47 protein-coding genes and 1 pseudogene are annotated in these 42,020 nt (G+C 40.2%); 25 read left to right on the top strand and 23 right to left on the bottom strand.

All coding sequences use genetic code 11. From position 1 onward, the window contains the following. Positions 1-553: 553 nt before the first annotated feature. From L1283_RS25690 to L1283_RS25675, 4 genes are all read right to left on the bottom strand, one after another. Positions 554-1,378: an alpha/beta fold hydrolase gene (locus tag L1283_RS25690; protein ID WP_145329225.1), complete on the bottom strand. Its 825-nt coding sequence runs from the start codon at positions 1,376-1,378 to the stop codon at positions 554-556. Between the two features lie 235 nt (positions 1,379-1,613). Then, on the bottom strand, positions 1,614-2,123 hold the full coding sequence (locus L1283_RS25685; protein ID WP_429626610.1) for a DsbA family protein: 510 nt from the start codon (positions 2,121-2,123) through the stop codon (positions 1,614-1,616). Positions 2,124-2,125: 2 nt separating this feature from the next. Next, positions 2,126-2,587 (bottom strand): redoxin domain-containing protein, encoded by a 462-nt coding sequence (locus tag L1283_RS25680; RefSeq protein WP_429626609.1) that lies wholly within the window; start codon positions 2,585-2,587, stop codon positions 2,126-2,128. Positions 2,588-2,947: 360 nt separating this feature from the next. After that, positions 2,948-3,472: a hypothetical protein gene (locus L1283_RS25675; protein ID WP_145329227.1), complete on the bottom strand. Its 525-nt coding sequence runs from the start codon at positions 3,470-3,472 to the stop codon at positions 2,948-2,950. A 233-nt stretch (positions 3,473-3,705) separates the two neighbouring features. On the opposite strand from L1283_RS25675, the gene L1283_RS25670 reads away from it, so the two are divergent. Then, positions 3,706-4,260, top strand: a complete 555-nt coding sequence (locus tag L1283_RS25670; protein ID WP_429626608.1) for an SMI1/KNR4 family protein — start codon at positions 3,706-3,708, stop codon at positions 4,258-4,260. A gap of 380 nt (positions 4,261-4,640) precedes the next feature. Further along, complete coding sequence (locus tag L1283_RS25665) at positions 4,641-5,351, top strand: Crp/Fnr family transcriptional regulator (RefSeq protein ID WP_075991572.1); 711 nt, start codon at positions 4,641-4,643, stop codon at positions 5,349-5,351. A gap of 49 nt (positions 5,352-5,400) precedes the next feature. Here the strand turns inward: L1283_RS25665 and L1283_RS25660 are convergent, their stop codons facing one another. Genes L1283_RS25660 through nirB form a run of 4 tightly spaced genes read right to left on the bottom strand, consistent with a single transcriptional unit; the run spans position 5,401 to position 9,575 of the window. Beyond that, complete coding sequence (locus tag L1283_RS25660) at positions 5,401-5,802, bottom strand: hypothetical protein (protein WP_075991571.1); 402 nt, start codon at positions 5,800-5,802, stop codon at positions 5,401-5,403. 6 nt (positions 5,803-5,808) lie between these two features. Then, on the bottom strand, positions 5,809-6,621 hold the full coding sequence (locus tag L1283_RS25655; RefSeq protein WP_075991570.1) for a formate/nitrite transporter family protein: 813 nt from the start codon (positions 6,619-6,621) through the stop codon (positions 5,809-5,811). A 46-nt stretch (positions 6,622-6,667) separates the two neighbouring features. Continuing rightward, on the bottom strand, positions 6,668-7,015 hold the full coding sequence (gene nirD / locus L1283_RS25650) for a nitrite reductase small subunit NirD (protein ID WP_070567492.1): 348 nt from the start codon (positions 7,013-7,015) through the stop codon (positions 6,668-6,670). 43 nt (positions 7,016-7,058) lie between these two features. Continuing rightward, positions 7,059-9,575 (bottom strand): nitrite reductase large subunit NirB, encoded by a 2,517-nt coding sequence (gene nirB / locus L1283_RS25645; protein ID WP_429626607.1) that lies wholly within the window; start codon positions 9,573-9,575, stop codon positions 7,059-7,061. A gap of 200 nt (positions 9,576-9,775) precedes the next feature. Here nirB and cobA point away from each other — a divergent pair, with 200 nt between their 5' ends. Further along, on the top strand, positions 9,776-10,537 hold the full coding sequence (gene cobA / locus L1283_RS25640) for a uroporphyrinogen-III C-methyltransferase (RefSeq protein WP_070567494.1): 762 nt from the start codon (positions 9,776-9,778) through the stop codon (positions 10,535-10,537). 169 nt (positions 10,538-10,706) lie between these two features. Here cobA and L1283_RS25635 read toward each other — a convergent pair whose 3' ends face one another. Both L1283_RS25635 and L1283_RS25630 read right to left on the bottom strand, forming a co-directional pair. Then, entirely contained in the window at positions 10,707-11,456 is a 750-nt protein-coding gene (locus tag L1283_RS25635) for a DeoR/GlpR family DNA-binding transcription regulator (RefSeq protein WP_286732420.1), read from the bottom strand. Positions 11,457-11,460: 4 nt separating this feature from the next. After that, positions 11,461-12,630: an MFS transporter gene (locus L1283_RS25630; RefSeq protein WP_286732418.1), complete on the bottom strand. Its 1,170-nt coding sequence runs from the start codon at positions 12,628-12,630 to the stop codon at positions 11,461-11,463. 75 nt (positions 12,631-12,705) lie between these two features. On the opposite strand from L1283_RS25630, the gene L1283_RS25625 reads away from it, so the two are divergent. Next, entirely contained in the window at positions 12,706-13,095 is a 390-nt protein-coding gene (locus tag L1283_RS25625) for a VOC family protein (RefSeq protein ID WP_286732416.1), read from the top strand. Positions 13,096-13,191: 96 nt separating this feature from the next. Here L1283_RS25625 and L1283_RS25620 read toward each other — a convergent pair whose 3' ends face one another. From L1283_RS25620 to L1283_RS25610, 3 genes are all read right to left on the bottom strand, one after another. Further along, a complete protein-coding gene (locus tag L1283_RS25620; protein WP_312461600.1) occupies positions 13,192-13,791 on the bottom strand; it encodes a hypothetical protein in 600 nt (199 codons plus the stop codon). Positions 13,792-13,844: 53 nt separating this feature from the next. After that, the gene (locus tag L1283_RS25615) at positions 13,845-14,096 is read right to left on the bottom strand and encodes an FUSC family protein (protein WP_153846684.1); all 252 of its coding nucleotides are present in this window, start codon (positions 14,094-14,096) and stop codon (positions 13,845-13,847) included. 260 nt (positions 14,097-14,356) lie between these two features. After that, a complete protein-coding gene (locus L1283_RS25610; RefSeq protein WP_070567506.1) occupies positions 14,357-14,746 on the bottom strand; it encodes a DoxX family protein in 390 nt (129 codons plus the stop codon). A 105-nt stretch (positions 14,747-14,851) separates the two neighbouring features. On the opposite strand from L1283_RS25610, the gene L1283_RS25605 reads away from it, so the two are divergent. Next, entirely contained in the window at positions 14,852-15,853 is a 1,002-nt protein-coding gene (locus L1283_RS25605) for an energy transducer TonB (RefSeq protein WP_286736601.1), read from the top strand. 6 nt (positions 15,854-15,859) lie between these two features. On the opposite strand, the gene L1283_RS25600 is transcribed toward L1283_RS25605, so the two are convergent. Continuing rightward, positions 15,860-17,224 (bottom strand): hypothetical protein, encoded by a 1,365-nt coding sequence (locus L1283_RS25600; RefSeq protein WP_070567511.1) that lies wholly within the window; start codon positions 17,222-17,224, stop codon positions 15,860-15,862. A gap of 258 nt (positions 17,225-17,482) precedes the next feature. Between L1283_RS25600 and L1283_RS25595 the strand changes: the two genes are divergently transcribed. The 3 genes from L1283_RS25595 (at position 17,483) to L1283_RS25585 (ending at position 19,259) form a co-directional block, all read left to right on the top strand. Beyond that, positions 17,483-18,193, top strand: a complete 711-nt coding sequence (locus tag L1283_RS25595; protein ID WP_286848082.1) for a DUF6454 family protein — start codon at positions 17,483-17,485, stop codon at positions 18,191-18,193. A gap of 62 nt (positions 18,194-18,255) precedes the next feature. Next, positions 18,256-18,432: a hypothetical protein gene (locus tag L1283_RS25590; RefSeq protein WP_157698392.1), complete on the top strand. Its 177-nt coding sequence runs from the start codon at positions 18,256-18,258 to the stop codon at positions 18,430-18,432. 215 nt (positions 18,433-18,647) lie between these two features. Continuing rightward, positions 18,648-19,259 (top strand): DUF1269 domain-containing protein, encoded by a 612-nt coding sequence (locus L1283_RS25585; protein ID WP_286736607.1) that lies wholly within the window; start codon positions 18,648-18,650, stop codon positions 19,257-19,259. A 218-nt stretch (positions 19,260-19,477) separates the two neighbouring features. Here the strand turns inward: L1283_RS25585 and L1283_RS25580 are convergent, their stop codons facing one another. Further along, positions 19,478-20,023 (bottom strand): helix-turn-helix domain-containing protein, encoded by a 546-nt coding sequence (locus L1283_RS25580; protein WP_286736609.1) that lies wholly within the window; start codon positions 20,021-20,023, stop codon positions 19,478-19,480. Positions 20,024-20,106: 83 nt separating this feature from the next. On the opposite strand from L1283_RS25580, the gene L1283_RS25575 reads away from it, so the two are divergent. The 5 genes from L1283_RS25575 (at position 20,107) to L1283_RS25555 (ending at position 23,790) form a co-directional block, all read left to right on the top strand. Further along, entirely contained in the window at positions 20,107-20,847 is a 741-nt protein-coding gene (locus L1283_RS25575; RefSeq protein ID WP_349681388.1) for a TonB-dependent siderophore receptor, read from the top strand. 2 nt (positions 20,848-20,849) lie between these two features. Next, positions 20,850-22,013 (top strand): PepSY-associated TM helix domain-containing protein, encoded by a 1,164-nt coding sequence (locus L1283_RS25570; RefSeq protein ID WP_070567522.1) that lies wholly within the window; start codon positions 20,850-20,852, stop codon positions 22,011-22,013. 319 nt (positions 22,014-22,332) lie between these two features. Beyond that, positions 22,333-22,536: a type II toxin-antitoxin system Y4mF family antitoxin gene (locus tag L1283_RS25565; RefSeq protein ID WP_070567525.1), complete on the top strand. Its 204-nt coding sequence runs from the start codon at positions 22,333-22,335 to the stop codon at positions 22,534-22,536. After that, positions 22,536-22,871, top strand: coding sequence for a HipA N-terminal domain-containing protein (locus L1283_RS25560; RefSeq protein ID WP_286736611.1), 336 nt, complete (start codon positions 22,536-22,538; stop codon positions 22,869-22,871). Before L1283_RS25565 ends, L1283_RS25560 begins: the two co-directional genes overlap by 1 nt. After that, on the top strand, positions 22,864-23,790 hold the full coding sequence (locus L1283_RS25555) for a HipA domain-containing protein (protein ID WP_312352612.1): 927 nt from the start codon (positions 22,864-22,866) through the stop codon (positions 23,788-23,790). The genes L1283_RS25560 and L1283_RS25555 overlap by 8 nt, the downstream gene beginning before the upstream one ends. A 106-nt stretch (positions 23,791-23,896) precedes the next feature. Here the strand turns inward: L1283_RS25555 and L1283_RS25550 are convergent, their stop codons facing one another. Both L1283_RS25550 and L1283_RS25545 read right to left on the bottom strand, forming a co-directional pair. Continuing rightward, positions 23,897-24,424: a hypothetical protein gene (locus L1283_RS25550; protein WP_286848080.1), complete on the bottom strand. Its 528-nt coding sequence runs from the start codon at positions 24,422-24,424 to the stop codon at positions 23,897-23,899. Positions 24,425-24,460: 36 nt separating this feature from the next. Continuing rightward, a complete protein-coding gene (locus tag L1283_RS25545) occupies positions 24,461-25,003 on the bottom strand; it encodes a hypothetical protein (protein WP_286727929.1) in 543 nt (180 codons plus the stop codon). Positions 25,004-25,370: 367 nt separating this feature from the next. Between L1283_RS25545 and L1283_RS25540 the strand changes: the two genes are divergently transcribed. Together L1283_RS25540 and L1283_RS25535 are read left to right on the top strand one after the other, a co-directional pair. After that, positions 25,371-26,087, top strand: a complete 717-nt coding sequence (locus L1283_RS25540) for a hypothetical protein (RefSeq protein ID WP_429626606.1) — start codon at positions 25,371-25,373, stop codon at positions 26,085-26,087. Between the two features lie 61 nt (positions 26,088-26,148). Continuing rightward, positions 26,149-26,772, top strand: coding sequence for an outer membrane beta-barrel protein (locus L1283_RS25535; RefSeq protein WP_429626605.1), 624 nt, complete (start codon positions 26,149-26,151; stop codon positions 26,770-26,772). Positions 26,773-26,837: 65 nt separating this feature from the next. Here the strand turns inward: L1283_RS25535 and L1283_RS25530 are convergent, their stop codons facing one another. Then, a complete protein-coding gene (locus tag L1283_RS25530; RefSeq protein ID WP_429626604.1) occupies positions 26,838-27,791 on the bottom strand; it encodes a LytTR family transcriptional regulator DNA-binding domain-containing protein in 954 nt (317 codons plus the stop codon). A gap of 358 nt (positions 27,792-28,149) precedes the next feature. Here L1283_RS25530 and L1283_RS25525 point away from each other — a divergent pair, with 358 nt between their 5' ends. From L1283_RS25525 to L1283_RS25515, 3 genes are all read left to right on the top strand, one after another. After that, positions 28,150-29,289: a hypothetical protein gene (locus L1283_RS25525; RefSeq protein ID WP_429626603.1), complete on the top strand. Its 1,140-nt coding sequence runs from the start codon at positions 28,150-28,152 to the stop codon at positions 29,287-29,289. Positions 29,290-29,294: 5 nt separating this feature from the next. Then, the gene (locus L1283_RS25520; protein WP_429626602.1) at positions 29,295-29,873 is read left to right on the top strand and encodes a hypothetical protein; all 579 of its coding nucleotides are present in this window, start codon (positions 29,295-29,297) and stop codon (positions 29,871-29,873) included. 145 nt (positions 29,874-30,018) lie between these two features. Then, the gene (locus tag L1283_RS25515) at positions 30,019-30,345 is read left to right on the top strand and encodes a hypothetical protein (RefSeq protein WP_286727937.1); all 327 of its coding nucleotides are present in this window, start codon (positions 30,019-30,021) and stop codon (positions 30,343-30,345) included. A 1-nt stretch (position 30,346) separates the two neighbouring features. Here the strand turns inward: L1283_RS25515 and L1283_RS25510 are convergent, their stop codons facing one another. The 4 genes from L1283_RS25510 to L1283_RS25495 form a co-directional block, all read right to left on the bottom strand. Then, complete coding sequence (locus tag L1283_RS25510) at positions 30,347-31,699, bottom strand: RagB/SusD family nutrient uptake outer membrane protein (RefSeq protein ID WP_429626601.1); 1,353 nt, start codon at positions 31,697-31,699, stop codon at positions 30,347-30,349. A gap of 18 nt (positions 31,700-31,717) precedes the next feature. Then, positions 31,718-34,888, bottom strand: coding sequence for a SusC/RagA family TonB-linked outer membrane protein (locus L1283_RS25505; RefSeq protein ID WP_429626600.1), 3,171 nt, complete (start codon positions 34,886-34,888; stop codon positions 31,718-31,720). Beyond that, complete coding sequence (locus L1283_RS25500; RefSeq protein ID WP_429626599.1) at positions 34,875-36,284, bottom strand: TlpA family protein disulfide reductase; 1,410 nt, start codon at positions 36,282-36,284, stop codon at positions 34,875-34,877. The genes L1283_RS25505 and L1283_RS25500 overlap by 14 nt, the downstream gene beginning before the upstream one ends. Before the next feature lie 119 nt (positions 36,285-36,403). Further along, a complete protein-coding gene (locus L1283_RS25495) occupies positions 36,404-36,784 on the bottom strand; it encodes a hypothetical protein (protein WP_429626598.1) in 381 nt (126 codons plus the stop codon). Between the two features lie 672 nt (positions 36,785-37,456). Here L1283_RS25495 and L1283_RS25490 point away from each other — a divergent pair. The 4 genes from L1283_RS25490 (at position 37,457) to L1283_RS25475 (ending at position 39,509) form a co-directional block, all read left to right on the top strand. After that, positions 37,457-37,897 (top strand): helix-turn-helix domain-containing protein, encoded by a 441-nt coding sequence (locus L1283_RS25490; protein ID WP_429626597.1) that lies wholly within the window; start codon positions 37,457-37,459, stop codon positions 37,895-37,897. Between the two features lie 120 nt (positions 37,898-38,017). Beyond that, complete coding sequence (locus L1283_RS25485; protein ID WP_312747940.1) at positions 38,018-38,749, top strand: S1 family peptidase; 732 nt, start codon at positions 38,018-38,020, stop codon at positions 38,747-38,749. A gap of 89 nt (positions 38,750-38,838) precedes the next feature. Continuing rightward, complete coding sequence (locus tag L1283_RS25480; RefSeq protein WP_429626596.1) at positions 38,839-39,114, top strand: hypothetical protein; 276 nt, start codon at positions 38,839-38,841, stop codon at positions 39,112-39,114. A gap of 5 nt (positions 39,115-39,119) precedes the next feature. Beyond that, positions 39,120-39,509, top strand: a complete 390-nt coding sequence (locus L1283_RS25475; protein WP_312747942.1) for a hypothetical protein — start codon at positions 39,120-39,122, stop codon at positions 39,507-39,509. A 29-nt stretch (positions 39,510-39,538) separates the two neighbouring features. Here the strand turns inward: L1283_RS25475 and L1283_RS25470 are convergent. Continuing rightward, positions 39,539-39,704: pseudogene (locus L1283_RS25470) on the bottom strand (IS256 family transposase); the annotation flags it as partial. Positions 39,705-39,944: 240 nt separating this feature from the next. Here L1283_RS25470 and L1283_RS25465 point away from each other — a divergent pair. From L1283_RS25465 to L1283_RS25455, 3 genes are read left to right on the top strand one after another with little or no spacing between them, the layout of a single operon-like run. Next, complete coding sequence (locus L1283_RS25465) at positions 39,945-40,679, top strand: hypothetical protein (RefSeq protein ID WP_312747944.1); 735 nt, start codon at positions 39,945-39,947, stop codon at positions 40,677-40,679. A gap of 6 nt (positions 40,680-40,685) precedes the next feature. Beyond that, positions 40,686-41,222 carry a hypothetical protein gene (locus L1283_RS25460; RefSeq protein ID WP_312747946.1) on the top strand — a complete coding sequence of 179 codons (537 nt, stop codon included), beginning with the start codon at positions 40,686-40,688 and terminating at the stop codon, positions 41,220-41,222. Further along, a complete protein-coding gene (locus L1283_RS25455) occupies positions 41,210-41,704 on the top strand; it encodes a hypothetical protein (protein WP_312747948.1) in 495 nt (164 codons plus the stop codon). Before L1283_RS25460 ends, L1283_RS25455 begins: the two co-directional genes overlap by 13 nt. Positions 41,705-42,020: the final 316 nt, after the last annotated feature.

Here is a 42,020-nt window from a genome sequence, read left to right as displayed (position 1 = left end):
AGATTGAAAAATAGGGGTCAATATCGAAATGATGAAAAAAGCTATGCTTGTACCACAGAAATCCAATCCTAAAATTTATTTAGGACACATATGATAAAAACAAGTCTTGACACACCTAAAAGTTAATCTATTAAAATCAAAAACCTAAAGTCTCATTTTCAGCATCCAGAAATACGTTAATGGACCGCGAAGGGATTCCGCAAGATCCATTGTTTAGTACATTTTTTCTTTCCCGTTTTTCTTGAACTAGTTCAATGAACAGCTAGACACTGGAAAGATGGAAATACTTCAAAAACTTTTTACACCGATTTGGGCAATACGGACAATAACATTGCCATACTGGATTTTTTGCTGGCTGTCTGGCAGGAGCCTATTTAGGTAAAGAACTTGGGTTAAGCTCAATTGCATTTGCCGGAATAGCAATGCTCATCTGTCACTTTCTTTCCAGCCCAAGCGACCAATAGATATAGTTCTAAGATAGGATAACAAAAAGATGCTGTCCTGATCGTATATCAAGGCAGCATCTTTTGTTATCGCTTTTTAGTGTATGCGTTTATTTTCCGCTAATAAAAGCCAAAATATCCTTATTAATGGTCTCCGCTTCTGTAGTAGGCATTCCATGTGGAAAACCGGGATAGGTAATTAAAGTACCATTTTGGACTAACTTAGCCGCTCTTCTACCCGTTATATCAATCGGTACGATCTGATCATCTTCACCATGCAATACTAAGACAGGAATCTCGACTTTTTTAAGTTCTTCTGTAAAATCAGTTTCAGAGAACGCTTTGATACAATCATAGTGTGCCTTAATACCGCCCATCATACCTTGCCGCCACCAGTTGTCCATCACGCCTTGCTGTACATTCGCTCCATCGCGGTTATAGCCATAAAAAGCGAGGGTAAAATCTTGAAAATACTGTTGTCTGCGTGTTGCCGTATTCAATCTTATTTCGTCAAAAACCTCCATTGGTACACCATCGGGATTTGTAGCACTCTTAGCCATGGTCGGGGTAACCGCACTGATCAATACAGCTTTTGAAACCCGAGAAGTACTGTGATTGGTTATGTAGCGAACGACCTCGCCACCACCTGTTGAGTGACCAATATGGATGGCATCTTTTAAATCCAATGCTTCTACCAATTGTGCAATATCCGACGCATAGGTATCCATCTCATTTCCCGTTGCCGTCTGTGTCGAGCGACCATGACCCCGGCGATCGTGTGCGATCACACGGTATCCTTTTTCGAGGAAGTACATCAACTGCGCGTCCCAATCGTCGCTGGATAAAGGCCAACCATGATGAAATACGATCGGTTGTCCTGTTCCCCAGTCCTTGTAATAAATTTCTGTTCCGTCTTGAACTTTGAATGTTGCCATGATGAATAGTTTAAGAATTTTATTGTTTACATGATATGTTAATTGGATTGCAATTCATAGTCCAACAAACATATACAACTGTATTTAAGTATATTAAAAAATTAAAAGTCAATTTAAAAACAACGATATTTCGTTATTTATACAACAGATTCATTCTTTTTTTACGATAGGTTCTATTTTCCTGCAAAAGGCTTCTCGTCGTGTGCGCACCTGTTTTTAAATAGTAATCATATATTCAGTTTTCACCTAATATTTGAACCAAATCTTCCGCGCCACCGTCAAATTTCTGTCCATTAACAAAAAATGTCGGTGTCCCATTAACGCCGCTAAGCATACCACTTTCAAAATCGCCATCCACGCGATCCTGCAACGCTTCGTCCTGCAAATCAGATTTGAACTTCGACATGTCCAAATCCAGTTGCTCGGCGATATCCAACAGTAATCTCGCACTTAACAAGTTCTGGTTTTCAAAAATGGCATCATGCATCTCCCAAAATTTTCCCTGCAAGGCCGCCGCCTCCGCCGCTAATGCTGCGGGTTGAGCATAAGGATGCATTTCCGAAAGTGGGAAATTGCGGAATACAAACCTGATCTGGCTTCCCAGTTCGGCCATCATTTCTTTTATAATTGGATGAGCTGCACCACAATGCGGACATTGGTAATCCCCATATTCAACAATGGTCAGATCGGCCTGGCCATTTCCCAATATATGGTCAGCATTGCTGACCTTCGGTTTCAATGACATAATTATTTTGATTTAAGATTCTCCAATGCTTCGATAATACCGTCTGCACCCGGATTGACCGCAGTCGGAGATAGATAACTCCAAGCGATAACGCCCTCCTTATCAATCACAAAAAGTGCGCGCTTGCACTCCCCTTCCTCTTCATCGTAAACACCATACTTCTTGGCGACCTCGCCTTTAGCTTCAAAATCGGCTAAAAGTGGAAAATGCAGCTTTCGGGATTGCGCAAAGGCCATATGGCACCATTTGCTGTCAACGGAGATACCCATAATCTCCGCATCATATTTCTTGAAATATTTGAGCATTTCATTATATAAGGCCATCTGATCGCTACATACCGGACTCCAATCTGCCGGATAAAATGCCAATATCACATTGTGCCCCTTAAATTCTGATAATCTAATTCTTTGATCGGGTGTCGCGTACAAGGTAAAATCAGGGGCAACATCATTTTCTTTTAACATATCAACGTCTTTAAAGTTTATCGACCATCTCAAGGTGCACAACCTTAAAATAGATGTGCATCATCTTTAAATAAAGCACTTAAAAGCTAAAATTGTTTTAAGGAAAAAATAGCTATCCACGATCTGACTACAAGATCCGTTGATCTGCACATATCCAAAATAGATCGATGGTGACCTTTGTATCATCAATTTATTTTAAAACAGAAAAACATGAAATCACAAAAGGTATGGTTCATCACTGGCGCTTCCAAAGGGCAAGGTCTCAGTCTCGAACATCCACAGTCGTTCAGTAAGCTCTTCAAAAAGAATGTCCAACAAAGCCCTTAGAGTTTAGGCAACTTTTCAGTAGATTATTTATCTTTATTCCGCGTAATATCCCGCTACGCCAATGCCAATCGTCCAAAAGAACTTTGACTTTTTAAGGTCCTCCAGCAGCATATCCGCATTGTCTTCGTATTCGCCATCGGCTTTGATTTCCTCAATCTCCTCCTGAACATCCTCTTCAGTGATCTGTCTCCAGACACCAACAGAGCTATTTAAAAATGTATAGCAATATCCCGCTTCGGCATCATCAACCTCACCCGCGTTTTTATCACGCAGGATGCTTACAAGTTCGGTCGCTTCGACCTGAAACGGATTAACACCATAGATACTGATTTCAGTTTTTTCTGGATAGGGTCCATTGATGCTTTCTATAAATTCCAATGTTCCCTGATCATTAAAATCAAGTCTCAATTCGAGTTCATCATAATAATATTGGTCGTCCAGCGCATCTGAAGGAGCACCAAGTACATTTTGAACTTCAGCACGGCCCGCACCGAGATTAACCTGACCAATACCTTCAATTTGAATCCCAACACGTGGGACTAGTTCGATCTTTTTCATCCGTATTCAGTAAATTATAAAAAGGATACCTGCATAAATAACACTTGAAGATCCGTTATCGTTTTATCCAATGATGAACATAGCTACAGCTTTATGCTGACATAAATTTACACTAATTCCCATTAAATAATTATTAACATTTTTAACTTTTCTTACGATCCTTAGCGCACATGATAATTCGCATACTCAGCCAATTATGACTAACTTTAGGAATGCATCAAAAATCGACGATTATGCAACAGACGCTAGCGACATTAGACAGTTATATCCAAAATCTAAGACCTGAACTGTATAACTATCTACAATCCCCGTTATCGGCAGAAGATTTTAGGGCCCTTGAACAGAAATATGATATTGAAATACCTCATGATCTTAAAGCACTCTATCGCTGGAAAAATGGGCAGCGCAATACAAGTTATGAAGCCTTTGTTAACAATTCGACTTTCATCCCACTAGAAGAGGCGCTGGATACAGCGCAGGAATTGACAAATATGATTGGTATGGACTTTGAAATCGAAAACTGGTGGAATGAACGTTGGATCCCTATATTCCACAACGGCGGTGGAAGTTATATCTGCTATGATCTAGGTGGCATCTTTACCGGACAGGCAGGTCAATTGATTGAATACTGGAATAAAGACAATGACCGGAATGTTATTGCACCTAACCTCGAAGGTTTTTTAGGGCTACTTAACGACTATTATGCCCATACGCCTAAAGAAAAATTCGATGATTTTTTTAGCCTAGATACCACAGGCGAATATCCCAAACGGTTTAAGGTGGACTAACAGAAACTCATCGCCCTCATTTTTTTCTCTCGATGAATTTTTAAATTTATTATACCTTTTCCCGCTGTTTCTCTTTGGAACCACAGGATAAAAACAGCGTCAACATACAATAAAGAGTAACAAAAATTAAATAAATCCTTAGCTTCATCATACTATTGGTCTTTACACTAAACCGAAGAAAACAATAAATGCTGATTTCAAATGACAGCATCAACAAGATGCCAACCATAATGGAGATGCAAAATTTCATCCAGTTCCACACATTAATAAGTTAAAATCAAAAGATATACTGTTTTTATAGAAGGTAAAATAGGAATTTAAACGAATAGATAATAACTTTGGACAGATAACACACCGTCCGTTATACGAATCAGGCCTTCATGAAATCGAAAAAAGTAAATACTTGCGACCACTCCTGCCTTATGTGCCGTTATGTCCTACAAGACTGGCTTGGACAAATCGACCTGCACCGAACAAATATCAGATTGAAAAAAGGCGAGCAGTTTATTACCGAAGGGCAATCGGTTCGGGGTATTTATTTTGTCCAGTCTGGACTTGTCAAAGTTCACCGCAATCTTGGAGATAAGGAAACCATTGTTCGTTTTGCAAAAAAGGGAGATATCGTAGGCCATCGCGGTATCAGTACTGAACAAACCGTCTATCCCATTTCGGCAACTACCTTGGATGTCACGCAGCTCTGCTTCGTGGAACTGCCATTTTTTCTGTCCACACTGCGCATAAATCCCGAATTGAGCTATCGGCTGATGTTATTTTTTGCCGACGAACTACATCTTTCTGAGCAAAAAATGACCAACCTGACACAGCTTCCTGTTAAAAACCGGCTTGCTTGGAGCTTATTGTTACTCTACCGTATTTTTGGCGAGGAAAACATGGACGGATATATCGGTCTCACCTTGAGTAAAAAAGATCTTTCATCCTATGTAGGTACTACTTACGAGACCGTCTACCGCATGCTAGGTGAACTTATCGATCTAGAGGCGATAGCGATGGACAAAAAAAATATCTTTATTAAAAACTTCCAGCTTTTGCATGATCTTTCGGAAGAAAATATGGGGAGTGAAACAGTCTAAGACGGCTAACGACTCCCCAATCCATATACTTCCCTAAAAATACATCACACTAAAATTTATAGCCTAAACCGACCCCCAAACGCCACTTGCCATCAGCAGTACCCGTTTTCGCCGCGTAAAATGCGGGCAGCTGAATAGCAATATGCCGGAATACGGCCGTCAGACCAAAGCCTAGAGACGGGGTGACCCAGGAATTCTTTGGCTTCCCTGTTTCAACCTTATCTTCTTTAAGTTTTAAACTCGGCAATAAACCCAACAACAGGCAACTTTTCGGGCTGAATATATATTTCACCGCTGGTCCAGTACAATTGATATAAGCACCATGATCAGCATATCCTGCCACGGCAATTCCCTCAAATAAACTCCCTTTGACTGTTTTTTCCTGACTGTAAGACTCCATGCTAATAGCTAGCAATAGAAATAACATGAATAATTGTTTTATCTGATGCATAAAAATCTAGTTTTGTGAAGTCGACACTTTTTCTTTTTGATGATAGGTATAATAGATAGCCATCCCTGTAAACAGCAATCCGCCGACAATATTTCCAGCTGTTACAATCAGCTGATTGCACAGCCACCAGTCGGAGATAGTCACTTTTGCACCGAACATCATCCCGGCAGGAATCACAAACATATTAACCACTGCGTGCTCATAGCCTAATGCAAAGAATATAAAGATCGGAATACCTGCAGCCAGTATTTTGCCAAGAGTAGACTTAGAAGTCATGGACATCACCACCCCCATACAGACCATCCAATTACACAAAATAGCTTTAACAAAGGCCGAAAACAAGCCTGCTGCACCATGGGCGCTGTATCCAAGCGTTTTCTTTTCGCTGATCAGGATCAGGCTCTGTTCGATGTTTCCGAGCTGGCTCGAATGTCCAGTTTCTGTACTAGCTGCCCAAAATAAAATCGCAAACAGGACACTCCCAAGTAAGTTGCCTAGAAAAACCCAGAATAAATTATTGGCCATAGCCTTAAAATTGATTTTACCTTCAAACCAGGCTAAAGGCACGAGAGAGAAGCTGCCTGTCACCAATTCCAAACCGAGGATGACGATAATAACAAACCCTACAGGAAAAACGAATGCACCGACTAATCCCAATCCAGTCTGCGAAGTGGCCAAAAGTGCGAGTGTAACAGAAATTGCCAATAAGGCACCTGACAATGCTCCCCGTATCAGTAGATCTTTGACAGGAAGCGAAGATTTGTAGATAGCGGTGTTCATCATGGCACCAGCTACCTCTTTAGGGCTAATATAATCCATTGTATTTTTGTTTTAAAAGGTTTTAGATTCAATTATTTTATTTCTCCTAAGCAGTCATCCCAATAAAAACACTTCCGTTTTCCACCTTCACAGGATAAGTCTTAATGGCACATTCATCACCCGAAAGACATTCACCTGTATCCAACGCAAAGGTTTTCTTATGGAACGGACAGGCGACTTTAGGCGTTTCACCCAAAGAGCCCAGCATGCCGCGGCTTAAAATCATCTGCCGTTTGTGCGGACATTCATTTTGTGTGGCATACCACTCATTGCGGCGGGCGAAATAAAACAGCGCCACCTGTTCGTTATTCAATTTAAGACAGACTCCACCATTTTCAATAGCATCTTCTATCCGACAAGCCTTCAGCCATTTCATGTCAATTTGCGTATTCATATGATTTCGATTAAAAGGTTTAGCGATTTTATATTTAATATATTTAATAAGTACTGACGTTCCAATCAGCAGCTTTTTTCTGTCCGCGAAAACTGTCAAAGCGAACAGTTTCATCCTTCTCTTCGGGTGCATTTACAAAGTGAACAAAGCGTTTGCGAATTTCCGGATTCTCTACGGCTACCTTCCATTCACAGCGATAACTATCGACTAGCAGCTGCATATCCTGCTCCCAGGCCTCCCCCATACCCAGGCCATCCTCTACCACGACATTCCTTAAATAATCTATTCCGCCTTCCATTTTATTAAGCCAGGTAGCAGTCCGGGTCAGCGGATCGGCAGTGCGAATATAAAACATCAGGAAACGGTCAATGTAACGGATACAGGTTTCACTATCGATATCCGATGCAAGCAGCAAAGCATGCTGCGGCTTACTTCCACCATTACCGCACACATAGAGGTTCCAGCCTTTTTCCGTCGCAATAATTCCAAAATCCTTACTCTGCGCCTCGGCACATTCGCGGATACAACCACTAACAGCCGACTTTATCTTATGTGGAGCACGAAGACCACGGTAACGTTCCTCTATCCGTATCGCAAAAGAAACACTATCGTGCAGCCCAAACCGACACCAGGTACTGCCCACACAGCTTTTGACAGTCCGTAGTGCCTTGCCATAAGCATGTCCGCTTTCAAAGCCGGCAGCAATAAGTTCTTCCCAGATAAACGGCAGATCATTGAGATGTGCACCAAATAGGTCAATGCGCTGTCCGCCCGTAATTTTTGTGTATAGGCTGTACTTCTTAGCGACTTCCCCGATAACAATCAGTTTATCTGGGGTAATTTCACCTCCCGGAATGCGCGGAACAACTGAATAGGTCCCGCCCTTCTGTATATTGGCCAAATAACGGTCATTACTATCCTGAGCCACATCATTACCCTTGCCAAGAATCATCTCGTTCCAAAGGCTCGCTAGCAAGGAAGACACCAACGGTTTACAGACTTCGCAGCCATGTCCGCGGCCTAGCGCATCCAATACATGATCGTAACTTTTCAGCTCATGGATCTTGATCAGGTCATATAGTTCCTGGCGGCTCAGATCGAAATGTTCACAGATAGTACTCCGGATATATTTCCCTTGCTGTTTCATCGTATAATTGACCAGGTCCTTGACCATCGGCACGCAGCCGCCACATCCCGATCCAGCCTTGGTACATTTCTTTACCGCATCTGCATTTTCACAATGACCAGTTATCACAGCATCACAGATCTGTGCTTTAGTGACACCTTCGCAACTGCAAATCAATGCCGCATCAGGAAGAGCCTCTAGACCAGCAGAAGCCGACTTACTTTCGCTCTGCTGGCCAAAAAGAAGGAGTTCAGGGTGTTCCGCCAACGGCAGGCTATTATTGACCATCTGAAGCAACATGTTGTAACTTGCCGCTTCCCCGACAAGTATCCCCCCCAGCAGACGCGTTCCATCTTTACTTACGTTCAATCGTTTATAAATACCTTTATTACGATCCTCCAATAAGATCGTGCGTGCATAAGGCTCGCTGATAAAAGCGTCTCCAAAACTAGCCACATCAACTCCCATCAGTTTCAGTTTGGTGCTCATGTCAAATCCCTTAAAGGATTTCTCTTCCCCCACAATATGAGATGCCGCAATTTCAGCCATTTCATAGCCCGGTGCTACCAGACCATAGATCATATCATTCACTAAGGCACACTCACCGATAGCATAAACTACAGGATCAGAAGTCTGCATCTGTGCATTAACCAATATTCCGCCCCTTTCACCAACATCCAGTCCAATTTTCTTGGCCAGCTCATCACGGGGACGTATACCTGCTGAAATCACCAATAAATCCGTCTCTATCGACGAACCATCCTGAAAAGCAATCCCCGTCAGGCGATCATCCCCCAGCAATTGGCTTGTCGACTTTTGCAATAAACAGGTCAAGCCTAGTTCTGACAACTTGTTTTGCAACAACATACTGGCGCTATCATCAATCTGACGCGGCATCAGGCGTTGGGCAAATTCGATCACGGCAGTCTCTTCCAGACCAAGATCCACCATTGCTTTCGCAGCTTCGAGTCCTAAAAGTCCACCGCCCATTACTGTACCACGCTTCGCTTTTGCCGCATAAGCTTTGATCAGATCCAGATCTTCGATGGTACGATATAGAAATACCCCTTCCTTTTCAATGCCCGGAATCGGTGGAACAAAAGGAGCAGAACCAGTCGCAAAAACCAGATAGTCATAATTGACTGTGATACCTTTTTGAGATTCCACTTCTTTTTTTAATCGATTTACAGCAACAATTGGATCATCTAAATGAATTTTTACATTATTTTCCAAATACCACTCATTTTTTAACAAGAAAAGCTCGTCAATAGACGAAATTTTGAAGTAATCTGTCAAATGAACACGATCATTAGCTCGTATCGGCTCTTCTGAAAACACAATTATTTCCAGATCGTTTATTTTCTGCTTTAATTTTTCACAAAACTTATTACCGACCATACCATTACCAACAATAACAACCTTTTTTCTTTCCATAACTGCTATTTTTTATGATAAAAATTCAATTTAATATTTTAACAACACTAATTTATGCAATAAAAAATTAAAAAATCAAAATAAATATGATTTTAGTAATATTTTTTCAATAAAAAACTATAAATAATTGTAGTTTTTATGATTTATATCAGATTTTTTAATAGATTTACATATAATTCAACAACAAAAACAACAATAACATGGAAAAATTAAGCACAACATCGTTATTTATTGTAGGATCTGGCCCTGGAGACCCCGAATTACTCACCCTGAAAGCTTATAAAGCAATAGAAAATGCACAAGTGATCTTATATGACAACTTAATTAATAAAGAAATCCTTCAAATAGCAGATAAAAACTGTTTAAAACACTATGTCGGCAAGCATCCTTACGGAAAATACGTGCCCCAGGAAGAAATCAATAGGCTCATCCTTCACTATTGCGAAAGATACGAAAGAGTGGTACGGCTTAAAGGTGGCGATCCCTATCTTTTTGGGCGCGGCTTTGAAGAATGGCTTACCGTACAAAACAGATCAATTAACATGACCTACATTCCGGGCATCAGCAGCATGCAAGGCGCCGGCCTCAATGATATTCCGCTGACACATCGTGGTGTAAGTGAAGGCGTATGGGCATTAACAGGTATGAAAAAGGACGGATCCCTATCTGCCGATCTGGCCCTGGCAGTTCAGAGCAGATCTACTGTAGTCATCTATATGGGAATGCGTAAGCTCGATGAAATAGCACGCACTTATGTTTTGCACAGCAAAGGAGAAACAGCCGCAGCAATTATACAACATGCGAGTTTGCCGCAACAAAGACAGGTGCGTTGCAAAGTCAAAGATCTCGTCAGAATAAGCAAGGAGCATCAGATAGGGCATCCTGCTATCATTATCATCGGCGACGTAGTGGATCTGCAGCAAACATTGACAGTTGCTGCCGAACAGCGGCGCATTATTTAGGATCGATTATAGCGTTACTTGAAATATAAGTAAAGCCTATTATTATCCACTTTATTGCCGGACTAAAACAGACAAAGGTCATCAATACCTGCGAAGACTTTAATATTATTATTATTTGGAAGCTTTATATCATCTACCAAATCTCGTCAGATTTGTCGCTGTCAATTGGCTAGACAATCTGCAGGTCCATATTTCTAAAGAGATTCAATTCGGAATCATTTGAGTCCAGGTCGGTGATCAATGCCGTGAGCGAATCTATTGGACACACCCTAAACAGTTCACCTTGATATAGCTTATTCTGGCTGGCTAAGGCTATTGTTTTCTTTGCACATTGAACCATCATCTTTTTGGTTTCGCCATCTGCAGCTGACGCCGCCGAAACACCGAGCTCAGGATCTACAGCACAAGTTCCCATGATAAAGATATCGGCATTATACTTAGCAACTTCCATACAGGTTGTGATGCCTGAAGTTACAGCCAGATCGGGTTCAAAATGACCACCCAAAAAAATAAGTTCTACATTTTTGAACTTCTCGAGCAGTGGCACGATGGAAAAATTATTTGTAACCATCCGAATCCGGATATCCAATGGCATAGCATTCACTACGGCCCGCGTCGTGGTGCCACCATCCACAAAAAGAGTCATGCCATCTTTCAGAAACGGCTGTACTTTTAATGCGATAATATCTTTTTCTTTGGTCAGAAACGATTGCCTATCCTGGAAAGTCAGTGGATCTTTTTCTCGCAGTATAGCACCACCTCTGGTCTTGGAAAGCAAGCCGTTCCGATAGAGAAGGTCTATATCGCGGCGGATGGTATCTTCCGATACCGCCAACAACACCGCCAGCTCTTCAAATTTCACCTTCCTCCGGGCCGCTAATTCGCGGAGGATTATCTCAAAACGTTCTTCTTTTAACATGCTATTACTTCCTGATTTTATAGATAAGAGCTACCACTAGAAAAAGCAAAGCTATTGTTTCGAAAGCAATGATCAAAGAAAAATGCTGCGCAATAGCCCCCAAAAGCGCGGGGCCCGCCAGCTGACCGGCATAACCCATTGTTGAAATAACCGGAATGGCTACCGTCGGCGAAAGTCCTTCAATCCGTCCCCCCTCGCTAAAAAATACAGGGACAATATTGGCGGCTCCCAGTCCCAAAAGGACAAATCCAATGAGCGTTAGCGATAACCAAGGACTACACACGACGATCAAAATGCCCAACGAAGCCAACAAGCTACCACCTATCACCACAACCTTACTATTCAGTTTACTTACTAATCGGTCTCCCTGCAATCTCATGACCGCCATCGCAACGGAGAATGCCGCATATCCAATTCCCGTAAACTCAGGAGATACTCCTTTGTGATCCCGCAAGAAAATAGCACTCCAGTCCAACATCGCTCCCTCAGACAAAAAGGCAATGAAACACATCAGCCCAAGTATCAGCACACTCCACCTAAACCATTGAAATCCCTTTTTTGAAACCTGAGTTTCATCAATAGGAGAAAACTGGACAATGATTTCTTTTTCCCTTTGATAGCTCAGCAACTTTCGATATTGTAAGATCAGTAGCAGTATTAATAGAATAGCTATGGTAACTGCTGCATAAATAGGAATTAACCCCATCTTTATCAAAAAGCCCAAGCCGATCGATCCAAATAGCCCCCCTACACTGAACAGTCCATGTAAAGATGACATTATCGGTTTACCCATTGCATTTTGTACCTGCACACCATGTGCGTTCATGGCCACATCTATACTACCTATACTACAGCCAAATATAAAAAGGACACAGGCCATCAAGTAGCTATTGGTTACCATCAACAGTACAGGGAGCACTACGGCAGCTATCAAACCTGAAATCAAAATCACTTGTCTGCTCCCAACTTTCCCGATGAAAAACCCGGAAAGCGGCATCGTTAATAGTGCACCACCACCCAAGCACAGCAGTAAAAGCCCCAGTTCTCCGTCATTCAGACCAAGACGATCCTTGGCAAAAGGTACCATCGGTGCCCAGCTTGATAACGCGAGGCCACATACCAAAAACATGACCTGTGTCGCTACCTTAGCCTTTAATATCGATTCGTTCAACATATCTGATAATTTTTATATTGCAACATTATGCAAATTTGCATAATATTGCAATATAATTAAACAAAAAGATTTGACATGCGAATAGAACACCTCGCCCTATGGGTCGATGATCTTGAGAAAACACGTGCTTTTTATGCCAAATACTTTGGTACTGTAAGCGGAGAAAAGTACCATAACCCGAAGAAGGGGTTTTCATCCTACTTCCTTAAATTCCGCGAATCCGGCGCACGTTTGGAGATTATGAATCGTATTGATATTACTACTGCCGCGGCTGATAGGAGCCTGAACAAAGGCTATACCCATCAGGCCATTAGCGTCGGTGGAAAGGATGCTGTCGATAATCTGACCGAGCAATTACGGTCGGATGGTTATATCGTCGAAAGCGAGCCGCGTACTACGGGGGATGGTTATTATGAAAGTGTCGTGCTTGATCCGGAGGGAAATCCGATAGAAATTGTAGCTTAAATAGTTCAAAAAAGTAAAGCATCCCGGACACTATCAGGATGCTTTACCTTATTCTGCATGAAAAGTAAGCCTAAAAGGCTCTAATAAGGGCTTCCATTAGGATTTTCTTATGACAGGATCGATCCAGTAATAGTCATGGTTGGTATGAGCGAAAAACTCCATCGGCGTAACATGGCAATCAATGGTATCACTGAGCCCGTCGTCGGTATAAGTGACCACATCTTCGGATGGCATCACCATCCCGCTCATAATGGCTCCATAGTCCAAGCAGTGAAGATCAGATATCAGTACATTAACTGTGTGGGCCAGCGTCCATTTTTCCATTTCTTCCTTGCTAACACGTTTCACACGCTCTGCCAAAAACCGGGCTTCCTCCAGCTCTTTTTCGACACTGTCCGGAAAAAAAAGCAACAGGAAGGCTTCATACTTACCAAATTCTTTATTTCGGATTGCTTCATTTCGCAGAAACAGCTTCTCGCCCATCTGTCCGTACTGATCGGCATATTTTTTCAGCTCCATTTCTGCAAGTTCCCTATCCGACCATTCCTCCAATTCAGAAAGCGCATATACATCGGTACCATGGCCGTCACACTGATTGAGATACGCCCATACATCGCCCTGTACAACTTTGGGCTTCCTGTGCTCCAGCACATTGTAACCTTGCGCTACCCATGCTTCTATTTGTTCCCTTCTCATCTTAAGCTGTTTTTTAAAATAAACAACAGCGCAGCTGCAATGGTTTTCTTTTTCTATTTCAGATTTCGGGCTTTCAACTCCGCATCTAGTGCTTTCTCATTTTTTCCAAAATATTTAAAGAACAAAATGGCCAATATCAATGGGAAAATTGTAGGCCAGGTTAAACCGGCTACGAATATACTATAGGCAGCGATCCCCAAACAAAAGCCAATAATTGATGCATTGATTATTTTCGTGGGTTTAGCTTTCTTTTTGAGAACCAACAACTCTTCATTGCTCAGTTCATTTAATTTCTTTTCTTCCATCTGGTCTGTACTTTTATAGGTTAGTTATTTTATATGTTTGATGCGAATATAATTATTTAAATGAGCAATAAAAAAACATAAAAGGTTGGAAATTAGCAAAAGAATAGCGCAAAAAAATAAAAAAGGTCGGATGAAAATGGAACACCCGACCTTTTAACTAAGTTACTCCTTACATGGATACCTATAGGACAACAGCCGCAGACATATGGTTTGTTTTTTACAATTTTGTATCAACTTCTGTTCAACCAGTCTTCACCCAATCAGCTCTTGCATGTACTTTTCAAAGCCCATGCAACCAATATAGGCTGAAAAAATAAACGGGCAAGCCGCTTTCCATCCGTATCCAATCCAAAGCCGTCGCGATGGTCTTTATATTGAGCAATATTTCCGGGAAACACAGCTGCAAAAAACGCTGCTGCGATTTTTCCAACGTTCGATCGATGTTTAGCAGGTGCGAAAATCAGTGTAGCACCCAAAGCAATTTCCGCAATACCGGAATATACAACAGTATCATCTTTGGAGATCGGAACCCAGTCCGGCACCTGAGCCTGAAATTCCTTGCGGGCGAAGGACAGATGTCCAATACCGGCTACCACCAAAAAGGTACCTAGACCAACTCGTGCAATCTTCTGCATAGGTGAATTATTCATAATCTTTTACTTAGAGGACATCATTCCACTCGAAATAGTTTGTCCAACGCTGCGGATTATTTCACCTAAAAAATATATATTTGATTAAATAAAATTAACCATATCATGCACTATTATCCCTTAAATATACACAAATACATTATTTTCCTCCTTTTTACGGCCCTTGTGATTCATGCAAAAGCACAAGAAACAATTGTCACTTATATAAAGAAAAATCGTGGTATTACTGCTATAAAAGATTCAGCCGCTTACACAAACATTATTCGGTTAACAGCAAATGAATTGGGGCTTTACGAAGTAAACGATTACTATCCAAATGGCAATTTAAAAAGACATGGCTGGACAAAAGTAGCTGACCCACGAAGATTATATCTGGAAGGCATTATTGAAAGTTATCACAACAATGGCAACCTAGCGGTATCAGCCGGATATAAAGACAATAAACTGAGCGATACTGTAAAAAGATACCACGAAAATGGTCTTTTAAGAGAAATTAGATTTTTCTCCGGTTCTGAAGCCAGTCCCAACGAATTTCTTTTTCAGGACCAGCATAGCCGACTAATCTATTATGCTGATTCAACAGGCCGAAAGCAGGTCGAAAATGGAAATGGCACTTTCGAATTTAAAAACAATATAAATACTGAAAAAGGTGTATATGTTGATGGATTACGTCAAGGACATTGGGAAGGTACTTTAAAAAAAGGAAAGATCAAGTTTGAAGAATGGTATGAAAAAGGTGTGTTAAGCAAGGGAACCAGCACAGATAGTATGGGCAATGTGCATCCCTATACACGTCGAGATGTCCAACCGGAATACCCTGGCGGGATAAAAAACCTTATGATCTTTATTGCCCAGAATTATAAATATCCCAAAGAAGCTTTAAATGCAAAAGTATCAGGACAACTTCTCATCAGTTTTGTCATTGAAAAAAATGGTCTGGCGAATGAATTTGAAGTGATTAATGACCTCGGGTATGGAACAGCAGCAAATGGTATAGCAGTACTGAAGAAAGCCGAAAAATGGGCTCCGGGTTATCAATACGGTATGCCTGTACGTGTGCAGTTTACCATTCCAATCCGTTTACATACAGGTCCCGCTCCAAATTAGCCCTGATCATAATCGTCTGGACTGCATCTGCTTCAATACGGCCTTCATTTTTTCCTGATAGAGCTTATTTGACTTCGATAATTTCACAGCTCTCTGTTGTTCTTCTTCTGCCTGCGCATAAAAGCCAACCCGATACAACAATAAAGCCATCGTATAACGGAATGCTGGCACATCAGGTTTGAGATCTATTGTTTTCTTTTGCCAACGGATCGCATCAAATATAACCGAAGGATCATTTCTCTCAAAGGCCAAGATCTGTTTAGCACCATAATTCAAATTATTTGCCAGGTCATCCTGATAATATTTACGTCCTTTACCAACCAACGATTTGAACTCCGCATTTTGTGCACTGTCCAACACAAGTTGATTTCCTGAAAAATTGATCTTTCGATCTTGCGCAAAATCCATTCGAGACAAGGAATCGGGGTCCACCTTATAAAATGATTGTTCATAATAATTCCTTGCCATCCGGACGTAAGACAGACTATCTTTCATTAGCCTTTTATACTCCAAGGGATAATAACCTTGGGAATTGGAAGCGCGCAAATAATTAGATGTCCATGTCGTATAGGCAAAATAACCAACGTTTTGAGCTAATGAAAAGTTTCTCTTGTCAAGCGATTCGCGAAATGTCCGCTGAATAATTCTATTGTTTATTTTTTTACGAACGGGCAATGGCAACGAGGAATACAGACTATCCACCATTTTACTATTGGTACGTGCCAATAAATAAGATTTACTATTATATACAGGGCCACAGCTCAATAAAAAAACAACCGTCTCAAAATTATTCAATTGCTCTATCGTCAGCTGTGCTATATAGTCACTCAACAGTTGCTGGTCTGTATATTGATCAAATGTCTGATTGTAGCGGAGTATTTTGTTCAGCAAGGACTGCTGACGGATCCCCTTTCGATATTCTGCTATAAGCTTACCGAGAGTTTCAGCTTTTGCAAGCGTATTTGCCGAGTCTATGAGTCTTTCCAGCTCATCTCCCCCATCAACCGCCTTGTCTATTCGTAAAATAGGAATCCCATCTTTATCAGTAACAAGGTACATCGGTTTGTTCAAATAGAAAGCCCGTTGCAACGGATGGTCAAATTCATCCCGATCCACCTGAACAATTCCCGACACAAACTGCGTACTGAGGATATCTTTTGCTTTTTTTGAAACAGAGCCTCTAAAAGGAATAAACTGATCGTCCCGTTGATGAACCACCAAGAACATCGGCTTATTTTCCTTTGCTGCGCGCTCCAGCAGCTGTAAATAATCTTCTTTTTGCGGAAATGTCTGCTGCTGTGCTATTGCAGGGTAAACAAACACCCAACACAAAAATATGAATACAGCAGATTGGAACTTGAAATGATTCATTATCTATGAAAATTAACTAGCAATAACTTATGATATAATTTATAGAATTGGATAAAAGTTTCAATTCTTCTATTCAAGAGACATCGAATTGGGAGGCCAAGCGAACAATTAAATAGCAAAAATGAATGTATAAAGCTAATAAAATACAGGCAAAAAACCACAACGAATTTAACTCTATATATAAAAAATTAATAAAAAAAGAAAGCTCTGCAATAGCAGTTCCCGTAAGCCACTAGACAAATACCGATAAAAAAAGCTTTGATAGCTAAACAGCGGCCGATCTACGAAGAGCAGGCCGTCGGCCTGGGAACGGGCTATCTCATGAAATTTAATTTTAAAGGAGAGCTTATTGCTCAACTTCGTTTAGGAAAAGATAGCGTTTATCATCCCGGGGGGATAGATTTTGATGGTCAATATATTTGGATCCCAGTCTGTGAATATCGTCCCCACGGCAGGTCGCTGATTTACAGAATAGATCCGACTACCATGGAAGCGAAGGTTGAATTTACGGTAGACGATGCCATTGGAGCCCTTGTTTGCGATCGAGATCGACATGAACTCGTTGGTTTCAATTGGGATGCTATGCAGTTTTATACGTGGAAACAACAATTGCTCGATCGTGGTAAATGGCATTTAAAATCAATCTCTAACAATAATCAGCATTTTATTCATTTTCAGGATGGACAATATATGGGTCAAGGTTTGATGATTTGCTCCGGGGTCAACAGTTTTTTGAAAGATCCCCACGCAAAGGAGCGCATCGTAATCGGGGGCATTCAATTAATGGATATTCATACCTATCAGAGCACCTATACCCTGCCAATCCACTTAAGAAGTAAAACAGGTCGCATTATGACAAGTAATCCTTTTTACACCGATGTCGTTGACGGAAAGGTCTGCCTGTACTTTGTGCCCGATGATGATCAATCCACACTTTACATGTATGAGATAACTAATTCCAAATCATGAATTGCTCTGGGAGTCGCTATGGCTGAAATTGATATCAGACAAATACAAAAGAAATTAATTCGATGGTACACAAATTTGGTACTAAAACATTTATCAATAGTCTCTGGAATGTCGATAAACTGGTTTTGAATGATCCAGCTGAATTTGGCAAAGTGCATCAGAACGGGGCAAATATAGTCCAAGCAGATTATCCTGAATTATTACTCAGACACCTTCGTTTACATAAACTTCACCAATAGATTACAATTTATCCGGAAGTCTATCGTCCATACTAAAAATAAAAAACCACCCTTATTATGACTTTCGTTCCGTGAGGCAATAGCTGCTCAGATCAGCTCGTTTTATTACGAATAAATAACCCCCGAGTCATATTATTATTTTATTTGACCAACTCAAAAAAAATAATTTAAATTTATTACAACACAAAAATGTTCATTACAAAATTCAAATCCATATGGAAAATATTTTGATTTATATCGTTGATTCGACAGAGAAATCAATCGCGGTAAACCACACTTTAGCCGATCTCGACCGTAATGGTGACATTCGTATTTATGAGTCTATAACCATCCGAAAAACAGATCAGGGTGGTTTTGACGTACTGAAAGACGCGACAGAAGAGGGCGGCTGGAAAACACTCGGCGGAGGTGCCATCGGTGCATTGATCGGTATTGTGGGCGGTCCACTAGGTTTATTGCTGGGCGGACTTACCGGAACATTTATCGGGGCGACGATGGATACCGAAGAATTTGTTGTGTCGACCGATTTTATTGATCAGGTCAATAATAGCTTGCAAGTGGGGGAAATAGCAGTGATTACTGTTGTTGACGAAACAAGCCCAGATTTCGTGGATACAGCTTTGCAACCCTTGGAAGGACGATCCTTCCGGACGAGTGTTGATGAGGCCTATGATCATTATCAGGAACGCGTAGAAAAGGCGGCTTCCGAAGAACACGCAGCGGAAAAAGCCAAACGGGAAGCCAAGAAAGCCGAACGGAAAGAAAAACGTGCGGAACTCCGCGAGAGTGTCAAGAAAAAGATTTCAGACTGGTGGGACAAACTTTAATTTAAGCATCTTTAACTTCAAGCAGCTTCGGCTAACGATAAGGGCTGCTTGGAGTTTGGGAAAAATCGCCAAAACTCCACCCCTAGCAAAACGGCGTTTGAAGTAAGCGACAAAAAGACAAAAAACGCAAGGATCGTAGTGAACAGGCGAATAAATAAACCGCTTGATACAGATACTCAAAAGGACAGGACCAACTCACAGGGTGGTAAACAGAAGATTTAGACTTTTGAAGAACGTTGCACTACTTTTGGTTTTACCCCGAAATGCTTCTTAAAACTTGCTGAGAAATGCGCAGGATTGTTATAGCCTAAAAAGCGTGAAATTTCATTTATAGGCCGGTCTCCTTGTGTAAGTAAGCTCCTAGCTTTTTGCATTCTCACCTTGGTCAAATGCCCATAAATGGTTGTACCATAGCAGAGCTTGAAATATTTCTTTAAATAGTTTTCATTCGTTCCTAATTCAGCAGACAATTGCGATAAAGATTGCGGATCGGTCAAACTATTTTCTACTATTCTTTTTGCTTCCGCCATCAGTTTTTTCATTTCCGGACTAAGGCTATTATCCGTTCGAGACACCGTATTACCAAGTTTATGCTGGTCAAATGTTCGCGCCAATAACTCCATGAGTTTACCAAAACAAAATAAGGATTTCCATTCCTGATCAAGCTCCGAATTGAGCAACTCGGTTATAATCCTTTTCTGCTGTACACTGATCAAAGCCGAATTGTCAAACAGGATGCCCGATCGCGACGATTCTAAAAGCATATGAAGTTTGGCCAGAAAAGGGCTTTCCTGCGTCAAAAATGACTCGAATAAGGAGACCGGAATATTGACTTCAACAAAACTTTCTGCAGGATGTTATACTGCCGCGCTTTGGAGCAGTTTACACCATCAACCCACAGATCAATCTATATGGAACTTACGTAAAAGGCTATAATCCGCAGACAGCTTCGGCACTGGCAAACCCTAATGCCGGAGGTCCATTTGATCCACTCGAAAATGACATGACCGAATTTGGATTAAAAACAGCCTGGTTGGACGGAAAACTCCAGGCAAGTACAGCTATCTATCAGATCAATCAGAAGAATACGCTTTACCCCGCCCCCACTGCCGACAATGCAGATTTAATGGAACAAATCGGAAAAGAAAGATCGAAAGGGATAGAGTTTGATATTCAGGGTCAAATTCTCCCGCACTGGAGTGTTATTGCCTCCTATGCCTACAATGATGCAAAGATTACCGAAGGTGGAAATAATGAAGAACTGAACAGACAAAAACCAAATGCGCCTCAAAATACGGCAAACATCTGGACCAGATTCTCCATTCCTTCCGGAAAAGCAAAAGGCTTGGGAATCGGCGTCGGGGCCAATTATGTGGATAAGCGAAACCTTTCCCTTAACCAGAACCAGACCATCCCATCCTACAGTTTACTGAACGCAGCATTATATTATACCATTGGAAAAGTACAATTGCAGGCCAACTTTAATAATATCACCAATAAAACCCATTGGGTAGGTGGTTACGATTATATCCGTCTATTTCCAGGTGCACCACGTAATTTACTATTTACACTAGGCTATACCTTTTAAGCATGACTTTAAAAAAGATGATCTTGTTTTTACACCGCTGGATCGGATTATTGTCCGGTCTGGTGGTTTTTATCGTAAGCATTACAGGCGCTATTTATGTATTTGAAAAGGAACTATTTGCCCTATTTCATCCAAGTTATGTAACGGTAACGGCACAGAAAGGCAAGAAAATACTTCCCCTTTCCGTCTTAAAGGCAAATGCGCAGCGTGTCACCGATCATACCATTACCATTATCCGTGTTCCTGCTACAGATGATCAACGACAAGTTCATCTATTTGAAGCACTTAAGCGCCGTCCAAAGAACGATGTCGGGGGTGTATTTGTAAATAAAGAAATCATCTATTGGGACCGTATTTTCGTAGATCCCTACAGCGGCCGCGTTTTAGGAAAAATAGACGTTGAGACAAACTTCTTCTGGATTGTAAGGCAGATCCACCAATTCCTTTATCTCCGGCGCGACGTAGGGAGCGCAATCGTAGGGAGCAGCGTCCTGCTGTTTATCATTACACTAATTTCGGGGCTTTTCCTTTGGTGGCCAAAAAATCGGAAGGTAGCTGTAAAGCGGTTAAAAATAGATTTCAGCGCGAAGTGGAAACGTCTCAACTATGATCTTCATCAAGTACTTGGCTTTTATGCATTTTTGTTCGCGATTGTCATCGCATCAACCGGTTTGGTTTGGTCCTTCAAGTGGTGGGAAACTAGCATCTACTGGCTTATGGACGGTAAGCGGCCCAATACGAAAATAGAAGAACCAAAAATTCAAGGCAGCCCGGTGACAGAATCACGTGTAGCACTTTTAGACCTGATATGGTCTGACGTTCTGAAAAAGGACAGTACACATCAGGGCGTTTTGATCAATTTGGTTCCCGAAACTACTCAAGCTAATGTAAATATCTATACGAAAGGAAATACCTGGTGGTCGGCCTCCGATGCCTATGCCTATGATCTTCGGAATGGGAGTGCATACTACAAACGCCTACAAAATGATAAAACACTGGGCATGAAATGGCGAAACTCCAATTACGATATTCATGTCGGAAAAATAGCCGGGTCTACAGGCATGTGGATCGCTTTTGTAACGAGTTTAATCTGTGCCTCTCTGCCGGTAACAGGTTTCTACATTTGGTACGGTAGAAAATTTAAAAAGAAAAAATCACGCTTATAGCATACAGGTTTACAGCCCTCTGGGCAAATAGTTAACGTTCTGCTGTTCAAAAAATTATTTATATTTTACGTCGACTTCATCATAAACTTTTTTCTCAAAATATCCCGCTTATGCTTCACACGATATAACCGCTTGAAACAGAAGTTCCGTCTAAATAACACGACTACCCTTAAAGAATTTCTAAGAAGACTACTGCAAACAACAGAAAGAAGTTTTTTCACCCCGAACGGGTATAAAGTATGTAAAAAATATAAAAATTATACCCGATACAGTATAATTTAAGAATATTTACTATATTTATATCAGATAGGGTATAATTATGGATTCATTACGCGTGTTTGTAAAACAGAAACGAAAAGAATTAAAGCTAACACAGGAAGATTTAGCTGCGAATGCTGGAGTCGGCTTAAGGTTTGTGCGTGACCTCGAGCAGGGAAAAAAAACATTACGTTTAGACAAAATAAATGACATATTGGCGTTATTCGGTAAAGAAGTTGGTGTAATTGATCAAATTAAAGAGTGATGGCACGCGAAGCAAAAATATACTTTCATGATGACTTGGCTGGATTTCTAATTGAGACAGATCATGGTTATTCATTTAGTTATGATAAGAATTATCTAAAAAAAACTGATCCACAACCTATCAGTCTAACTTTACCGATTTCCGAAAACACTTATTATAGCAATATATTATTTCCGTTCTTTGATGGATTAATTCCTGAAGGATGGTTATTGGAAATCGGTGAAAAGCATTGGAAACTCAATCCCAGAGATCGTTTTGCGCTGTTGATAAACCTATGTCGAGACACTATAGGAGCAGTTTCTGTTTATCCGATGGAGGCGGAAAACGATGGCTAATTGTTTGTTTTGCTATAAACCAGTTGAAACAGGAGACTATCATACAGCATGTTCAAGAGTGTTTTTTGGAACAACTCAAGTTCCCTATTTGGAGTTGGACCAGGAAAAATTGAAAAAATTAGGCGAAGTTACTGTAGCTGAGCGATTGGCAATAACTGGCGTACAGCCAAAAATATCACTCAGTCTAAATGGAGAAAAGGGCAGTAAGCGACTTACCTTAGTTGGTCTTTGGGGAGATTATATCCTGAAACCTCAATCAAAAGAATATCTACTCATGCCAGAAGTAGAAGATCTAACGATGCACCTCGCAGCGTTATTTAAGATAGAAACAGCAAAACACGCATTAATACGAACTTCCACAGGAGAACTGGCCTACATTACAAAACGATTTGACCGTAAGAAGGGCAAAAAAATCCACGTTGAAGATTTATGTCAATTATCGCAGCTTATGACCGAGCAAAAATACAATAGCTCTTATGAACGCGTAGGAAAAATCATCAAGCAATTTGCTTCCAACACCGGATTAGATGCAATCAAATATTTTAGGCTCGTACTGTTTAGCTTTTTAACTGGAAATAACGACATGCATCTCAAGAATTTTTCACTCATGCATACGAATCATGGTGTTTTATTATCACCAGCATATGATCTCATCAATGTTAACTTAATCTATCCAAAAGATAAGGAAGATATGGCTCTCACATTGGGTGGTCGTAAACGAAAAATAAAACGGTCAGATTTTAACCAGCTTGCGCAAAGCTTGGGAATTCCTGAACTGGTCAGAGACAATATATATAAAGACTTCAGGAGAAATGCTGATAGAGTTAAAGAAATAATTGATCACAGCTTTCTAACAGATGATTTCAAAGAAAAATATGTTCAAATTGTCCACACTAAATTAAAACAGATCGAACTATAGAAAAGAATTTAGTGATCATGAGTGAACTACTATTTACCATCCTCTTTATTATGGCTTCTACTTTAGGTGTTTCACAATCCTTGACTAAGGAAGCCACTGCTAGCTGTTAGCCAGCCCCGAGCTCTTCAGCCAGCGTTTGTAAGCCTTGATTAGCTTCTTCAAATCGTTTAAGTTCGACCGCATAAGATTCAGTAACGGTTTCGAGCAAGACACTTCCCGCGGTAAAGTCAACATAAGCCATCACCGTATCACCCCCCCACATCCAATCAAAAATCAGGGCATAACCCTCCAAAACAAAGCGTTCCAATTGTTTTAAAAGAGCCAGCATCGGCAATATTTCAAGATAGTTTTCACTGAAGTTCAGTACGGCGAATGTCCAGTGTTGCTTTTCCTCATCGTAATACTCCTTCGCGCCATAAAATTGATCCTTGAGCAGATTATCGAAGACTTCACGAATGCGCGCCTGTGAATAACTTGGAATAATTTCCAACGTTGTTTTGCTGTACATCTGCCGACTCTCCCACCACTGCGACCAATTATCATCTTTGTTCGGGGAAATCGGTTTAGAAGAAAAATACTCGTTTAATCTCGATTTTTCTATTTTAATACTTATGTAAAGGCTATCCAGTTCCATACGATTATTCTAAGCTATTCTTAACTTTTTTAAACGTTACCAGCTCGACAGTTTGATTTTACCATCGCTATCAAAATCCGAATTGTCCGTCACCCTTTTGAGGTTCAGCTGCTTTAATGACAAGCCTTCCTGCAGAGGCACCCCTGTAGACTTTATCCGAAATAAGGGATATGATAGTGGCTTCTCGTTCCATTCCAGCACAAACTCGTATCCATCTACGATCTTTTGTTGGTCATCTGTTTTGATGATCAAGATATTGTGAAAGGTTTGCTCCGGCTTAGCCATATCGCTATCTGGTGAGATACCCCTTGCCTTATAGGTGGCGATAAACTTATAATAATGGTACTTGCCATTTATGGGGTTGAATACTAATTCGCGGCTGTTGTTTTCTTTGATCAAAGCTGAAAAAGACTGCTCAAAATCATCCAGTAACTTGTAATTAAAATCGGTATTGATCTTATTAGCGACCAATATATAGGTCTTTTCATCTTTACCGGCACTATTTCCCTTCGCTTGGTTTTGTGCAGCAACCGAATAACAAGTAAACCAGCCTAATAATAGGACTATTAAATATCTCATCCTACTAATTTATTAAAATTCAAAGAATATTCCTTAGCTGGCCAGCAATCATTTCATTTTTCGATTTTTAGGTGACATAAGCGGAAAACTTTTACACTACTCCAATAAATTTTCCAATCGCTTATCATGTATTGGTCAATCGGGAGCCATTATTCTCGCAAATGCCCAATCATTTGTGATCAAAATGCAGCTTTTAGTATCCGGGGTTAGCTATTAACTTATATTTATTAAATTTGTAGCATTACGCATATTATTTCCGTTGGCAATAGTATAGTATCAAAATAAATTATGAAAAGACCTATTTTAACGAAATGCGCAGTTTTATTGATTTTCCTTTAATAGGTCTACTGACCTATTCTATATTATTATGCTGAACATATTTCAAAAAGTAAATAAAGGGCAATGGTTGCTCTTTATCCTACCATTCTTTCTATTTGGGTGCGAAAAAGATGAGTGCGATGGCACCACCTGTGCGCAGAATTGTATTGTACTATCGGGAGTTGTTGTGGATACTCCTGCGAACAAATTATTATCTGATGTAGAAGTAGGAATTTCTTTCCAATATTACAGTTCGTTCCTTAAACCATCTATAAGTTTGGGGAAAACAAAGACAGATACCAAAGGCAAATATAGTTTTCGATTTGATGCCAGCAAATACCTATCCCGAGAAGGCTTTTTTATAGTTAGTGTCAAAAAGAATGGTTATTATCTTAATGCATACCATCCAGATTCCTATCAAAGCGTAGCTTCTTATGACTTGGACGAGCTCAAGTATGATACGCCAACCGATGAACGAATAATGCTTTTTAAAAGGGGTGAAATGGAGTTGCATCTCAAAAATGTCAAAAAACTCGATTTGAAAATGCTTTCGGTTAGCTATGGTCCAGAGAAATTCAATACTGGTTTTTCTATCGCTCCTGTCCCTCGTGATTTGGATACCATCGTTAGGGTAACTATTCCTGCCGATATGGAATCTGTATTAAAATGGCAAGGCTACAATGGACCGAACCCCTTACAATTCGACAAGGCCGCCACTGTTAATTCAGAAAAAGGAAGCTTTACACGCTATCAGTTAGATTTCTAGTGAGAATTAGCGCCAATTAAAAAGAGAAAACAATTATAAAATCTATCATCATACATTCAATATGCTTAACAAATTACTTTCCAGGATATTTCTTTCCGTTTTAACTTTATCAGCAACCGGCCTCTATGCGCAGCAAAACAATAGTGGCAGTTATGAGATCGAACTTTCTTTTACTCCGCTAGCAGAGCGTACTATTGGACCGCGGAAGAGCGCTTTTGGAGCAGGTAGCGACGCCAGTAAGAATTATATAGTCGGGTTGCTCCGCGTAGGCTATCACTATAATGAAACATGGTCTTTTGGTGTTGGTCTGGGCTATTCCCATCAGAACATTACGACAACATCAGGAATAGTCGATCCATCGGTGGAGCGGATGCAATATTCCTCGGAACTTTCTATTTGGGAAGTCCCTTTAGATGCCAGGGTAAAATTTTTGAAATATCTCTACGCAAATGCGGGACCGATGTTACACTTCCAGCAGAACGCAAATAGTTATGTAGACAAACAGCATGGCATAGGTTTCCATATTGGACTAGGCGCAAAGGTGCCATTATCCCAACAGTTTGCCGTCACGCTTTTTCCACACTACAAAATGTACTCCCTCATCCCTTTCCAATCGGGGAGAAATTATGATCGTGTGCGGGTTTTAGGAATTGGTATTGGCGTGAATTATAGAATTGCTAAATAGTAATTGCTTTTTCGCATGGGAAATCCCGATTTTAAGCAATATGTTCATAGCGATAGAAATCGAGCCTATTTCTTATCAAACCAACGTTTAAAATCAGCAGCATGGTAACGGCTTACCAATATATCATCTTGCTTCTCAAAAGACGGCTTTAGTTCAATCGTTAATATACCATTTTCTAAAGCACGATATTCTTTAATGATACTCCGATTAACGATATAACGCCTGTACATCAGGTAATATTGATTATGGTCGAGGACCTTCATCAATGTCTCGAGGCTGTAGTTGTGTGTATATTCCTTACTACTCGTCAAGGTCAGGAGCTTTTTATCATTCGCCGAGCTTTTGATAAAGGCAATGCCGTCAAGTGCGACATAGTTATCTTCATAACCGTATTTCACCCCAAGACAAGGAGCAAGCTTGATCGCATCGGAAAGGTCCTCACTCCGCTCATCCTCCAATTTCATTTGCAGTGTTTCATAACTTACAACTACCTCCCTGAGAGCAGCCAACTCAAGTTCTGCCTCTAAGTATTGATCTTTCACAAATCGGGCAAATCGCATAACGTATATCACCAGAAATAACATGTTCAAGATGCTAATAAACAATAACACAAACCTAAATTCGTTGCGCATGTAAGGTATGATAGCCCCCCAGCCTTTTGCAGTGAAAGGAAAAAATACCAGCATCACAAAAACCACTGTAAGTAGTGCAGGCAACAGCAGTCCGTAGAGAATTTGCCTGATCAGACGAGGCTTAAAATCTGTCAGCCACGATAATCTGCTATCCATATACCGATTAAAAATATGTGCCCCACGAAGCACAGCCATAACGATCAGCGAAGAAAGAAACCAATAGAGATAAAATTTGGGCATTGCATACCTCGCATCAAAAACAAGAAATTTGTTGGGCGAACAGAAAAAATTACCCAACAAAACAGCCAACAATAGCTGAACCCTAATCGGGATGTAGTTAACCTGAATCTCGGAATGAAATTTCTCAATAAGTTTTTTAGTTTGCATAAAGTTTAATCGGTTAAGGCAAACTAAAATAAAAATTTTTCGGATAAAAAATTAAAAATAGCGTTGCAGGATTCCGTCAAAATTTACGGAATCCTGCTTTATTTTGCATTCCTACTTAAATACGCACCACCATTCGTGCTATAATTTTATTTTTATGTCCTCACCAAAAATGCACCTTAAATAGTCATTAAGCAATATATAAGCAATCTATCCTTTACCGTTCATCCCATTTCAGACATTTTAGCTTGCCTTCGAAGAAAGACCTTGTTAATTTTATAACAACACAATTAATTAATGGATAAACAATGTATTAAAATCATTTGGCATAGACCAAATGACCAGTTACCCTAAAAAATAAATGATGAGAAAATTAAGAATAACCTATGGACATTCTTTTTATAGTTCCTCGATAGAACAGTGTTTCTATTGCGAACGCCACTTGAGTGACCATAACAACTGGACCAACCTCCAGCGGTGCAATGACCTATTTCGTCCATCGACGAAACTAAGCGGCAATAAGATCAGGGTTGTCGTATGCCATACCTGCCAAAGAGCCAAATCACGGCTTGAACCCGAAGAGTTTATCGAAATACTGCAAGCCAGCTTTGACAGAATACAGGAGTTTAAATATATTGCTGTATCGCATATCCAGACCATCATCAGCAATATTCTTTACATCCTGGACCATCTGGAGCCTGATCTCAACGGACGGAATCTTACTGTGCTCAAGAGAACGAACTCTGAAAACCCTCAATTAAAGTACCAGGCGGTGTCCAGCCCCCTTTCTATCCAACCGAACGCATCGCAGATGAATACAAGTCTGACTTGCTATTACTGCAATACAGCATTGGACATCTCACGGCAAGATCCCAGCCGTCAGATCACCCGCGATCATGTACGCCCTGCTTCCAAACACCCCGAATCGAGACAAATTGTGTTCAGCTGTCATAGCTGCAACAACAGCAAGGCGAATGATGAGCCTGAAATTTTCCTAGCAAAACTAAAAATTGCCAATACCCATAAACAGAACTATAAGAAAATACCGTATCATCTGCTCAGCACTATTATTGTTAATCTACAAGATTTGATCCATAAATCCCTGAAGCCTTTTGCTCCATACCCGGTACTAGCCATCCTCCAACGCTACGACCTTTCGCTCCTGCGACAACAGCTTCACGGTAAAAATCGGCAACTTTGGCTCGAGCGGATTGATGACTACGCCTTGCTAGAATTGCTCTTGCTTTGTCTCGGTGCTCAAAACAATCGTTCGCAGGATGGCTTAGCACATGATGCCGCTTTTTTTAACATCACACTTTGGCGAGAGCGACTTGAACTTGCCTTGGAAATCGGATGGATCTCGGCGTTCTACCGCATCGATACGATCGATTTTCACGCGCTGATGGAAGAGCAGGATTTTGATCAATTTTATATTCTAAGCGATCGGGGCCGCGCGGCCCTACAGCTGGAGACAGTCTGTAGTCAACAACAAAAAAAATAAAATTAATGGAACATAGTGGATCATATCAAAAGCTTATCAAACATTTAGAATCCTACAGAAGGCTCACTGAAAGCCAGGAAAATATCTTACGCAAGCTGATTACTGTCAAATACTGTAGCCCGAAAGAGGTGTACCTCGAGCGAGGTGGTATCGCCAAACATATCTGCTTTATCCATACTGGTTATGCTTTGGGCTATGAGCATATTGACAAGGAATTCCGACTATCCCGTATCTGGCAAGAAGATCAGATTATCTTAAAGACCGATAGCTTACTGGCCTTCCAGCGTAGCGAAATGAATATTATCTTTCCAGAAGGCGGCAATATCATCGAGATCCCTGTTGAACATCTCTTACAAGCGACAGAACTAATCCCTTTTTTCCATTATCTGCTCCTGCAAGAGCTCAAATATTACCAGCAGCAGGAAAATTTATTCAGATTAAAAAACAGCAGAGAATTGATACGCTGGTTTCATCATCACTATGCTGATATTCGGTTTAAACTCACCGATCTTCAGATCGCCCAGTTTCTGGGAATCACACTCAGGTGGTACAATCAGAACAAAAATAATCCTAGCTTGGAATAAAAACAGCAGAAATAGGAAAAGAAACTCAACAGTTAGGAATTAATGTCCGCACTATAAGAATTAATGCTATAGTAATTCCTTGCTGACGAGTCTACCTTAGTATCATAATCAAAAACATACGATTATGATGAAAAATAAATTCGCAGTGAAGGCATCACTCTTCACTTTAATCTTGGCAATGCTCGCAATCGGTACGTATGCGGCAGTTGCAGTGATGAAGAAAAATGTATCACCTGAAGTAAAAGCGTCTACGACGTATTATTACAATGGTCCGTCCACCAATTTATCTACGAATGTAATGGACCCCACAAATTGGAGTCCATCACAAAATTCGAGTTTTACATGTGGACAACCGACTGACATTCCTTGTAGTTTAGATGTTCCATCTGACCAAAGTATTGACGAACATCTTGATAATCTAGGCAGTCTGTCAGCTGTCCAAAGCGCTGCTCCTTCGCGAAGAAGCAAATAACTCAACGTGGGTTTTGGGTAATCCCCGATTGCTCAATCACTTTCTGAGGTATTAAAATGTTCGCGCGAGAATCATTCGGTGGCAAAAGATATTCTTTTCCCCGAATGGTTCTTTTTAATGTGATACCTGCCCCCAACCTATTGAGGCGCTTTACATCGCCAAACCGTATACCACGCCATAACAATTCTTTTCTTCGCTCACATAAAACCTGATCCAGCACCGTAGTCTCAGGCACTGGGATCATTTTGTCAAGCCTATAACTCAAAAACTCCTGCAAGGTACTGCTTGCTTCATTGATTTTTCCTGTTCGGGCAGCACATTCCGCCCGGATGAGATACATTTCAGCAACCGTGGGTCCACAGAAGGTACCACCGCCGCCGCCGCCATAATCCCCCCGGAATAAAAGGGCGTCATCTTTTTTATTAAAGAATAAGGATCTCCTCAAATCTCCCTCCCCATAGCTTTGATAGAGCATACTATCCATACGGCTCACGTCGATGCTAATGGAATAATATGCCGTTGTCAGAAAACGGGGATAAATGATTTCAGAATTGTTATTGACATTAAAAGGGAATTTCTTTCCACCGTCAACCTGATGATAATCCAACAGTTTAAAATTTGATTGGATGCATTTTTCAGCGTATACTCTGGCCTTTTCATAATTTTGCATATAAAGATATACGCGAGCCAAATAGGCCCATGCAGCAACCTTGCTGGCCCAATAAATATTGCTCTGCTGATCCGGCAATAGCGCCTCTGCTTTTTGCAGATCTTCGACAATAAGATCAAAGGTTGCCTTTAGCGATGCCCGGACAGTCTTTTCGTTAAAATCATCGGTCACTTTAAGCGGAAGCCCCAGTGTACTTTCCGCCTGCTGAGGATCAAATCCAGCACACCACACCTGCGCCAGTTCATAAAGATTGATTGCTCTATTGAAATACCCCTGCCCTTTGACATCAGCTGAACGAGCGCTGATACCATTTTCCTTTTCAAATGCTTCCACACCATGTATGGCAACATTCGCTCTATATATATTTCCATAGGCCAAAGACCAACCTCCACTACCATCACATTCCTGGATCATGGGACTATCTTCCAAGCGGTAAAGGTCGCGGTCCGTTTGACAAAACAAAGCATCATATTCATCATCAGGAAGATAATGATCTACCGACATTACTTCACCTTCGGGAACAGCCAAGCTATTATTAATACTGTTCATGAGCGCCCGATAATCTTCCAATGAAGTGGGAACTGCCAGTTTGCTATCCGATTTAACATCCAAAAAAGATGTACAACCGGTAGAGCCAAGCAACAGCAGGATAAAAATGGAAATTAGAATAATTGTATTTTTCATGATAAGTTCATTAAGCATTTAAAAACTAATGCGGCATCCAAAGGACCACTGCCGTGGTGGACTGATTGCATTAAAGCGATTTTCGTATTCAGGGTCAAAATCCTTCTTTGTAGCTTTCCATAAAAGTCCCACATTTTCGACATTCAAAAACAAGGTCGCATCGATCTTGCTCTGCAGTATCTTCTCCAAGTTGTATTGCAGATTGACATATTGTAATCGAATATTCGAAGCAGGTTCGATCAGCACAGAGGCATTGCGGTAGTAGTTTTCCCGATTAGTATTTAGCGGATAGATCATTGCGGGTACGGAAGTTTTGTTTTCATCGCCTGCTTCTTGCCACCGCAGCTCATAGTCTGCATGCGTTATATTCTGCGCAAAGAGAGCACTATAGTCTATGCTCCGGGAGCGGATATAATGCCCCAATTTATAGAGCAAACGAAAGTCTACTGTCAGCTTTCTGAATCGAATGCTGCTCCCCGCAGAACCGAACCAACGCGGCAGTGTCGGCCCTTCGTACACCATATCTTCCAGCGTTGTATTATTATATATTTGTCGGTAATCTTTGGACTCTACCCCATCCATATAACCGATGGGATTTCCGTCTGTATCAAGTCCTTTCCAAGGGTAAGCGAAAAGCGAATAGACAGGTTTGCCCACGATACCTGCAATCGTACGTTCATTGATAAAATTCCGTCCAATGGCATTGTTCAAATAATACTTTTCCACTTTGTCGGCACTTCTGCTGAGATTTATCTGAAACCTAAGTCCCCAATCACTTCCTTCCAATGCGTTTACTCCGATGGCAAGATCCAGCCCCGAAGCTTTCATTTTTGCCGAATTGCGCACAACCGTGGCACCGATTCCAGCTGTGGGATCCATTTCATCCAACCCGTAGAGATCGCTTCCTTTTTTTGCGTACCAATCGAAGGTCAGATTGAGCTTATTTTTCCAAAGCATAAGATCAGTCCCCAGATTTAATGTCGCTATACTCTCCCATTTCAATTCGGGATTAGCATACGAAGCAAATGTGGCAATCGGAAAATTGTTCAGCACATTGCTCCCGATATATTGGATCGTATTGACCGACGCCATAGACGGATCCACATTACCACTGAAACCATAAGTAGCGCGCATGGTTAACTTATCGACCTGACCTTTATTTTCCATCGCTTTCCAGCTTGCGCCTACAGACCAAAGCAGGTTCCATTTATCATTGGTCCGCAGTCCAAAAAGGTTGGTCGCATCACGCCGTACACTGCCTGATAGATTAACCTTGTTTTTATAAGAATAGACTGCATTAGCAAAGACCGAAAGATAGCGGACTTCTGTCTGCGACAAAGATTGACCATTCGGAATCGTATTAAGTCCACTTGTTGCCAAATCGGGAAAACGCGAGGTATAATCAACGTTCGCAAAGGAAAGGGTCGTCGGATTATAGCCATAGAAACGAGATGACTCCCCTGCCCCCTTATTCATGCGGCCCTCGAAACCCAAGATCCCCGAGATTCCGTGAACATCTATAGTACGGTTAAAATTGAGCTGTAACCTCGCGTTGTGGGCAGTCTGTCGTGCTACAGACTGATCCAGAACTCCCCCTTTGGGTATGTGGTAGGTGACGACACCTGTTGAACGGTCAATTTCCGAAAAGGAATTGACTAGGTTACGGCTAAAATAACTATCCGGACCATGCAGATTTTTACCATCTGTACGATCGAGCATCAGGTTATATTTGAGATCAATGCTTAATGATCGAGAGACATCATATTTAAGCCCCGTATTCCAATTCACAATCCATTGTTGACTACCGTTATCCTGATGACGGTAATCGGTCAATGGATAATAGTTCCAATCAAGGATATAACCTTCCTTCGCCATCCGATCCACATAATCGTTGTTACGCTGTGCAATGCGAAGAGGAATTCCATGATCATCAGCGAAAGTAGCATAAGGATAAAGCTCATAAGTTGACATCTTAACATCACCATATGCAGGCATCCCCGTCGACGTATTGAAATGGATAAGGTTAAGATCCATTGACAGAAGCATATCCTTACGGATCTTCAAGGCGTTATTGAGTTTGTAGGTCAACCTCTCACTTCTATTTTTTGTCGACCCAACCTCCTTATCGTATCCCAGCGAGGACATCCAAGCAAATTGACTGCTTCCACCATTGCCCTGTAAGTGATATTGCTGAAAGAGTGAATTGCTATAAAAATGTTTTCGGTATTCATCGCGTACATCTAAACCGACGAGACCAGCTTTCAGGTTGTCATATTCCTCTTGGCTTATTTTCTGCTTTTTCAACCGGTCCAAAGCTTCCACCACTGGGCTCAAAGGCAGCATGGCACTGCTGTTAATCCGGCTATTGTAATAGCCCTTATTGAACAGGAATTCTTCCACCCCGATAAAGTCCGGCGTCGACATCAGATCTAACCTATTCAAATCTGGAGGAGCACCCGTTTTTATCGCTGTAGAAAAGCGAAAGCGCTGGCGCTGATTAAATTGTCCTTTCTTGGTCGTTACCACGATCACCCCATTACCGGCACGCACGCCCCAAATCGCTGATGCCGCAGCATCTTTGAGCACCGTGACATTTTCAATATCTAGCGGGTTAATATCATCAAGATTTCCTTCGTAAGGAAAGTTGTCCACGACAACCAAAGGATTCTTTTCGGCTTTAATAGTGCTTAAGCTTCTTACCATCAATCGGTTTGCCGAAGTACTGTTATTGTCCAACATCACACCATTCGCTAATGAAGGCAACATTCCAGTAATACCGCGGCCTATCTGTTGTTCAAGCTGCTGTTTGCTCACGCTGGAAAAGGATCCTGTCACACGATCTTTTGGAATACTTTGATAACCTGTATTAATAACCACTTCATCGATCATCCCATGCTTTAAAGCAAGTGACACCGTCAGCTCAACATGCTGCCGATCTGCTTTGACGAAAATGCTCGTATCCTGATAAGCGATATGTCGAAAAGTCACCTGCTGGCCACCTATCTTTTCGGCAATTGAGAACCGTCCCCTATTATCCGTCTTTGCTTTAGCGGCATCCTTTATTACGATGTTTACATCCTTAATAGGCAATCCAGATTCTTTATCCAATACTGTTCCGCTTAGTTGAGCTCGAGCGGATGCCGCAACCAAAAGCATCAGCAAAAGCCAGATTATTCTATTTCTTGCCATCTTTTGGATTGATTAAGTTCAACATGTCTTTGATATGTCCGTCTGTTACACTAAGGGCTAGCGTCAATCCGATCAGGTCGCCACGTGGCCCTATCCATACATACCGGGGGTAGATATAGTTAGGAAACAATTGCTGAAGGTAATCCTCTTCGATGATGGACTGGAATTTTCCTGACAGCGAGCGTTCGGCAAGTCGATCCTGAATCTTGGCAATATTTGTATAGGTGTCTTTTGTTTGTGTTGGATTGACATAGATAAGCTTTGCATCAGCGGGAAAACGGCTGAACAACTCATCTTTTTCTTTCATCTGTCCCAGACATATAGCGCACCATGTTGCCCAGAAATCCAACACCAATAATTTCCCACGGTAAGCTTCGAGCGTCTGCCGGGTGGTATCGCCATTGTTGTAGACGAGGTATTCCCTTTCCCAAAATTCTTCGGGCAGCTTCTGACCGATAAGCAATGGATTCGCTTTAATAAGCCCATCGGCCCCGCTGTCCTTGCGGGGCGTCTGAGCTGATAAACTAAACATAGAAACTAAACATAAAAACAAGCATGTCAAAATCATGCGATAGGCACGCGTATAATATGCAACGAATAAAAAGCATTTTAAAGCCCGCTGAACAACTGGACCTATCAATCCAAGCAAAGCATTGGCTCGAAACACAAAAGCCTTACAGATCGACTTAAAGAACCTTAAAACAGATCGTTCAGATTCTACTCCATAAGTCAATCTAAAATCTCCCACCTTTTGAAAAGCTCGCTTTTGTTGTGTGGGCCTTGTGCAATCGTTTAGTTGTCCTTGTGTATAACAAGGGCTTAGCAAGGGTGAACCTAGGGTCGCGCTATAGTCAAGCTTGTGTGTTTCTTGTGCCAAGCTATAGTCGACCATTACCAGATTAATTCCTGCCGAATTTTTACATTTCATCGGATTTTCATCGAGTCTGCATCGGGTTTTGATCGGTGTAGCCCGATGAGATCCCGATGAAAACTCGATGCCAATAGCATGAAAGGCAGAAGTAGGGGCAAAGTTGGTCAGGCAAAAGTCCGAAGAAGGTGATATCTCTTCCCCTCTTCGGCTGACCTTTGGCTCAGCTTCGAGACTTCTTCGGGACCTGTTCGAGACAGGCTTGGCACACCTTCGGCTCGGCTTCGGCGGGGCTTCGAGTACGCTTCGACTCCTACCCGAAGCGCAGTCGAACAACATTCGAAGCGTTCCCGAAGAAGAGGCGACGCTGGTACGACGCAGTGTCGAACGATCCTCAAACAAAAGCCGAAGGCTGCCCGAAGAATCAGCTTTTTTTACAAGGTTCTGAGCGCTAATCGTACAGCGCTTTTTTAGCAGGATCGAAGTACCTTTGAAGTACGTTTTTCCTTGTCTAATTTTCTTACGCAAATTTTGCGTAATTAGTACTATATCTGTGCTTAAGTAGTGCTTCACAGGTACTTGAAATATATAGGTTATATAGCCCTTAAAAAAGGCTAAAAATTTCAGGGTTTTCATTATTTAGTTTGTTAGTGGTTATTCGATAACCGACCGAAAAATTCAGCGACTTTCTTGCTCAATTCTAGCTCTTTTCCGATGCGCTCTTCAGCTTCTGCTGACAGCTGCATTTTACGTAGGTCTATATTGCGATAATTGGCGACATTGTAGGCGATCAACACCCGATACAATGCGGTTGCAAATTCTTGCATTTCCTCATCTTTCAAGAGCCTATTCACTCCTGCGCCACCATTAAGATACGTGCCCAACAGCTGCAATATATTAGCAGATACAGTCTCTAGCGCATAGCAATTCCAGAATTCCTCAATCTCCTTTATAGGGTTATAATAATCCTTATGGACTTCATAGATCAACCAATCAAAAGCAAATTGTAGCACTAAAATCCTTTTCATTTTTCAGTCTGTAATCTTTAACCGAAAGTACATAGCATCCCCTCCCCGATCGAAATCAGCATTTTATTGGGAGCCGATGTTACTCAGTTCACATTAGTAATAATTAATTCATTCTGAGAGCCAGATCGCGTTTGAATGAGGGGTCAAAAAGGTGTATAATATTGGCGTTACGCGGTCCATGGCAAGAGAAGCCAAATCTAATTTGGCCAAACCAGCCGAGCTACTCGGGGGCAGTGATGATGTTTTTTGATTGTTGCTTTTTGTTCATAACTCGTTTGTTTATAAAAACGAGTCCCTTAGCAGGTATCAGAAATGGCAATGGCGCGACATCCAACCTACCGTCTGTGCGGCCGTGAGAAGCCGATGGAACGAGTAAGCGGACGCCGCGCCATTGCTGACGGGCGTTTTGATCCACTTAATCGCCTTGCTCCATTTGAAATTTCTCACGTTTCACAGACAAGACTCATAAGTGCAGCCACCTAAGATGGTGCAAATGTATTGTTTTAATCTACTAAAGACAAATAATTCATTTTAAAAGTGGCTTTAGACTATGTATAAAGCTCATTTTATCGACAAATAATCGTATCTTTATATCAAAGGTAAGGAACCAATTATTTACAGCAAAATGGTAAAATACCGGTAAATTACCGAACTTATTAAAATCTATAAAAAATGGGCGTTGCATTTCAAGAAGAGAAAATACACGAAGGAAAAAATCTAAAGAGAATTCGTGAAATCATGGGTATAAAACAGGAGGCTTTAGGACAAAAATGCGAAAGCAAATTTGACCAGCGACGCATTTCTGAGTTTGAAAACTCCTGGACTATTTCAGAACCAGCCTTAAAGGAGTTGGCTGACGCTTTAGGGGTAACTATCGAATTTATTCGTGCCTTCAATGAAGAAAAGGCTATTTATTATATACAACATAACCAAGATTCATCTAAGCAAAACAGTCTTAATCACTTCCCTAAAATTACTTATGAATCTGACAATAAATTGGAGGCACTTTTAGAAAAACTCGTGCAGGACGACGCTGTAAAAACTCAAGCCATTTTGGATTTGACTAAAGTGGTTGCTGATTTGACGGATGAGGTAAAGAGATTGAAGAACTAAAAACTAAATTAACAAGTTTGGAGAAGTTAGAGTCTTTTCAAAATAAAAAATCCAATCATTTCCTTATAAAAGCAGACTTTTTCAGTACACTTTATAAGACTTTAAATAACTCGTATCAATATGTTTGAAACATTAGCAAGAGCCACCTTAAAAATAAATTGCGGAAATAGCACCGGATCTGGTTTTCATTTTCTTAACGAAAAGATAATTATCACTAATTGCCATGTAATAATGGAAGCTGTCATGAAGGGACAAAGCATAACAGCAGTAACCGAAGAAAAAGATATCTATGAATTGAAATTGTTATCTTACTCTTCTCCGAATGAATTTGATTTTGCTATACTACAACTCTCTGGAGAACTAAAAAGAGAACGAACTATTTTGCAACCAAAAATTCAAAATTATTTAAAGCGTGGAACGGAAATCTGCTTTAGCGGTTATCCTCATGGAATTAACGATTTATTAGTTCATAGAGCCGTTATATCGGGGCCATTTGCAAATCATGGTTTCTATATTGATGGGTCAGTAAATGGCGGTAATTCTGGGGGACCTATTATTGACAACTCTGACGGTACTGTTATTGGGGTTGTTACTCAAAGAAGATTTTTAGGTGCCATTGAGGCTAAAAATATTGAACAGCGCTCCGAAGAACTTAAACAATATTGCAACTCTATAGCAGGCAGAGGAAGTGTACAGCTAATGGGAATTGACTTTGGGCAATTCGCTCAATTAATGGCAGAATCTTTCCTACTGTCGCAAAAAATAATCCAATCAAATGCAAATACTGGTATAGGGATTGGATTTAAAATAGAATATGTGGTCGAAGAGTGCAAAAGATTAAATTTATTGTAATTGCAGTGCAAAAATAAATGGACCCTACTTAATAGACCGAACCAATGAAATATAAGGGGTACTGAAAGAAAATACATGAGAACAAAATTATGAATGATAAAAAAATAAATCTCGAAGGGGTAATCCAACATTTAAACGAAAAATGGGGTAACCGCCCCTGTCCTATGTGTGGATCGAACAGTTGGAATGTCTCTGATAATGTTTATGAATTAAGAGAATTTCATGGCGGAGATCTAGTATTAGGGAATGGTCCGATTTTACCTGTCATTCCTGTTACTTGTAATAATTGTGGTAACTCAATACTCGTAAATGCATTAATGTCTCGAGCTATAGAACGACCCGTTGAAGATACCTCCAAAAAGTGATAAAAATGAGCAATAACCAGAATAACTTTAATGTTTCCCAAGAGTTTGAGATTATTCCACATCAAAAAGGTAAAGCGTATCCAATTGGGGTAAAAGAGTGGGATTTTATAAAAAATAAGGTAAAGGAAATTAAAATTGAAGTAAATAATTTCATTCAAATCGCCTATCTTCTTTTAGGAGCAAGCGTATCTTGCTTAATAACAATTTTCGCTACGGAATTTAAAACTGACAGTTCTAAATACCTTGTCTATTCGATATTTGGAATTACATTGGTATGTGGTTTACTATCATTATATTTTGCGAAAGAAAAACATAAGCAAGAAAGTGCAAAACCAAATGAAATCATCAATCAAATGGAGTTAATAGAATCTCGATTTGCAAATAAGGGTAGTTAATAGAGACATTTTTTTTAATGGGCGGGAGTGGGCATCTTCCATTTTTTCGAAATATCCTTTACGATTAGATACATCAATTTCATTAGCTCCTTTAGACTTAATGATTTTGAGTACCTGACGGCGCATTCCCTCGATCGGATTTTTGGTTTATATAATCTTGCGAACCTAATCCTCGTACTCAAAGAAAGTAGAAAGGATCGATAGTCAAGTATGTCCATTATTGCTTACAAATACTTTAAAAGCTTGCAATGGAACCAAACTCCTAAGTAGACAAATAAGAAGGATGAGAATGTGAGGTTTATTTATTGTATGAGATCATGGCAAATTGATTTATGAAGCATCCTCAAAATATTTAATTAATATTTTTCGTTAACTTTTGTTAATTCCTTGTTATTTTGGCTTAAAAAATGTTATTTTGAACAACACGATAAAAACATGTCAAACAAATTCATTTCAAAATACCAGTGTGCTGTTTTTGGCAACTTTGATGAAATAAGTGCTACTCCTGAAATAGTTAAGATTATGGTTGAAAGTTTTATGGTAAAACAATTATTACCAACTCAATATCAGGAGCAATCTATAGCCGTAAGTAAAGATCAGATAAAACACGAAACGAAAGCTAGAATCTCATTAAAGTCTTTTGATCAAAAATTTGAAATCAGATTTTTACCAGACCGTTGCGACTTTTTATACACTGATTTTATCGATGAAAATAGTTTTACGGTGGAAATGTTTGTATCTAAAGTTAAAGAATATCTGTCAATAGTTAGTGAAAAATTCACTAAACTCTATAATAGAATAGGTCTTGTTGTCGAGTCATATTATGATAATATTTCGTTGGCAGATACTATTAAGAATTTTAATACTCCGATCGAATCTTTATCTGAATCTAATTACGTAGAATGGTCTAATAGAATTGTCATTAGAAAAATTTTAGCGACAATTGATGAACCTTTAAATCATAGCGTAGAGAACAACTACATGGAGGGAGAAATTACTATTCGTCAAAAAAGTAAGAATTTTAAAGGTTTGAGGAATATAATAGATATTAATACTTTAATACAAGATTCTTCAAATCGTTTCGATTATCAAAAGGTATGCATTTATCTTGATGAGGTAATTCCCATTTACAAAAAATTACAGTCAGAAAATTCCCAAATAATTGTATAAACATATATGAGTATCACATTACCAAACTTTAGTTCGACATCAATTATTAGCTCAACTGAACGTCAAGATGGTGTTGTTATTAATATTAATGAAGAAAATAAAAAATTCATAAATTATATCGAAAATAAAGTTCAACCAATATTTTATTCTTTAATAAATACAGATGATTTGGACTTGGATGTAATGACACCAGCCGAAGAAATATTGAGAGAATTATTATCCCAAAATTTCAGTGCTACAATTACATGGTTTAATGACTTCTTCGTAAGTATATATAATTCGGACAAAATGTTATTAAACATTTTAAAAATACTTGGTAATTTGGAAGAATATTTAGTAAAAAAATTTGCTATAGTCATAGCACTCTCTGGTTTTAGCCATAAAAATATGGAAATTAGAGAAATGTCAATACGAGCTTTCGAAAATTGGGGATCAATTGATAGTTTAACCACATTAAAAAAACAATCTTTAAGTCCTGATTGGCTCGATGAATATAGATTAGAAGTAATAAAAAATATTGAGGAAGATTTATGCCTATCTTAGTTAGACGAATATCAAGGTCTAAATGGGAATCTTACGACTATGTTAATAGTGATAATCCTCCAGCTGATGCTATAACAAACTGTCTAAGAACTCATGATAATGAACTTTCTACTTGGAAAATTGATAATTTAGATGAATTAGAAAAGGCTATATTATGTTTGATTACAGGAAGTAAGCAAGAGAATTTAAGTACAATTCATATTGTATACTTTGATATTAACCTAATAGGAGAACATGGATTATCTATAAAGGAGTCTATTGGAGATACTGTTATCTCCGAATACAATAATAGCCATTTTGATGTAACAAGTTTAGATTACCAATCATTAGGATCTTTTAAAAATTTAATTCTATCTTGCTTAAGATCTGGTAATGTTAAAACTATTACAAGAGGGGAGTTAAAAAAAATACTAAATAAGGCTAAAGACGATAGAATTCTTGACGAATCACTTTTGAATCCAACCTATCAATCAAATTTATGATATATTTTTTTTCTAAAAATTAAATTTGGACTTACAACCAATTGTAATTAACTTTGATTCAGCGCTTAAACATCAGAACATCTAAAAAAAGAAGAGACATCTTTTTAATGGAATCATATTATCTCTTTGGTTCTTCAGCACCACTGAAACTATCTTCGATAGTTTCAGTGGTGCTGAAGAGGAAGAAAAAAAACAATCGTAAGGTACAGATACAGGTGGGGGGGGGGGGGGTATGAGGAAGGGGCCCCCCCCGCATTAAGTAAAAAGAACACCAAAAAAGATTTTTATTATAAAAAAAAAATAAAAAAATATATTT

Source organism: Sphingobacterium sp. HSC-15S19 (assembly GCF_050433745.1).
In the GTDB taxonomy this organism is placed as follows: Bacteria; Bacteroidota; Bacteroidia; order Sphingobacteriales; family Sphingobacteriaceae; genus Sphingobacterium; species Sphingobacterium siyangense.
The sequence above is the reverse complement of the archived record's forward strand: the minus strand, read 5'-3'. Positions and strand labels throughout refer to the sequence as shown.

Coding starts and splice junctions, on each gene's coding strand:
- L1283_RS25690 (WP_145329225.1), bottom strand. CDS start 1,378: ATGGCAACATTCAAAGTTCAAGACGGAACAGAAATTTATTACAAGGAC.
- L1283_RS25685 (WP_429626610.1), bottom strand. CDS start 2,123: ATGTCATTGAAACCGAAGGTCAGCAATGCTGACCATATATTGGGAAAT.
- L1283_RS25680 (WP_429626609.1), bottom strand. CDS start 2,587: ATGTTAAAAGAAAATGATGTTGCCCCTGATTTTACCTTGTACGCGACA.
- L1283_RS25675 (WP_145329227.1), bottom strand. CDS start 3,472: ATGAAAAAGATCGAACTAGTCCCACGTGTTGGGATTCAAATTGAAGGT.
- L1283_RS25670 (WP_429626608.1), top strand. CDS start 3,706: ATGCAACAGACGCTAGCGACATTAGACAGTTATATCCAAAATCTAAGA.
- L1283_RS25665 (WP_075991572.1), top strand. CDS start 4,641: ATGAAATCGAAAAAAGTAAATACTTGCGACCACTCCTGCCTTATGTGC.
- L1283_RS25660 (WP_075991571.1), bottom strand. CDS start 5,802: ATGCATCAGATAAAACAATTATTCATGTTATTTCTATTGCTAGCTATT.
- L1283_RS25655 (WP_075991570.1), bottom strand. CDS start 6,621: ATGGATTATATTAGCCCTAAAGAGGTAGCTGGTGCCATGATGAACACC.
- nirD (WP_070567492.1), bottom strand. CDS start 7,015: ATGAATACGCAAATTGACATGAAATGGCTGAAGGCTTGTCGGATAGAA.
- nirB (WP_429626607.1), bottom strand. CDS start 9,575: ATGGAAAGAAAAAAGGTTGTTATTGTTGGTAATGGTATGGTCGGTAAT.
- cobA (WP_070567494.1), top strand. CDS start 9,776: ATGGAAAAATTAAGCACAACATCGTTATTTATTGTAGGATCTGGCCCT.
- L1283_RS25635 (WP_286732420.1), bottom strand. CDS start 11,456: ATGTTAAAAGAAGAACGTTTTGAGATAATCCTCCGCGAATTAGCGGCC.
- L1283_RS25630 (WP_286732418.1), bottom strand. CDS start 12,630: ATGTTGAACGAATCGATATTAAAGGCTAAGGTAGCGACACAGGTCATG.
- L1283_RS25625 (WP_286732416.1), top strand. CDS start 12,706: ATGCGAATAGAACACCTCGCCCTATGGGTCGATGATCTTGAGAAAACA.
- L1283_RS25620 (WP_312461600.1), bottom strand. CDS start 13,791: ATGAGAAGGGAACAAATAGAAGCATGGGTAGCGCAAGGTTACAATGTG.
- L1283_RS25615 (WP_153846684.1), bottom strand. CDS start 14,096: ATGGAAGAAAAGAAATTAAATGAACTGAGCAATGAAGAGTTGTTGGTT.
- L1283_RS25610 (WP_070567506.1), bottom strand. CDS start 14,746: ATGAATAATTCACCTATGCAGAAGATTGCACGAGTTGGTCTAGGTACC.
- L1283_RS25605 (WP_286736601.1), top strand. CDS start 14,852: ATGCACTATTATCCCTTAAATATACACAAATACATTATTTTCCTCCTT.
- L1283_RS25600 (WP_070567511.1), bottom strand. CDS start 17,224: ATGAATCATTTCAAGTTCCAATCTGCTGTATTCATATTTTTGTGTTGG.
- L1283_RS25590 (WP_157698392.1), top strand. CDS start 18,256: ATGGTACACAAATTTGGTACTAAAACATTTATCAATAGTCTCTGGAAT.
- L1283_RS25585 (WP_286736607.1), top strand. CDS start 18,648: ATGGAAAATATTTTGATTTATATCGTTGATTCGACAGAGAAATCAATC.
- L1283_RS25580 (WP_286736609.1), bottom strand. CDS start 20,023: ATGCTTTTAGAATCGTCGCGATCGGGCATCCTGTTTGACAATTCGGCT.
- L1283_RS25570 (WP_070567522.1), top strand. CDS start 20,850: ATGACTTTAAAAAAGATGATCTTGTTTTTACACCGCTGGATCGGATTA.
- L1283_RS25565 (WP_070567525.1), top strand. CDS start 22,333: ATGGATTCATTACGCGTGTTTGTAAAACAGAAACGAAAAGAATTAAAG.
- L1283_RS25560 (WP_286736611.1), top strand. CDS start 22,536: ATGGCACGCGAAGCAAAAATATACTTTCATGATGACTTGGCTGGATTT.
- L1283_RS25555 (WP_312352612.1), top strand. CDS start 22,864: ATGGCTAATTGTTTGTTTTGCTATAAACCAGTTGAAACAGGAGACTAT.
- L1283_RS25550 (WP_286848080.1), bottom strand. CDS start 24,424: ATGGAACTGGATAGCCTTTACATAAGTATTAAAATAGAAAAATCGAGA.
- L1283_RS25545 (WP_286727929.1), bottom strand. CDS start 25,003: ATGAGATATTTAATAGTCCTATTATTAGGCTGGTTTACTTGTTATTCG.
- L1283_RS25540 (WP_429626606.1), top strand. CDS start 25,371: ATGCTGAACATATTTCAAAAAGTAAATAAAGGGCAATGGTTGCTCTTT.
- L1283_RS25535 (WP_429626605.1), top strand. CDS start 26,149: ATGCTTAACAAATTACTTTCCAGGATATTTCTTTCCGTTTTAACTTTA.
- L1283_RS25530 (WP_429626604.1), bottom strand. CDS start 27,791: ATGCAAACTAAAAAACTTATTGAGAAATTTCATTCCGAGATTCAGGTT.
- L1283_RS25525 (WP_429626603.1), top strand. CDS start 28,150: ATGATGAGAAAATTAAGAATAACCTATGGACATTCTTTTTATAGTTCC.
- L1283_RS25520 (WP_429626602.1), top strand. CDS start 29,295: ATGGAACATAGTGGATCATATCAAAAGCTTATCAAACATTTAGAATCC.
- L1283_RS25510 (WP_429626601.1), bottom strand. CDS start 31,699: ATGAAAAATACAATTATTCTAATTTCCATTTTTATCCTGCTGTTGCTT.
- L1283_RS25505 (WP_429626600.1), bottom strand. CDS start 34,888: ATGGCAAGAAATAGAATAATCTGGCTTTTGCTGATGCTTTTGGTTGCG.
- L1283_RS25495 (WP_429626598.1), bottom strand. CDS start 36,784: ATGAAAAGGATTTTAGTGCTACAATTTGCTTTTGATTGGTTGATCTAT.
- L1283_RS25490 (WP_429626597.1), top strand. CDS start 37,457: ATGGGCGTTGCATTTCAAGAAGAGAAAATACACGAAGGAAAAAATCTA.
- L1283_RS25485 (WP_312747940.1), top strand. CDS start 38,018: ATGTTTGAAACATTAGCAAGAGCCACCTTAAAAATAAATTGCGGAAAT.
- L1283_RS25480 (WP_429626596.1), top strand. CDS start 38,839: ATGAATGATAAAAAAATAAATCTCGAAGGGGTAATCCAACATTTAAAC.
- L1283_RS25475 (WP_312747942.1), top strand. CDS start 39,120: ATGAGCAATAACCAGAATAACTTTAATGTTTCCCAAGAGTTTGAGATT.
- L1283_RS25465 (WP_312747944.1), top strand. CDS start 39,945: ATGTCAAACAAATTCATTTCAAAATACCAGTGTGCTGTTTTTGGCAAC.
- L1283_RS25460 (WP_312747946.1), top strand. CDS start 40,686: ATGAGTATCACATTACCAAACTTTAGTTCGACATCAATTATTAGCTCA.
- L1283_RS25455 (WP_312747948.1), top strand. CDS start 41,210: ATGCCTATCTTAGTTAGACGAATATCAAGGTCTAAATGGGAATCTTAC.